Genomic DNA, 56,975 nt, shown 5'->3' with positions numbered 1-56,975 from the left:
GGTGGAAGCACAGTAATGTGTGGAGCTGACTGATACTAATAGGTCGAAGGCTTAACCAAGCCAAAAGCATTTGACGACTGGCAAGTCGGAGACGAAGACAGAGTCTAGTGCGTTGGTTGTTCTGCAAACGCAGTGAGCAGAACTTCCAAAAAAAGGCAGTCTGGGTAGAAAGATTCGGATGGAAGAAATAAATTTCTGTGTGTGGTTTTGAAGGTATATGAGATGAGAACCAGGAGCAAATGCTTCTGGTTTTTTTATAGTAGGAAATTTTATTGGAATTGCGATGTTGCTTAAAGAACCCGTCATTAGATAGCAAAATGGCTTTTCACTTAAGCCGATATATTCCTTTTCCCTTTTTTTCTATGATTTGTCTTTCGGTTAATGACTTTAACAGTCTTTGCAACTGCCGCCTGCTGCATCGAAGTTGAATGACGGTCGCCTCAACTCCCTGAAATTGATGGTCAGGACAATCATATTTTAAGAAGTGAAGCAATTTTTCTTCAAGGTTTGAGAAAGATGCCTCTGATTCGGTAAACAACGCCATTTTATGCCCTACGGAGCGCAAAAGAAAACGCAGGAAAGTATTATCATTCAATAGTATATTTTTAAAATCGTATAGCGGTAATTCTATGCACATTACTTTTTTTGTGGCTTCCACAAGAAAGGGCAAAGATGTTTCTCCGCAAAATTCCATATCTCCTAATAAAGTAAAATCATTGAGAAGGCAAAGAGGATAGCGACTTCCATCTCCGCGTATAGAATAAATCTGAACGGCTCCAGATACAAGAAATTGGAGGTGATTGGAAAAATCGCGGTTATAATTCAAAATCTCACCACGTTCATATTGGTAAAGTCGGAACGTAAGATTTTTGGTATCAAAAATTTCATTTATGTGGTAGAGATTTATGTAGCGCCCTAATATTTTTTCGTCATGAACTTGTTCCATAAGTGCCCCCGCAGAAAATATTTATTTTATTGTGCCATATGTCACAACAAAAATCAAGCCGATCTGCTAAGCTTGTTAAGTAAGAAAGAGAGGTTATGATGTTGGAAAATGAATTATTTGAACAGGCACCAGTTCACAAGGCATATTTTAAATTTGCACTTCCGGTTGTATTTAGTATGGTAGTTTCACTGGTCTATAACATGGTCGATACTTATTTTATTGCGCAGACTGGTAATACAAATCTGGTAGCAGGTGTTTCTCTGGGAGCACCGATTTTTACTTTGATGATCGCTCTCGGTGATATTTTTGGCCTAGGTGGAAGCTCTGTTATTTCCCGGTTATTTGGACAGAAACGGGATGAAGACGGAAAAAGGCTCAGTGTATTTTGTTTCTATGCTGCCCTTCTCTGCGGGATTATAATAGCCATATTGCTGCTGCTGCTTCGGACTCCGATTTTGTACTTGCTAGGGGCCGATACAGAAACATTCGCTTATGCTTCACAGTATTTTACTGTTATTGTGCTTGGTGCTCCATTTATCATTGTGTCCTATACGCCAGCGAATCTTCTTCGGACAGAAGGATTTGCAACAGCCTCTATGACAGGAACCATATTAGGAGCGATTGTTAATATGATCCTTGATCCGCTTTTCATTTCTGTGTTGAAATTAGGGGCAGCTGGTGCAGCAATTGCAACAGTAATTGGTAATATAGGTGCGGATTTGTTTTTTGTGTGGTTTTTGCTGGCAAGGAGCAAACGATTGTCGATTAAACCGGCAAAGTTTCATATTCAATCAGACGAGATACGACAGGTTTTTGCAATCGGAATTCCTGCATCCATTACAAATCTCATGCAGAGTTTTGGAATGGCACTGACAAATCGATTTTTGCTTTCATACGGAAATGATAAAGTGGCAGCTATGGGAATTGTAATGAAAATCAATCTGATTGCTGTTTTGATTATGGTAGGCTTTGCCTTTGGAGCACAGCCACTCATCGGGTATAATTACGGAGCAAAGAACCATTCCAGATTGAAAGAGATTCTGCGTTTTTGCTATGTTTTTGAATGTGGTATTGCCCTTGTACTGGCGGTCCTTCTTTCTACTCTGGCGCCCGGATTGGTGGGACTGTTCATGCAGGATGCTTCTATTGTCGCGATTGGAGTTCCTATGCTCCGTATGCAGTTGCTTGGAATGGTATTCATAGCGATTATACTGGTGACGACCTGTACATTTCAGTCAGAGGGAAAAGCCGGTGGTGCATTTCTTTTATCGGTCAGCAGACAGGGAGTAGTATTTGCCGTTGTGATTATGCTTGCTTCAAGCGTATTTGGTTATAGGGGGGTCTTGATGGCACAGGCTATTTCTGATTTTCTTACTGCAATATTGGCGGTCTGTCTGTTTTATAAGCTTGTCCATAAAGAAGATCTTTTGACTTCAACATCATATAATTAGAGGAAAGAGGAAGAACAGTTTGTTTTGATGGAAGTGATTTTCGTCAAGGCAGACTGTTTTTTGCTGCCTGTATTCATGCGTGCAAATTTTGTGATGAGAAAATAGGTCAAGAATAGAGAAGTCTTGCCAGATATTTTATTTTCGTGTATAATTACTTCCGGTAAGCTCGAAACTAATCCTAAAGGAGGAGTTTTATTATGAAGATTTTATTTTTTGGCACAAAAAGTTATGACCGTGAGTTCTTTGATAAAGGACTCAAAGAAGAAAAATATAAGGATATAGATATCCATTATATTGAGCCGAACCTGACACCCGAGACTGCTGAACTTGCTCATGGATATGACGCCGTGTGTGCTTTTGTAAATATGGATCTTGGTAAGGAAACGGTGGATATTCTCCATGAAATGGGAGTAAAGCTGATTCTCATGCGCTGTGCAGGTTATAACAATGTGGACGTAGACGAGGCGAAAAAATGGGGTATAACAGTAATGCGTGTGCCCAGCTATTCACCGGAAGCAGTTGCTGAGCATGCCATGGCCCTGGCTCTGACAGCCAATCGCCATACACACAAAGCATATATCCGGGGGCGTGAAAATGACTTCAGCCTGAGTGGTCTGCTGGGAGTCAACCTTTTCCATAAAACGGCCGGCATTGTGGGAACCGGACGGATCGGTGCTGCTATGGCCCGGATCTGCCATGGTTTTGGAATGAAAGTATTGGCTACGGATGTTTATCATAACCCGTCTCTGGATTTTGCAGAGTATGTAGATTTTGATACGCTTCTTCATGAAGCCGACCTGATCTCTCTTCACTGCCCTATGACGGAAGAGAATCATCATATGATCAATCTGGACAGCATTGCAAAAATGAAAGACGGTGTGATTCTGGTTAACACATCACGAGGCGGTCTGATCAAGACAGACGATCTGATACAGGGAATCCGTGATGGAAAATTCTTTGCGGTAGGTTTGGACGTCTATGAAGAAGAGACAGGTTTTGTCTATGAAGATATGTCCGATCAGATCCTCGACCGTTCTACCATGGCAAGACTGCTTTCCTTCCCGAATGTCATGGTAACTTCTCATCAGGGCTTTTTCACAAAAGAGGCACTGGAGGCTATCAGCCATACGACACTGGAAAATGTGATCACTTTCACAGAAGGAAAAGAGAGTCCGAATACCTTATAAGCAGACGGTGTTAAAAAGATAGAAAACACCCCGGCGTATCCAGGGAAAAAGCAGGATATGCAGGGGTGTTTTTGAACGCAGAATAAAGCATTCCACCGCTTCAAGTATGCGGAGCGGCTGCATTCATGAGCAAATGGCGAAAGCGGATTACGAATGTCGCTTTACTAAAAAATCAAGGAGGATGATTATGGAAACGATGAAAATGGGAATTCTTGGATCTGGAGGTATTGCCCATACGATGGCCAATACAGTAAAAGAAATGAAAGATGTAGAGCTTTATGCGGTGGGATCCAGAACTTTGGAAAATGCGGAGAAATTTGCAGCTGAGTTCGGAATTTCAAAAGCTTATGGTTCTTATGAGGAACTGGCAGCCGACCCGGAAGTTGATCTGGTCTATGTAGCAACGCCTCATTCACATCATTATCCCCACGTAAAGCTTCTTCTGGAGCATGGAAAGCATGTGCTTTGTGAGAAGGCATTTACTGTAAATGCAAATCAGGCAAGAGAACTGTTTCAGATGGCAGAAGAAAAAAATCTGCTCCTGACAGAGGCTATTTGGACCCGCTATATCCCTATTCAGAAGACTTTGAATGAAGTAGTAAACAGTGGTGTGATTGGAAAAGTACATTCTCTGACGGCAAATCTCTGCTATCTTATCAGCGGTGTCGAGCGCTTGAAAAAACCGGAACTGGCAGGTGGTGCTCTTCTTGATGTAGGTGTTTATCCGCTGAATTTCGCCTGTATGATCGATCAGACACCGGTGGTAAAAATCTCCTCTGATGCGACAATGAATGAATATGGTGTAGACAGCTCCAACAGTATCACACTCACATTTGAGGATGGGGCAACTGCGATCCTTCACAGCTCTATGCTGGTGCTTTCCGACCGGAGAGGAATGATCTATGGTGACCGGGGATACATAGAAGTGGAAAATATCAATAATTGTCAGGGCTTCAAAGTATATGATACCAATTATCAGTTGGTAAAAGAATACCCGGTTCCGCCTCAGATCAGTGGCTATGAGTATGAAGTGGAAGCATGTAAAAAGGCCATTGAAGAAGGCAGGAGTGAATGTCCTGAGATGCCGCATAAAGAGAGTATCCGTATGATGGAGATCATGGATACCATCCGAAAGGAGTGGGGATTGAAATATCCCATGGAATGATATGGAAAGTGAGAATTTTCGGCAGGGACTGAAACATGGACTGCCTATCTGTCTTGGTTATTTTCCGGTATCGTTTGCTTATGGAATGTCAGTGGTGCTGTCAGGGATGCCGGCCTGGGCAGCCGTTCTGATCTCACTTACCAATCTGACCAGTGCCGGTCAGTTTGCAGGTTCCAGTCTGATGCTGGCCGGAGGCGGCTATCTGGAGATCGCACTGACTACCGTTATCATTAATATCCGGTATTTTTTGATGTCTCTTGCACTGTCTCAGAAGGTGGATGAAAAAATGACCGGAGTTCAGCGTCTTCTGGTTTCCTTTGGAATCACGGACGAGATATTTGCTGTTTCCATGCAAAACGAAAGAAAACTGACAGCTTCCTATCTTGCAGGGCTGATTCTGACACCTATGATCGGCTGGACCGGAGGTACTCTGGCGGGTGGCATTCTTACATCTTTTCTTCCAACGATCGTTACCAATGCACTCAGTATTGCACTGTACGGGATGTTTATTGCTGTTATCATACCACCGTCCAGGAAAAAGAAGTCTGTGCTTTTTACCGTGCTTTTTGCAGTACTTTTAAGCTGCTGTTTTCATTATTTTCCGGTGTTTTCCGTCCTTTCCGGTGGCTGGGGAATCATTGTGATCACTCTTGTGGTAAGTGCAGTGGCAGCGGTGCTGTTCCCGATAGAAGTGGAGGAAGTTCATGAGTAATCGTTATATCCTTACCAGTATTCTTGTGATGGCTGTAGTGACCTACCTCATCCGGGTACTTCCTATGGCAATTTTCCGAAAAAAGATCCAAAACCGTTTCATTCAGTCTTTTTTAAGCTACGTGCCGTATTCTGTACTGGCAGCTATGACTTTTCCGGCAATCTTTTCTGCCACAGGAACCACGCTGAGTGCCTGTGCAGGAACGGTGGCGGCAGTGGGACTGGCATATTTTGACCAAGGGCTTTTAAAAGTGGCTGTAGGTGCTTCCGCAGTAGTTTTCCTGGTACAGCTTTTGGGATTGTGATATCCGATAGAAAAACTTCTGGAAAACCAGAAGTTTTTTTGTTGAAATTGAGAATTGCATAAAGGCTCTTTTTTTTATATAATCTGCGGTGAATTGCTAAAGTGGAGAACAAAGAAAGCTCCCACGGATGCTTTAGAAGGAAGATTAAAAACAGCTAGGTGAAAGGAATGAAAAAATGGCAGCAGAGAAAGACATGACTGTGGGAGATCCGCAGAAGATAATTTTGAATTTCACAATTCCGGTTTTTATTGGAAATGTCTTCCAACAGGTCTATTCCATGGCAGACACCGTTATTGTAGGAAAATTTGTGGGAACAAAGGCGCTGGCGGCGGTGGGAGCCACCGGAACGATCAACTTCCTGATTTTAGGCTTTCTTCTGGGATTGACAGCTGGTTTTACTGTGCTGACAGCGCAGAAATTCGGAGCCGGAGACATGGAGAGTATGCGGAAAACCGTGGGAAATGCGGCAATTCTGTCCTTTATCGTAGCAGTAGCCATGACGCTGGTCAGTATGCTTGGCATGCGTTGGCTTTTGACTTTTATGAACACGCCGGAGGATATTTTTGACGATGCCCATACTTATATTATGATCATTTGCGGCGGTATCTTCACACAGGTACTTTACAATCTTCTGTCCAGTATTTTAAGAGCGCTTGGAAACAGTAAGACCCCTCTTTACTTTCTGCTTCTGTCGGCAGGACTCAACATTGTACTGGATCTGGTGCTGATCATTTATTTCCATATGGGAGTAGCAGGAGCTGCTTATGCGACTGTGATTTCTCAGGGAGTTTCCGGTTTTCTCTGTCTGATTTTTATCATTAAAAAGGTTCCAGTTCTTCATATGGAAAAAGGAGAGTTTCGTCTGGAGAAGAATCTTTCCATTCAGCAGCTGAAGGTCGGTTTTCCGATGGCGCTTCAGTATTCCATCACAGCCATTGGTACGATGATGGTACAGTCTGCCCTGAATATGCTCGGTTCGATCGCGGTGGCGGCTTTTACGGCAGCAAACAAGATCGAAAATCTTCTGACCCAGGCCTATGTGGCACAGGGTGTGACGATGGCAACCTATTGTGCCCAGAATATGGGAGCCGGTCGGCCGGACCGCATCCGGAAAGGGTTTCGGGCAGCAGATATACAAGGCTTTCTGTACGGGATCGCAGCAGGCATTTTCTTCCTTTTTGCCGGGAAATATCTGACCTATCTTTTCCTTTCTGAAAATGTGGAAGAGGTCATTGGAAATGTAGAGATCTATCTCCGCTGTATTGGTATCTTTATGATTCCGCTGGCGATCGTCAATATTTACCGGAACGGTATTCAGGGGATGGGGTATGGCCTGCTTCCCATGATGGCAGGTGTGGCAGAACTGTTCGGGCGAGGACTTACAGCTCTGGTAGCGGCTCATTATCGCAGTTATTTTGGCACCTGTATGGCAAGTCCGATGGCGTGGATCCTGGCTTCTGCCCTGCTCCTTGTGATGTACCATTTTATTATGAAAGATCTGGACAGCCGCTTTAAAAGTAATGTAGAACGGGCGAAAAAGAGATTGTGAAGCAGAAGAAAGTACGTTATAATAAAGCCATGAGAAAGGATATCATGGCTTTTTTTCGTGGGCCGGATATCCGAGGGAACGGAAGGGGAACGGTTTATGAGAAAGTGGGTAACGGCGGCAGTTTGTTTTTTAATGATTTTTCTTCTGCCTGGCCGGGTGGAAGGAGCGGGAAAACGAAAGATCGCCATTGATCCGGGACATCAGGGAAGCTGGGTTGACATGAGTGCGCAGGAAGCAGCGGCGCCCGGTTCTTCGGAGACGAAGGCAAAGGCAACAACGGGAACGGAGGGACGCTATTCCGGAGTTCCGGAATATGACCTGAATCTCCGCATTGCTTTGGCACTGAAGAGCGAACTTAGCGTAAGAGGCTACGAGGTAGTCATGACAAGAGAGGATAATGATACGGCCATCAGCAATCAGGAACGTGCCAAAATGGCCAATGCATCCGGAGCGGAGGCCTGTGTACGAATCCATGCGAATGGCAGTGATGACAATTCGGTGTCCGGGGCACTGGCAATGGCTCCCTCAGAAGAAAACCCATATGTGGGGAAACTTTCTGCAGAGAGTGTCCGGCTTTCTCAGTGCGTGCTGGATTCCTATTGTGAGCAGACCGGTCTTACAAATGATGGTGTGATCTATGCGGATGATATGACAGGCATCAATTTCAGTGAGATTCCGGTAACCATTCTGGAAATGGGTTACATGAGCAATGAAGGCGACGACCTTTATATGACCTCTGAAGAAAATGAAACGGCTATGGTCCAGGGGATTGCGGATGGTATTGATCTTTATTTCAGTGAAACTCTGAGAAGCACATCGAAAACAACAGAGGACACGGCAGACAGAATGGATTTTTCCTCTCTGGAAGAGGAACTGGAGATGCTCTGGCTGAATGATCTGACAGCTTCCGGTGAACACTGGGCTGTGGAGGCTATGGATTTAAACACCGCTTCCTGTATGGAGATCAATTCCGGAGACTCCATGCAGTCAGCCAGTGTCATCAAGCTTTTTATCATGGGAGCCGTCTATGAACGGGCTGTTTACGCGGCAGAATGCGGCAAAGAGCTGATCCCCATGCAGGAGACTTATGATGGAGAATTAAAAGATCTTCTGACAGCCATGATCACGGTAAGTGATAATACGGCAGCCAATGAGCTGGTAAGCCGGCTGGGGCAGGGAGATTTTGATACCGGCGCAGCCGTAGTCAATGAATTCTGTAAGGATCATGGATATGCGGCAACTCATCTGGGACGGCGTTTTCTGGCTGAGAATCCTTCCGATGATAATTATACTTCTGTTGCAGACTGTACTTCTTTTCTTTCCGGCCTTTATAACGGAACACTTCTGAATGTGGAGGCTTCCGGAAAAATGCTGGAGCTGCTGGAAGGACAGACCGTAAAGGGAAAGATTCCCGCAGGTCTTCCAAACGGTGTGGAAACCGCCAATAAGACCGGAGAAATGCCGTCGGGTTACGGTCTTGGAAGTATTGAAAATGATGTAGCCATCGTTATGAATGGAAGATACCCTTATATTCTCTGCGTGCTTTCCAATGACATCGCAGATAACGGAAGCGCTCAGAGTGTGATCCGGGGAATTTCGGAGAGAACCTACCTGTTCTTTTCCGATGTGGTCCGGTCATAAAATCCATGGAAAGGAGGATTTTATATGAAAAAAGACAGGAAAAAGATGTGGCGACGTGTCCTCGAGTTTATCATAGCCGTACTTCTCGGCATGATTTTGCATGGTCTTGTCAGAAACCTGGTAGCGGAGGCCGATGCAAAGGCTTATGAGTTTATCGTCCCCGATGTGGATATCGAGTATCTGAGTTCAGCGGATATTCAGGATATGCCTCTGCAGGTGGTCTGCTATGCGAAAAACGAAATCTATGCCCGTCATGGACGGATGTTCCAGTCCCAGGAGCTGACCAATTACTTTGAAGAGCAGCTCTGGTATTACGGCTGCATCAGTCCCTCTGAATTTTCTTCTTCTGTTCTCAACGTCTACGAGACGGCCAATATCAAACTCCTTTCTGACCGGGAGAGCGCTCTTAGAAGCGGCGGTTATGTGCTGGATCAGCCGGGTTATGATTTTTCAGCGGTTTATCAGTATATTTACGGTAACATTTCCTATGAGGTGCAGAACGATTACTATGTATTTCCGGACAGTGATGCCAGGTATCTTTCCAATGCGGATATCCAGGGCATGAGTGCCCAGGAATTATGTTATGGGAAAAACGAGATTTATGCCCGTCATGGCCGGACTTTCCGTTCCTTGGAACTGACAGACTATTTTGCCACCAAATCCTGGTATTATGGAAGTGTAGCTCCGTCCGATTTCAATTCAGCTGTGTTTAATACCTATGAAAACAATAACATTAAGTTTCTGACGGATGCGGAAAATGCCCTGACCAATGGAAACGGCTATGTTCTGGATCAGCCTGGTTATAATATTTATGCGGTAGGGATTTCTGACTACTATTATGATGATGACCGGCTGGAGAATGATTTTATTTTCTATGACAGTGACACACGTTATCTGACAGACGCGGAAGTAAAAGGTCTGTCTCTGCAGGTGGTCTGCTATGCGAAAAATGAGATTTATGCCAGAAGAGGCCGGATCTTTGATTCCCAGGAGCTGAACGATTACTTCTACTCCAAACCCTGGTATTATGGAAGGATCCTCCCGGAGGACTTTTCCTCCGATGTGTTCAACAAATACGAGCTGGCTAATATCACTTTGCTGGATGGATACGAACGAGCACTGGCGCCAAATGGATATCAGCTATATTGATAAGATGAAGAAGCCTGTTGTCAGGAAAAACCTGGCAGCAGGTTTTTTCTATGTGATTCTCCATGAAAATCACATAAAGATGTGATAGACTGGAAGCCAATAGCGTAATAAAAGGAGAACTTATGGAAAAGATTCTGGTGGTAGAGGATGATGCGGATATTCAGGAGGTATTGAAAAACTATCTGATGGCGGAAGGCTATGAGGTGCGTCTGGCGGAGGACGGCGTGGAAGGTCTGGCGGCTTTTCAGAGTTGGGGGCCGGACCTCGTCCTTCTGGATGTGATGCTTCCGAAGGTGGACGGCTTTGCGGTGCTGGAGCTGATCCGGAAAGAATCTCTGGTTCCGGTGCTCATGGTGACAGCCAAGGACAGCGTGGAGGATCAGGTACGAGGCTTTCATCTCCAGGCGGACGACTACATTCCGAAGCCTTTTGACATGCCGGTGCTGCTCTGTAAGATTGCTGCGGTCCTTCGCCGTACGGGCAGGACCGAGCAGAAAAAAGACCTGGTTTACGGTGGGTTGAAGTTAGATGAGGAAGGTCATCATCTTTTTAACGAAGGGCAGGAAGTGGAACTCACCCAGAAAGAATTTGACCTTCTGAGGCTGTTTCTTAAGAACTCCGGCAGGGTTTTTACCCGGCAGAATCTTCTGGATCAGGTCTGGGGTGAGGACTATTTCGGGGATGAAAGGATCGTGGATACCCATATCAAGAATCTTCGGAAAAAACTGGGAAATCAGCTCATTGAGACTGTGAGAGGAGTGGGATACCGGCTTGAAAAAATTAAGAAGTAGCCTGACGCTGAAAATTTTTATTCTGACGTTGTTTCTTTTGCTGGCCATCAGCGGGATCACCTATGCTTCGGTGGCCGTTTTTCTGCCCAAAACCTATCGAAATTCTCTGGAAAAAGACCTGGCGTCGGTCTCGGAATCCCTGAAGACGGAGCTGGAATCCTATGCTTCCATTGAGGAAGCGGAAAATTTTCTGGAGCTTTTCGAGCGGAACAATCAGGCTTCCGTGACAGTGCTGGATAAGGAAGGAAATCAGGTTTTTCCCGAGGTCGAGACGGAAGTCGCAGACACGGCGAGTACAGGAAGTGAAGAAAGTATGGTTGTGGAAGAAGACGGGCTTGTAACCTTCAGCGGAATTGCCGTCAGCGACGAGGCTGCGGAGGAGCTGGGGGATGACACTTACGGAGTTACGGTTTCAGATGCGGGGTATTTTACTCTCAGCACCAGCTATCCTTCTGCTGTGAAAAGCTATAAGGTTACGGTGGGCGGAAAAGCTTACACGCTCCTGGTAGTGGGAGATATGGAGGCGGTAAGTCAGGCGGCAGCCATCGTCAAAAGGATTTTTCCGATGGTGTTGGGTATCACTCTTCTCATCGCCTTTTTCTGTGCCATTCTGGCTTCCTGGTATCTGGTACGGCCGATTCTCAGTCTGAGCCGGGTGTCAAGAAAGATGGCGGCTCTGGATTTTGGCGAACACTGTGAGGAAAAGAGAAAAGACGAGATCGGCGTTCTGGCAAAGAATCTAAACGAGCTTTCCGACAGTCTTTCCACCGCGCTCTCGGATCTTCGTTCCGCTAATGAAGAATTGAAGCTCTTTTTCGCGGCGGCCTCCCATGAGCTGAAAACGCCGGTGACGATCCTCAAAGGCCATCTCGGCGGCATGCTGGAGGGCGTGGGGGAGTACCGGGACCATGAGCGGTATCTTCAGCGGTCCTATGAGGTGACGGAAACCCTGGAGACCATGGTAAAAGAAATCCTGACGATTTCCCGCATGGGAACCGGCACCTGGAAAACAGAGAGAAAGAAAACGGATCTGGCGGAGCTTTTCCGGCAGGAGATGGCAGAGGTCTGGGAGCTTCTGGAGGAAAAAGAGATGGAGCTTACCGGGGAGATTCCGGAGCATGCCTATGCGCTGGCGGATTCCGAAGGGATGAAAAAAGTCTTCCGGAACTTTCTCACCAATGCGATCCGCTATTCTCCGAAAGGGGAGAAGCTGACGGTCTGCTTTCAGGAAAACGGCTTTTCGCTGGAAAATGAAGGGACGTCCATTCCGGAGGAAGCCCTGCCGAAGCTTTTTGAAGCTTTTTACCGGGTGGAAGATTCCCGAAACAGGAAATCCGGAGGAAGCGGCCTGGGGCTCTACATTGTCCGGATGATTCTGGATGCCCACGGGGCGTCCTACGGGGCGGAAAACACGGCCGGAGGCGTCCGTTTCTGGTTCCGATTGAAAGAAAATCACACAGAATCCACACAAAGGCTCCCTGAAACTCCCATAAAGACGCGCTAAAATAGGGACAACAGAAATGAGAAAAACATTTCTGGAAAAAATAAAAACAGGAGCGTGATTTTTTATGAAGAAAAGATTAGCAGTATTGGCGGCAATGGGAACCCTGGCAGCTTTCTCTCTGGGAGCGGAGGCAAAGACTTATGCGGTGGAGGATGAGGACGGAAATACAAAATATATCACCGTATACGACGGAAAGGTGGAGACGACCACAGAGGAGGATGAGGAGATTAAGACAGAAGACAGCGACCTCTATGACTGGGAAGCGGGGGAGGCTGTCGATGACGGGACATTGGATGCCTATGCCGTGAGCGAGTCCACCTATGTCACCGGAGACGAGGAAGGCGCCATGGATGAAGATGAGTTTTTTAAGGCGGAGCAGAAGCGCGTCGCTGAATACGAAAAACTGGGGATCCAGTGTAAATATGGCGTTTATACCTGGAAAGGAGACAATGTCAATGTCATTCTGGATGATGACGGTTCCATTTCCACCTGGTCTGACGGCGGTTCCAAAGCCGACCGCGTTTACCTTCATATCGTGAGAGATAAGGACGGAAAAGCCACAGAGGTGGAGGCAGTTACAGCCAGAGAAATTCTGGAGAAGATTGCTGAGCAGGATCTTAAGAAGACCGACAAAGAGTAAAAAATCTTCGCTTTCTGCTATCAGAGTGAAGGCGGGGATAGTTTCTATTACGGATTCCCGTTTTGATGAGCAGTTTGGATTTACGGAAAAGGACGTCAGGGAGCTTTTGAAAATCTATCATTTGGAAGACCATATGGAAGAAGTGAAAGAATGGTATGATGGTTATCGTTTTGGTGATGCGGATATCTATTGTCCCTGGGATGTCATTAACCATGTGGACAGACTTTGTGGTGAGCCGGGAGCGCAGCCGCAGTCTTACTGGCTGAATACCAGCGGCAATGAGCTTGTGAAACGCTTCATTGATAAAGCAAACAAAACGACGCGGGATGAAATCGAACGCCTGATTGCAGGTGAGGCTATCGAAAAATCTGTCCGGATGGAGCTTACTTATGATGAGATCGACAATCACATTGACAATTTATGGAGTGTTTTGTTTACAACGGGATATCTGACCCAGACCGGAAGAACAGAACTTGGAGCATATAAGCTGGTTATCCCAAATAAAGAAGTCAGAGAAGTGTATAAGCTTCAGATAAAGGAGTGGTTCAGCCATACGGTTCTGAGCAATACAGGGCAGCTGACAGCTTTCTGGACTGCGGTTGAAAAAGGAAATACGGAGTCGATAGAAAAATATCTGAATCGAACACTCAGTAATTCCATCAGTGTTTTTGATACAAAAGCGCCGGAGACAGAAAAAGAGAACTCTTATCATACCTTTTTGGTTGGCCCTTTGGCGGGAAATTCTGACTGGCTGGTGAAATCGAATGTAGAAGCAGGAGAAGGCTTTGCTGATATTGTTGTGGAAACAGAAAATCCGGATAGCGGAATTATTTTCGAACTCAAGTATTCGAGGGATGCAGCTGGTCTGGATAAAGCCTGTGAAAAAGCAATTGCACAGATGAAAGATCGAAGATATGAGGAATACCTGAAAAATGACGGTCGGCATGACCTGCTGTTTTATGGCGTGGCTTTTTATAAAAAGCGATGCAAAGTTATCGTGGAAGAACAAAAAGAAAAATAAAAATAACATTTTGGCTCATTGGCTATGGTACGCTGATGAGCTTTTTTCATGCAATTTCATAGAATGTATAGAATTTCCCCCACAAAAATGCTATGATAAATAAAAAGTCAATTTGCCAAACTGAAATGTAAAGGGGCTGTTATATGAACAATCTTAAAATCCCCGTAGGAATCTCTGATTTCACCAAAATCCGTGAAAACGGTTATTATTATATTGATAAAACGGAACTTATCTGCAGTCTTCTGGAGGCGGAACCGGCGGAGGTGACGCTGATCACCCGGCCGAGGCGGTTCGGAAAGACGCTAGGGATGAGTATGCTTGCCAGCTTTTTGGATATTCGGAAAGACAGCGGAAGTCTGTTTGAAGGTCTGGAAATTCTGGAGCATGAAGAACTTTGTGAGAAATGGATGAATCAGTATCCGGTGTTATTTTTATCTTTTAAAGATGTGGATGGAACTTCTTTTGAAAATGCGCTGGATTTTCTTGGGTTTACCATTGCTCAGTTTTGTATCGAGCAATCTTATCTTGCAGAAAGCGAGAAGGTAAATAGTGATTATAAGGCAGTTTTTGCACGTCTGAAAAGCAGATCGGCGTCTCTGACAGATATCAAGGGCTCCATTCTTACGATTATGAAAATGATGCAGGCCTATTATGAAAAGCCTGTGGTTTTGCTTCTGGATGAGTACGATGTTCCAGTGGCGAAGGCAAGCAGCAATGGCTATTATGCGGAAATGCTGGAAGTAATCCGGGCGATTCTGGGTACAGCATTGAAAGATAATACAGCGTTAAAGTTTGCGGTGGTGACTGGTTGTCTGAAAATCGCGAAAGAAAGCATTTTTACAGGAACGAACAATTTTGTCTCAGATACGATCGCATCTTCGCGCCTGAATGAATACTATGGATTCACGCAGGAAGATGTGGAGAAACTTCTTATGGCAGCAGCCATATCGGAACAGGCAGAGAATATCAAAAACTGGTATGATGGATATCATTTTGGAGAGTTTGATGTTTACTGTCCCTGGGATGTGATGAATTATCTTCGGGATCTTCAATATGATCCGGCGGCCAGGCCGAAGGGCTATTGGAAAAACACCAGTGATAATGCAGTGATCCGCTCTTTTATTGACTATGCAGGCAGTAATATCACCAGAAAACTGGAAATTCTGTTGTCTGGCGGCTATATTGTGCAGAAGATTGAAGATGACCTGACCTATGATTATTTACATTCCTCGGAAGAAAATCTCTGGAGTGTTTTATACCTGACCGGATATCTGACAATGGTCCGGGAGAAAGAACTGATAGAAAAGTTGTCAGATGGGATGTATGCTTTAACGATTCCAAATGCAGAAATACGGGAAATTTTCGAAACAACGGTAAAGGTCTGGTTTGATGACAGTGCAAAAGGCTGGGACAGAAAAGCACTGTTTGAGGCAGTCTGGACAGGAAACTGTGAGAAAGCCGGCAAAGAGATGAATCAGCTGCTTCGTATGACGATAAGTTATCACGATTACAGAGAGGATTTTTACCATGCTTTTCTGGCAGGAATTTTTGCAGGAGCCGGATATATGGTGGAATCCAATAAGGAACATGGGGAAGGACGAAGCGATGTGATCGTCTTCGATTCGCGAAATGGCAGGGTAGCTGTTTTTGAAGCAAAATACTCCAGAACCTTAAATCAGATGGAGCCGGACTGTGAGAAAGCGATCCGGCAGATTGATGCCAGAAAATATGCGGAAGAATTTGAGGATTATTATGATGAGGTGCTGTGTTACGGAATTTCCTTTTACAAGAAGCGTTGCCTGATAAAGAGAAAGGAACGGTGAAAACTCATGTCAAAACTCGCCATCTATTTCCCCGGTATCGGCTACCACTGTGACAAGCCGCTTCTCTATTACAGCCGAAGCCTTGCCCGGGAGCTGGGTTATCAGGAATGCAGAAATATCAGTTATACATACGAAGGCAAAAACATCCGCGGCGATCAGGCGAAGATGAGGGAAGCTTACGAGACCTTGTTTCAACAGGCCGAAAAGGAACTGGAAGAGATAGACTGGTCGGTTTACGATGACATTCTGTTTGTCTCAAAGAGCATCGGAACGATCATTGCAGCTTCTTATGTGAAGAAACACGGGCTGGTTGGTGTGAGACAGGTCCTGTATACGCCGCTGGCTGAGACGTTTTCCTTTGCACCGGAGAAGGGGATTGCCTTTATCGGAACAGCGGATCCCTGGAGCAGTACGGGAGAGATCATTCAGCTGGCCCGGAAAAATCGCTTGCCGCTGCATGTGTATGATGACTGCAACCATTCGCTGGAGTGCGGGGATACGGAAAGGAATCTTGAGATACTCAGAGATGTGATGAAGAAAACAAAGGAATTTCTGGTAGAAAAATAAAACTTCCATACCGGCGGCCCCAATCCCGCCGGTACGGATCCATTTTCCTAAGCGTGCTGCCTCCTGTGGTAAAGTTTCTCCGCCGCCGTAACCCCTCCATAGAGCAGCATCGCCATAAGGCAGAGGATCAGAATGGAAAGGATCACGAGATCCAGCTGGAAGACCTGGCTTCCGTAGATGATAAGATACCCGAGACCGTTTCTGGCACCGATGAATTCTCCGATGACGACGCCGACGAGGCAGAGTCCGATATTGACTTTCATGATGCTGATGATCATTGGAACGGTAGAAGGTAGGACGACTTTTATAAGGGCGTCTTTTTTTGTGCCGTGAAGGGTATAGATGAGCCGGATTTTTTCACGGCTGGTTTCTGTAAAGCCGGTGTAGAGATTCAGGATAGTTCCAAATATAGCTACGGAGATCCCGGCAACAATAATGGTGCGCTGATTTGCTCCGAGCCAGACGATGAGAAGAGGAGCCAGGGCGGATTTTGGCAGGCTGTTCAGGATCACAAGATAGGGCTCCAGCACCTGAAAAACGCTGTCAGAAAGCCAGAGCAGCAGGGAAACGGCAAGACCGATAAAGACGACCAGAGCGAAGCTTATCAGTGTTTCCGTCAGAGTGATCCCCACATGGAGAAAGAGGCTGCCGTCCCGCCACATGGAAAGAAAGAGACTGGCAAGCCGGGAGGGACTGCTGAAAAAGAAACTGTCGATCCAGTTTTTGTCTGCCGCAGTTTCCCACAAAAGAAAAAAGGCCAGCGCCAGAAGAATCCGGGCGGCCATGATTTTTCTGCGTTGCTTTTCCAGCCTGGAAAGATAGGCTTCCTGAAGAGAAGATCCTTTATTCATGACGGTTCAGCTCCTTCCATAAAAGATTGAAATAGTCTTTGAATTCCGGGGCGTTCCGGGTCCGCATGGGTGTCCGGTCCGGAATGGAAACTGAGATCGGAACGATCCGGCGTACGGTCGCAGGCCGGCTGGAGAGGACGATGACCCGGTCTGCCACACTGATGGCCTCCGAAAGATCATGGGTGACGAGAATGGCCGTTTTGTTTTCCTTTTTGATAATAGAAGCGATATCGTCACAGACCGAAAGCCGGGTCTGATAATCCAGGGCGGAGAAAGGCTCATCCAGTAAAAGAAGCTCCGGATCCACCGCCAGTGTGCGGATCAGTGCGGCCCTCTGGCGCATGCCGCCGGAAAGCTCCGAAGGTTTTGCATTGGCAAAGGGCTCCAGTCCGTATTCCTGCAGCATCTTTTTTACACGGAAAAGGCTTTCCGGGTCCTTTTTCTTCTGCAACTCCAGCCCCAGAGTCACATTCCGGTAAATGGAACGCCATTCAAAAAGCTGATCCTTCTGGAGCATATAGCCGAGCTCTTTGTTCTGCTTCGGCATAGGTTTTCCTTTGAAAAGAACCTCACCGGATTCCGCCGGGATCAAGCCTGCGATGATGGATAAAACAGTTGTTTTTCCACACCCGCTGGGACCGATGAGGGCGAGAAATTCTCCGGGAAAGACCTGAAAAGACAGGTTGGACAGGGCGGTTGTCTCGCCGCCTCTGGTGTGGTAGGCATGGGATATATTTTTTAATTCTAAAAGCGGCTCCATGGATACCTCCGTTTCAGAGATTTACGGGAAGAAGTCCCGTATAATTTATCCTATGCCGAAGGAAATGAAAGGTTAAAGAGATCTGTCTAGGAAAGTTTATGGAATTGGTGTATAATACGCGAAGGAGGGCTGCACCTGATCACAGACTTCCGGGAAAACGTCGGGGATATGGTGCAGCGCATGTGAGACAACTTGTGCTGGAGGAAAGGAACAATTAAGGAATGAATAACATAAAAAGAAATTACCAGAAGGAGCTGGAGGCAGTCTTGAAGAAACTGCCAAAGGAAGAGGAAAAGGTTCCGACTCTGCTTCTTCACAGCTGCTGTGCGCCCTGCAGCAGTTACTGTCTGGAATATCTTTCGGATTATTTTGAGATCACGATTTTTTATTTTAATCCGAATATTTATCCGGAGGAGGAATACCGGAAGCGGGTGGAGGAGCAGAAGCGTCTGGCGAAAGAGCTTCCAGCCCGTCATCCAATCCATGTAATAGAAGGAAACTATGAACCGAAGCAGTTTTATGAGGCAGTGAAGGGGCTGGAGAAGATCCCCGAGGGTGGTGAACGGTGTTTCGCCTGCTTTGCGCTGCGGCTGAAGGAAGCGGCCCGGCTGGCGTCAGAGAGAGGCTTTGACTTTTTCACGACGACCCTGACCATCAGTCCGCTGAAGAATGCGGCGAAGATCAATGAGATCGGGGAACAGTGCGCAAAGGAATGCAATGCAGTCTGGCTGCCTACAGATTTTAAGAAAAAAGAGGGCTATAAACGGTCCATCGAGCTTTCCACCGAGTATGGGCTTTACCGGCAGGATTACTGCGGCTGTATCTTTTCGCAGAGAGAACGGGAAGAGCAGAAGAAAACAGCAGCGGAAAAAACTGGCAGGAAGGTTGACTGAACACACGTTAATGTGTTAAACTATGCTTCAGATACGGATAGCAATTTTGCAAAAAAACAGGCTTTTTCCGGATTGAAAAAACATTGCCGAGAAGGAAAAACAGCCTTGGAAAGAAAAAAAGGTCTGAAAAAAATAAAAAGCTTGATTTTTTTCAAAAAATGGTATATTATCACACCCATAACACAAAAACAAGTGTACGCGATACAAAGACAAGCGACACGCGAATGAGGAGATTGGAAAAATGAGTCAGAAATTACGTGTTGGTATTCTTGGCGCTACCGGAATGGTAGGTCAGCGTTTTATTTCCCTTCTGGAGAATCATCCCTGGTTTGAGGTGGTTACTGTGGCAGCCAGCCCCAGAAGTGCCGGAAAAACTTATGAAGAAGCAGTCGGCGACCGCTGGAAAATGGATACGCCGATGCCGGAAGCAGTAAAGAAACTGGTAGTTATGAATGTAAACGAGGTAGAGAAGGTTGCTTCTACCGTAGATTTCGTATTTTCCGCTGTAGATATGTCCAAGGAGGAGATCAAAGCCATCGAGGAGGCTTATGCAAAGACAGAGACTCCTGTAGTTTCCAATAACAGTGCGCATCGTTGGACACCGGATGTTCCCATGGTAGTTCCGGAGATCAACCCGGAGCATTTTGAAGTCATCGAGCATCAGAAGAAACGTCTGGGAACGACCAGAGGCTTCATTGCAGTAAAACCGAACTGCTCCATCCAGAGTTATGCACCGGTTCTGACTGCATGGAAAGAGTTTGAACCCTATGAAGTGGTAGCTACGACCTATCAGGCAATTTCCGGAGCAGGAAAAACTTTCAAAGACTGGCCGGAGATGGAAGGAAACATCATTCCCTTTATCTCAGGAGAGGAAGAGAAGAGTGAGAAAGAGCCGCTCCGTCTCTGGGGAAAGATCGAGGATGGCGTTATCGTTCCGGCAGTCAGCCCGGTGATCACCTGCCAGTGTATCCGTGTTCCGGTACTGAATGGTCATACCGCTGCCGTATTTGTAAAATTCAAAAAGAAACCGACCAAAGAGGAACTCATTGACCGTCTGGTAAACTTTAAAGGTGTTCCCCAGGAACTGGATCTTCCCAGCGCTCCGAAGCAGTTCATCCGTTACATGGAAGAGGACAATCGTCCGCAGGTGTCTCTGGATGTCAACTATGAAAACGGAATGGGAGTTTCCGTAGGCCGTTTAAGAGAAGATACCGTTTATGACTGGAAATTTGTAGGACTGTCCCACAACACCGTCCGTGGTGCTGCAGGCGGAGCTGTACTTTGTGCAGAGACTTTGAAAGCAAAAGGTTATATCCAGGCAAAATAAGAAACACATGAGCGGGCCTCCGGCATTTTTTGCCGGAGGTTTTTTCCTGTAAAAGGGTTGTAATTTGTCAGAGAATCCAATACAATGATGATGCTAGGGTCAAAAGGTCAAAAAGCCGTTCATGCTTGCATGATAAGGCTTTTGAACTTGGGACCCGCCAAACATGAGAAAGTAGCGATTTACGCAGTAAATCAGCGGATTTCGAATGTTTATAGAATTGCGGGAGCTGCTTTGCAGCGGAGCAATTCGCAGGCATCCGTTGGGGGCAAAAGACCTTTTGACCCCAACATCATGATGATGCCAGGGGCAAAAGGTCAAAAGACTTTTTGGCCCCGATAAGTATGAGAAATGATACAAAAGAGGGGAACGACCATAGAAAATGATTCGTTTTAGAAACCTGACGAAAAGCTACGGGACAGGGGAAGGGGTTTTTGGACTGTCTTTCGAAATCACAGATGGGGAAGTTTTCGGGCTTCTGGGACCGGAAAATTCAGGAAAGACGACGGTTTTTTCGCTGCTGCTGGATTTTTGTACACCGGGGAACGGCTGGTGTTCCGTGAATGGAAAAAACTGTCATGATCATGCAAAAGACCTGTCTTATCAGATCGGTTATCTTCCGGAACACCCGGAATTTCCAAAAGAAATGACAGGACTTCAGTATTTAAGGTTTCAGGCGGCTGTCCGTGGCAAAAGAAGTGTGGAAACGGGTATCCGCACAGCACAGAGGTTTGGACTGAATCCGGAGAAAAAGATAGGAAAACTTTCACCGGGAGAAAAGAAAAAACTTGGGATCGCAGCAGCTTTTGTCCATGATCCGCAGGTACTGCTTCTGGATGAACCAGCAGAGGATCTCGATCAGGCTGCACGTCATTGTCTGGCAGAACTGGTGCGGGGAGAGAAGGAAAAAGGAAAGTCCGTGGTCTGGGCATCAAAGGATTTTGAAGAGATGGAGCGTTGCTGTGACCGGATTGCTTTACTGCGGAGAGGAAATCTTGTAAACATTGATGATGTGGAAGCTTTTCGTCGGCAGAAAAGACAGAGCTATATCCTGACCTTTTCCTCAGAGCAGGAGGCAGTTGGTTTTCTGAAGGAAGAGGTGGAAGTACAGGACGTCTGCGGCAGTCAGGTGACGGTGGCCGCGACAGGGGAGCTGACGCCTCTGATCCGTATCCTTGAAAAATATCATCTTATGGGCTGGGAAAAGGTCCGGCAGCCGCTGGAGACCATGTTTATTCATTTTTACGGAGGTGAGATCCGTGATTAGTTCTGCTGTATTTCTGGAAAATATAAAAGAAACCTGGAAAAGATGGTGCATGACGGTATTCGGACTCTGTCTGATCCAGCTGCTTTTGATCCTGTCCTGTGTGCCTACAGGGAAGAGTATTCTTCTGAATCTGGAAGAATATTTTCTGGATCCGGTTTTGCAGCTGGTTTCTTTAAAACTTTCTGATCCGTCTGTTTCCGGTACCCTTACAACCGTTTTCTTTGGCTTCTGGGTGCTGTTGCTTCCGACTATATATACTCTTTGCCGGGCAGAAGAACTGGTAGCTGAGGGAATGGAGAGTGGCAGGCTGATCTCCTATATCGTGACTCCTCTTGGGAGGGAAAACGTGATTCGCACGGAAGCGTTTTCACTGGTGCTGGATCAGTTTTCCATGCTTGCTGTCTCTGCCGGAGCCGGCTTGCTTTTTAGCGGTCTTTTCTGTTCGGATACACAGAATGTAACGGCTTTTCTTTTTCAGAGTTTGGAAGCTTTTGCTGTTCAGTTTGTGTTGGGAGGCTTTGCTTTTCTGGTCTCCTGCTCCGGATTTGGAAAAAGTACCCGCCGTCTGCTTCTCTGGGGACTGACGGGAGGCGGATTTTTCCTGTATCTTCTCGAAGGTCTGGGTGGCTGGCTTGAGATACCGGGAGGATTTACCGTGTTTTCTGTTCTGAGACAGGAGAGTCTTCTGGCTGATAATGGAGGTCTTGCAGCAGCTTTTTTCCTCCTGCTGGGAATTGTTTTTTACGGTCTTGCCGTTCTGATCTTTCAGAAAAAAGAGTTAAAGTTTGGAAAAAGGAATTAATTGAATGGGAAAATCATTATATATTGCAGAGAAACCAAGCGTGGCCCAGGAATTTGCCAAGGCGCTTCGTGTAAACGGTGTCCGGAAGGACGGTTATCTGGAGAGCGAAGATTCTGTGGTGACCTGGTGCGTTGGTCATCTGGTCACTATGAGTTATCCGGAGGTTTACGATGAAAAATACAAACGCTGGAGTCTCGCTACGCTGCCTTTTATTCCGGAAAAATTTCTCTATGAGGTGATTCCCTCGGTGAAGAAACAGTTCCAGATCGTCAGCGGCCTTCTGAAAAGGAAGGACATTGATGTGATCTATGTCTGTACCGATTCCGGACGGGAGGGAGAGTATATTTACCGTCTGGTGGAAGAGATGGCAAGGGTAAAGGGAAAGGTGAGGAAGAGAGTCTGGATCGATTCTCAGACAGAGGAAGAGATCCTTCACGGGATCCAGACTGCCAGGGATCTTTCAGAATATGACAATCTTGCAAATTCTGCTTATTTAAGGGCAAAAGAAGACTATCTGATGGGAATCAATTTTTCCAGACTTCTGTCGTTAAAGTACGGAAATGCAATCTCCAGTTATCTGGGAACCCGTTATACGGTGATCTCGGTAGGACGGGTCATGACCTGCGTCCTTGGCATGGTAGTGCGCCGGGAATGGGAGATCCGCAGCTTTGTGAAAACACCGTTTTACCGGGTCGTGGCTTCGCAGAGCATCGGTGAGGCAAAAGAATTTCCCGGAGAATTCCGGGCGGTAGAGGGATCCGACTGGTACCAGTCTCCGAAACTTTATAAGGAAAACGGCTTCAAAGAAGAAAAAGACGCCAGGGAGCTGATCCGTACATTGGAGAAAAATCAGCCCCTGCTGGCAGTTCTGGAGCGCATGGAGAAGAAAAAAGAAACAAAAAATCCTCCGCTTCTTTATAACCTGGCAGAGCTTCAGAATGAGTGCTCGCGCTATCTGAAGATTAGCCCGGATGAAACGCTGAAAATTGTCCAGGAGCTCTACGAAAAGAAACTGGTGACTTATCCGAGAACGGATGCCAGAGTCCTTTCCACAGCGGTGTCAAAAGAGATCTATAAAAACATCCGGGGACTGGCAGCCCTTGATTATGCCGGAGACTTTGTGCAGGAAGTTCTGGCAGGAGAGGCTTTTCAGAAGATTGCTTCTACCCGTTATGTTAATGACAAACAGATCACCGACCATTATGCGATCATTCCGACCGGGCAGGGGCTGAATGCACTCCGTTCTGTCAGTGGCCACGGGGCAAAGATTTATGAGATGATCGTCCGGCGGTTCCTGAGTATTTTTTATCCGCCGGCTGTCTATCAGAAGGTCAGTTTGGTGTCCATGATCGGAAAGGAACGGTTTTTTTCCAATTTCCGTATCCTGCAGGAGCCCGGGTACCTCAAGGTGGCCGGTATGCCGAAGGAGAAAAAGGCGACGGAAGGGGATGGAGAAAATCTGGATGCGGATCCAGCACTTTTAAATGCTCTTTCCACTTTGAAAAAGGGCAGTATTCTTCCGGTAAAATCCCTTACGATCAAGGAAGGTGAGACTTCGCCGCCCAAACGCTACAATTCCGGTTCGATGATCCTGGCTATGGAGAATGCCGGTTCGCTCATTGAAGATGAAGAACTCCGTTCGCAGATCAAAGGAAGCGGCATCGGCACCAGTGCTACCAGGGCGGAGATCCTGAAAAAACTTGTGGCAAACAAATATCTGGCACTGAATAAGAAAACTCAGGTATTGACACCGACCCAGCTCGGTGAGATGATCTTCTGTGTAGTCAACGTATCGATCCGGTCTCTTTTGAACCCGGAGCTTACAGCCAGCTGGGAAAAAGGCCTGACTTATGTGGCGGAGGGAACGATCTCGCAGGAAGAATATATGGTGAAGCTGACCAGTTTTATCCGCCGCCATACGGATCAGGTGATGGCAGGAAGCTATCAGACAGCGCTGAAAGGTATGTTTGACCGGCTCTCCCCTTATTATCAGAAAACAGCAAAGCCCGCTTCGAAACGGGCAGCAGCCAAAAAGGAGGCACAAAAAGCATGATGGAAACATGTAAAATCGAAAATCTGTATGACTTGAAAGAAACCATTGCAGCAGAGCTTTTTGAAGGAGCAGAGTACCCCTGGGAGATCCTGGGAAAGATTAAAGATTTTATTCCGCTTCTTGGAAGCCGTTTAAGCGAAGACGAGTACGAAAAAAGGGAAGGCAACGTCTGGATCGCCCGTTCTGCCAAAGTGGCACCGACCGCTTTTATCGGTGAAAATGTCATCATCGGGAAAGAAGCAGAGGTCCGTCACTGTGCATTTATCCGCGGCAATGCCATCGTAGGTGAGGGTGCTGTTGTAGGAAACTCCACGGAACTGAAGAATGTGGTGCTTTTCAATAAAGTACAGGTACCGCATTATAACTATGTGGGAGATTCCGTACTGGGATACAAAGCTCATATGGGAGCCGGATCCATTACCTCCAATGTAAAATCAGATAAAAAACTGGTGGTTGTCAAAGCAGGAGAGGAAAAGCTTGAGACCGGACTGAAAAAATTCGGAGCCATGCTGGGTGACCGGGTGGAGGTAGGCTGCGGTTCTGTCCTGAATCCGGGTACCGTCATCGGCCATGATTCCAATATTTATCCGCTTTCTTCTGTCCGCGGTGTGGTTCCGGCGGAAAGCATCTATAAGAAGCAGGGTGAAGTCGTGGAAAAGCAGGAGATCTGAAAAGTTCCATATTGACTTAAAATACAGTTACCGCGTATAATAAAAGCAGCCGAAGTTCCCGGCTGCTTTTTCTGTGAAAACCCCTTCCGGCAGATCTGCCAAAACATTCCACCAATGAAAAAGAAAACCATTGACAACCGTTAAAATTTATACTACTATAGAACACAGGTAAAGAAACGAACATAGGTTCTAAACAAGTGTTCTTGTGAGACGATATATAAAAGGAGAAGAAAATGGCACAACAGGATGAGAAAGCATTAAACAGAGAAGAAAAGTTAAAAGCACTGGAAGCCGCCATCGTAAAACTGGAGAAGGATTACGGTAAGGGTGCGGTAATGAAGCTGGGTGACGGAGCCAGCATGAATGTGGAGACCGTTCCCACTGGTTCCTTAAGCCTTGATATTGCGTTGGGACTGGGCGGTATTCCAAAGGGACGTGTGATCGAGATCTACGGACCGGAGTCCAGTGGTAAGACAACCGTAGCGCTTCATATGGTAGCCGAGGTTCAGAAGAGAGGCGGTATCGCCGGTTTCATCGATGCAGAGCATGCGTTGGATCCCGTCTATGCGAAAAATATCGGCGTGGATATTGATAACCTCTACATCTCTCAGCCGGACAACGGTGAGCAGGGACTGGAGATCGCAGAGACCATGGTACGTTCCGGAGCAGTGGACATTATCATTGTAGACTCTGTGGCAGCTCTGGTTCCGAAGGCGGAGATCGAAGGAGATATGGGAGACAGCCATGTAGGTCTGCAGGCCAGACTGATGTCCCAGGCGTTGAGAAAACTCACCGGTATCATCAGCAAATCCAACTGTACGGTGATCTTTATCAACCAGCTGCGTGAAAAGGTAGGCGTGATGTTCGGAAATCCGGAGACCACGACCGGAGGCCGGGCCCTGAAATTCTATTCCTCCATCCGTCTGGATGTACGTCGTATCGAGTCTCTGAAACAGGGTGGCGAGGTCGTAGGAAACCGTACCCGTATCCGTGTGGTGAAGAATAAGATCGCTCCGCCTTTCAAGGAGGCAGAATTTGATATCATGTTCGGAAAAGGAATTTCCCGTGAGGGTGATATCCTGGATCTGGCAGCAAATCTCGGGATCGTCAATAAGAGTGGTGCCTGGTATGCCTATCATGATGCCAAGATTGGTCAGGGACGTGAGAATGCAAAGCTCTATCTGCGTGAGAACCCGGAAGAGATGGCTGAGATCGAGACTGCCGTACGGGAACATTACGGCCTTCAGGGTGATGTGGTAGAGAGTGCCGGAACGGAAGAGAAGATCTCAGGGGAGGATCTGGAGAACTTCTTTGACGGAGAGACAGAAGAATGATCGTGACTGAAATCGAAGACTGCGGAAGCGGAAAGCGAAAGGTCTATCTGGACGGACAGCCCGCCTTTGTACTTTACAGAGGTGAGCTGTCCCTCTGTCATATAGAGAAAGATCAGGAACTTCCGGAAGCGGTATATCGGGAGATCATGGATGAGATCCTCTGGAAACGGATTCGTATGCGCTGTCTTTATCTTTTAAAAAGCATGGACAGGACAGAATATCAGCTCCGTACCAAATTAAAGCAGAATCTTTATCCGGAAGAGCTGATCGAGCGGGTGATCCGGTGGCTGAAAGATCTTCATTATCTGGATGATGCCAGATATGCGGAGAATTACATCCGGACGCACGGTGAGTCTTTGAGCGCCATGCAGCTGAAACAGAAACTGACGCAAAGAGGAGTACCGAGAGAGGTGCTGATGCAGGCGATGGAGGAACAGGAGGGACCGGATGAAGAAGTGCTGATCCGCAAGTGGGTGAAAAAGAAGAAGATCGATCCCGGAAACTGTACTCCGGCAGAGAAACAGAAGCTTTATGCCTTTCTTATGCGCAGGGGGTTTTCCTCCTCCGGAGTAAGAAGAGTCCTGCAAGGCGGCAGCGAAATGCAGAATGAATACTCTTGACAATTTGCACAAAACAGTATACAATTCAAGTGTTGTATTTGTACAATGAAAATTTAATAAGGAGGTGCTCCTGTGCCAGGTGCAGTAATAGCGGTTATAGCTGTTCTCATCACTCTTGTGGTAGCTGTTCCTATTACCTACTCTATTTCCATTTCCAATTATAAAAAGACGGTGGAAGCCAAGGTTGGAAGTGCGGAAGAGAGATCCAGGAAGATAATAGATGACGCTCTGAAAACTGCAGAGACAAAGAAGCGCGAAGCATTACTCGAAGTAAAGGAAGAGTCTTTAAAGACGAAGAACGATCTCGAGAAAGAAACCCGGGAGAGAAGATCCGAACTTCAGAGATATGAGAAGCGTGTTCTTTCTAAAGAAGAAGCAGTGGACAAGAAAGCAGATGCCATTGAGAAGCGGGAAGCAGGTTTAACAGCCAAAGAAGATGAGTTGCGTAAAAAGAGCAGCGAGATCGAACGGCTCAGTGAAGAACGTGTACAGGAACTGGAACGAATCTCCGGTCTGACCTCCGAACAAGCAAAAGAGTATCTTTTAAAAACTGTTGAAGACGAAGTGAAGCATGACACGGCGAAGCTCTATAAGGAGCTGGAAGCCAGAGCAAAGGAAGACGCAGGCAAGAAAGCGAAGGAGTATGTGGTCAATGCCATTCAGAAATGTGCGGCAGACCATGTATCTGAGACCACGATTTCTGTGGTACAGCTTCCGAATGATGAGATGAAAGGCCGTATCATTGGTCGTGAGGGAAGAAATATCCGTACCCTTGAGACTATGACAGGTGTAGATCTGATCATTGATGATACACCGGAAGCCGTTATCCTTTCCAGCTTTGATCCCATCCGCAGAGAGGTTGCAAGAATCGCTCTGGAGAAGCTGATCGTAGATGGACGTATCCATCCGGCCAGAATCGAAGAGATGGTGGAGAAAGCGCAGAGAGAAGTGGACAACATGATCCGTGAGGAAGGAGAAGCTGCTACTCTGGAAGTAGGAGTGCATGGTATCCATCCGGAGCTTGTCCGTCTGCTGGGACGTATGAAGTTCCGTACCAGTTACGGTCAGAATGCCCTGAAACATTCCATCGAGGTTGCTCAGCTGTCAGGTCTTCTGGCAGGAGAGATCGGTGTGGATGTCCGTCTTGCCAAACGTGCAGGTCTTCTGCATGATATTGGTAAATCTATCGATCATGAGATGGAAGGCTCCCATATTCAGATCGGTGCTGATCTTTGTAAGAAGTATAAAGAATCCAGAACAGTCATCAATGCGGTGGAATCTCATCACGGAGATGTAGAAGCAGAATCTTTGATCGCCTGCATTGTACAGGCTGCTGATACGATTTCTGCAGCCCGTCCGGGTGCCAGAAGAGAGACTCTGGAAACTTATACCAATCGATTAAAACAGTTAGAGGATATTACAAACTCCTTCAAGGGAGTGGACAAATCTTTTGCTATTCAGGCAGGTAGAGAGATTCGGATCATGGTTGTGCCCGAACAGGTCAGCGATGCCGATATGGTATTGCTTGCCCGCGATATTTCCAAGCAGATCGAAGCAGAGCTGGAATATCCGGGACAGATCAAGGTCAGCGTTATTCGAGAATCCCGCGTGGTGGATTACGCAAAATAAAAGAGATGTTAGTGAGGCAGTGGATGAAAAATCCGCTGCCTTTTTTCATGGAAAGAAAGCAGAATGCATAGAAATAGAGACAGAAGAGAAAAAAGGACGATGCTATGAAGAAGATCCGCTATCCGGATGAGACAATGATGCGGTATTTTACAGCTGCTTTCCTGACAGGGGTTCTGTTCTCTCTTCTGATCATCTGGTACGGGAAAACTTATTATCTTCAGAAGGCAGGACTGATCAGCAATTTTTATCTTCGGCGGCTGAAATACCGAAGCTGGGAAAAAAGAGAGCTTCTGGGTTGTTTCCTGGGAAAACGGATGAAATGGGTGGCTCTATTTCCGGTCTTCTTTTTTGGGGCCGGCGTCCATCTTCCGTTGTTTCTTGCAGGAGGCTGGTTTGGCTTTTCTTTTGGTACGGTCATGGGGATTTCTGTGTTAAAATTTGGTTTTCTGGGAGTTGGAACAGGATTGCTTCTTGTATTGCCGCAGGGAATCTTTTATGCTGCCGGAACTCTCGTTATGCTTCAAGGGCTGGCAGAGTGGAAATGGAGTTTTAACCGTTGGACGGCTTTCCCGGGAAAGAAGCTGATGGGCAGTACGGTTCTTTTCTTTTTGGGTATTTTGACGGAAAGCTATCTGAATCCATGGAATCTGCGCCTTCTTTTTTTGTTCCTGTGAAAGAAAAACGCAAGATTTAGTTCAGAAAATCTTAAGAAAAAACGATATCTGGTGGTTTGGAATGAAAATGTATTTTTTGTAGAAACTGCCATTGGAATTTTGACAGAAATCGACTATAATTAACACCTGATAAAGAAGCGGAGGCATACGATTTATGGAAAAACAGATTCCCAGATTCATGACTTATCTGATGCAGGTAAAAAATGCGTCGAAGAGTACGATGAGTTCTTATGAAAGAGATTTAAAAAGACTGGCTGCTTTTCTGGCTGCAAAGGGGATTCATGCGCCGGAGGACGTGACAGCTACTTCTTTGAATTCCTATATCCTTTTCCTGGAACGGGAAGGTTTTTCCACGGCTACCGTTTCCAGAAATGTAGCTTCCATGAAAGCCTTTTTTCACTATCTCTGTGACACGGACCGTAGATTTCAGGATCCGACCAGTCAGATCCGCGCCCCGCGTATCGACCGGAAGGCACCGGAGATCCTGACAGTGGAAGAGGTGGAAAGCCTTCTGGAACAGCCGGATCCGGAAATGCCAAAAGGGATCCGTGACAAAGCCATGCTGGAACTGCTTTATGCTACAGGCATGCGTGTGACGGAACTTATTACGCTGAAGACAGAAGATCTGAACCAGCGTCTTTCTTATGTGATCTGCCGGGACGGGGAACGGGAGCGTGTGATCCCATATGGCCCGAAAGCCCGGGAAGCATTGGAAATTTATCTGGGATCGGCCCGGAAAGAGCTTCTGAAGGAAGGAGACAGTGTCTACCTTTTTGTAAACTGCTCCGGTCACCTTATGAGCCGCCAGGGTTTCTGGAAGCTGATCAAGCAATACGCGGCAAAGGCTGGGATCGAAACAGATATCACCCCCCATACCATCCGCCATTCATTTGCTGCTCATCTGGTGCAGAACGGAGCAGATCTGAAGGCGGTCCAGGAGATGATGGGGCATGCAGATATCACGACCACGCAGACTTACCTGAACCTCAGTGTCGATCATGTGAAACGTGTATATGCGAAGGCTCATCCGAGAGGGTGAGTGGAGCTGCTTTGCAATTTGCATTGGAGCAGAATGTGAACGCGGATTGCGAATGTCCGCTTTACGAAACAGTGACTGTTTGAATAAAAAAGACGAATCCAACGGGAAAAGATCCTGAGGATTCGTCTTTTTCAGGTTTCCGGATGATTGAGAAGCTTCCGGATGCGGTCGGAGGTTTCACGGGCCGCCTTATGGTTGTTTCCGCTTGCGGTGATTCCGACTACGAGATTGTCTTTTTTTACGATACCGGGAAAATAAAAATCACATTTGTTTTTGTCACTGCAGACATTGACGGTGATCCCCATGCATTTGCATACACTGTAAATATCTTCATTGGTCTGGTGGTCATTGGTGGCGGCGATGACCAGGTCAGCATCATAGATGTCTTCTCTCTGGTACTGCTTTTTCAGGATCCGGATCTTTCCCTGGGCCTGCAGTTCCAGAAGCTCCGGATTGACCTCGGGTGCGATGACAGTCAGACATTCGGTGAAATCCACCAGTGTGCGGATCCGGCGTTTGGCAATGGTACCGGCACCGACAACGACAACTTTTTTATGAGAAATGTCCACAAACATGGGAAAATAGGGTCGGGCTTCATCTGTCATAAATATTCCTCCTTTGGACGTTTACGCCAACATCATTTTATTATCCTATCACATTATGATTGCAGTGTCAAAAGGTCTGTGACTTCAAAGAAAAAATGCGATAAGGCTTCAAAAAAGATATGAAAACTGGTATGATAAGGGCAGAAAAGATATGACAGATCAGGGAGAGAATATGACGAAGAAAAAAGCAATGGATAAGATTTTTTTTCGCTTTTATGATATTCCAAGGGAGAATTATCTGCTGGCACTTTATGGAGCGGAATGGAAACGGAAATATGGTTCGGAGGGAGAAAGTCTTCATTTTCACAATCATCTGGAGGTGGGCTACTGCTACGAGGGAGAGGGTGTGATCCGGTTGGAAAACGGAGAACTCCCTTATTTTCCACAGATACTTACGCTAATACCGAAAAACTGTCCTCATGCCATTCAAGGGGAAGAGGGAGGGTTGGACTATTGGGAGTTTCTCTTTGTTGATATGGAACGGTTTCTGCTGGATCTTTATCCGGGAAGGAACCGTCTGGTGGAAGAGATCTGCAGGAGGATCAACAGAGGAGCAAGACTTCTCACCTATGAAAAGAATCCGGTACTTGGAGATCTGGTGCAGGAGATCCTGCGGGAAATGAAAGGAAAAGGCGAGTTCTATCAGGAGAGCGTAAAAGGTTATCTTCTGGCTTTTCTTATGGAGATCGCCCGGCTGGATGGAGAAGCGGCTGATTCTCTGGTTTCAGATAAAAGACTTCCGGTCGTCGGGAAAAATCTCTGGAAAGAAGAGATCAGGCAGGTGGAGGCGGCTCTGCGATATGTGGAAGAGCACTACAGAGAGCCTCTTCATGCAGGAGATCTGGCTGCTGTCTGTGGCCTGAGTGAAACGCATTTTCGCCGCCTTTTTCAAAAGAACATGCAGATGACGCCGATGGAATATGTGAATAAGGTTCGGATCCGTGAAGCCTGCCGGCTGATGCTGGATACCAATGCTTCTCTGGAGGAAATCGCTGTGAAAACCGGATTTGTATCCATGTCCACATTCAACCGGAATTTTGGACGTTTTCTCAGCACTTCGCCACATGCCTGGAGGAAAAGCAGAGGAAAAGGACAGAAAATACTTTTTTAGAGAAGTTTTATCTGCAATATAGGATAAAAAAACCAAGTATTTGATGGTTTCTTTGTTCAAAAAGCTCTCCTTAGCAGGAAAAAGGGGAGCTTTTTATTGTCTATAATATATAAAACAGAAAGGATATAAATATAAAAAAGATAAAAAATGCATTATTTTTGGTTGAAAATGCTCACCGCAGGAAAAAGATATAGAGTACAATACTAACATATTCGCCAGAATAAAAGGCTCAAAACTATACAAGATGTTCAAATGTTTTGAGACGAAAAAAGTCGAAGGCTGGTGAAAATGTACAAAACATTAAAGGAGGATGTGCAGTATGAAACTGAAAAAGGCAATGGCATGTATGCTGGCAGGCGCAATGGTACTTTCTATGGGGGCTGTTCTTCCGGCGGCTGCAAGCGAGGATGACAACACACTGACCGTATGGACCTGGGATCCGAACTTTAACATCTATGCAATCAACAAAGCAGCAGAAATCTATGCAAAAGACCATGAGGGCTTTAAAGTAGAGGTTACAGAGATCAAATCCGATGCGATTGAGGCAAAGATCACCACAGCAGTGAATGCAGGTGACCTGAGTACTCTTCCGGACATCTTCCTGATGCAGGATAACTCCTTCCAGAAATATGCAACGTTCTACCCGGACGTTTTCACCGATCTGACCGATTCCGGAATCGATTTCTCTCAGTTCTCTGAGGCAAAGGTTGCTTATTCCACACTGGATGGCGTAAATTACGGTGTTCCGTTTGACAATGGTGCAGTTGTGAATGCAGTTCGTACAGATTTGATCGAGCAGGCTGGTTATACCGTAGATGATTTTACAGACATTACCTGGTCTGATTACATGGAAAAGGCAAAGGTGGTTCTTGAAAAGACCGGTCTTCCGATGCTGACCGCTCAGGCAGGTTCCCCGGATGTGATCATGATGATGCTTCAGTCCTGTGGAGCTTCCCTCTTCAACGAAGACGGAACAGGCAATATTGCTGACAATGAGGTCCTGAAAAAATGTGTTGAGATCTATGCACAGATGGTTGCAGATGGTACTTTGGTAGAGGTTACCGACTGGGATCAGTACATTTCTTCTCTGAACAGCTCCACCGTAGCAAGCACCTTCAACGGATGCTGGATTCTGGCTTCCATTCAGGCAGCAGAGGATCAGTCCGGTAAATGGGCAATCACAAATATGCCGAGACTGGATGATGTAGATAGCGCTACCAACTACTCCAACAACGGTGGTTCCTCCTGGGCAATCTCTTCCAACTGCGCAAAGACAGAACTGGCTGTTGATTTCCTGAAGGCTACCTTCGCAGGCAGCACAGAGCTTTATGATGATATCATTTCCAAAGGCGCTCTGGCAACCTGGGCTCCGGCTGGAGAATCTGACGCATACAACGTACCGGTTGACTTCTACGGCGGCGATACGATCTATGCTAAGATTGTTGATTTCGCAACCAAGACTCCGTCCAACACCACCGGCGCATTCTACTATGACGCCCGTGATGCGGTAGGTATCGCACTTTCCAACATTACCCAGACTGGTGCAGATGTGGATTCTGAACTCCAGACCGCACAGGAAACTCTGGAATTCACCATGGGTGCTTAATGTTTCCGCTGAAAAAGAAACAGTAAGGTAAGATAAATGGAAAAGGTCTGTGACTGTTGTTCGAGGCAGAACAGCAGGCAGACCTTTTTCCATATAAAGAAGGGAAGGTATGCTTCATGCAAAAAAAGAGAAAAATGACATTGGAAAGAAGGCATAACCTGACAGGCTGGGCGTTTCTCTCCATTGGTGTGATTCTGATCTGTTGGACAAGCTTTTATCCGATGATCCAGGCGTTTATTCTGTCACTGAAAAGCGGACTGGGCGTTAATCTGAAATTTAATGGTTTTTCAAACTATGCCCGAATCCTGAAAGACCCGACATTTAAAGGGACACTGTTCAATACATTCTTTTATCTGATCATTCAGGTGCCGATCATGCTGACACTGGCTTTGATCCTGGCATCGATCCTGAATAACAAAGACCTTCGTTTCAAGGGACTCTGGAGAACCTGTATTTTTCTTCCCTGTGCGACTTCTCTGGTATCCTACTCCATGATTTTCCGTTCCCTGTTTGCCAATGACGGTTTCGTAAATACAGTTCTTCGTGCTGTCGGAGCAAACCCGATCATGTGGTTTTCCAATGCGTGGACAGCAAGAGCGGTAATCATCATTGCCCTGATCTGGAGATGGACCGGATACAATATGGTATTCTATCTGTCAGGCCTCCAGAATATTGAATACTCTGTTTACGAGGCGGCAAGGATCGACGGTGCGACCCCGCGACAGATCCTCTTTAAGATCACCATTCCGCTGCTGAAGCCAACGATCCTTTTGACGACCATTACTTCTACCAATGGTACCCTGCAGCTGTTTGATGAGTCTTTGAACCTGACCAACGGCGGACCTGGTAAATCAACGATGACCATGTCCCATTATATTTATAATACATCCTTTGTACAGAGCCCGAACTTCGGTTATGCGGCAGCAATGTCCATCGTGATCCTTGTAATGGTGGCTGTCCTGGCCCTGATCCAGATGAAAGTAGGTGATGAACGATGAATAAAGGCAAAAAAGCGGCAATGTATATTTTTCTGACCATTTGTTCGTTGTTTTCCGTTTTCCCGCTGTACTACATGGCGTGTGCGGCTACAAACAAGAGCGTGGATGTATCCAGAGGAAAACTGATTCCGGGTACTTATCTTGTAGAGAATTTTAAGACACTGATCGCGAATCAGGATCTTTCCCGTGCACTCTGGAATTCCTTCCGGAATGCGACCGTGCTGACTCTGATCTGTCTGCTGGTCTGCTCCCTGGCCGGTTACGGTTTTGAAATCTATCATGACAAAGGAAAAGATATCGTATTTGCTATTCTGCTGACAGCGATGATGGTTCCTTTTGCAGCGATCATGATCCCGCTGTTCCGGATGTTTTCCAAGTTGAAGATGGTCAACACGATGGCGGCTTTTATGCTTCCGTCCATCTCGACCCCCTTCATGATCATGATGTTCCGTCAGGCATCCCGGTCTTTCCCGCATGATATCATAGAAGCGGCCCGTCTGGATGGTCTGAGTGAGATTGGAATCTTTTTCCGCATGTTCATTCCAACTATGAAATCTACATACGCAGCAGCTCTGATTATCACTTTCATGAACGCATGGAACAACTATATGTGGCCGAAAGTTATTCTGCAGACCAACAGCTCCATTACCATGCCGATGCTGGTTGCCAACCTGCTGAGCGGATACGTGGTTGACTATGGTATGCTGATGCTCGGTGTACTGATCTGTACGATCCCGACGGTTGTTATTTTCTTCTTCTTCCAGAAGAGCTTTGCAGAAGGTATTACCGGCGCAGTTAAATAAAGGTACCAAAAAAAGGCGGGTATTGAAAGGATATCCGCCTCTTTTTCCATGATAGATAAGGAGGTAAAAAGACATGAGTGAATTTCATTACGAGAAGATAAAGGATCCGACTTATTTCAGCGAAAACTGTGTTGCTGCCCATTCGGATCACCATTATTTTTGTTCTGTGGAGGCTATGGAGCAGGAGAAAGAGGAATTTCGCTATAGCCTGAACGGAATCTGGAAATTCCATTATGCAAAAAATTATCAGAGCACGATCCCGGGTTTTGAAAGCGAAGCGTATTGCTGTAAGTCATGGGATGATATCCGTGTTCCGGCTCATATTCAGCTGGAGGGCTATGATAAACCGCAATATGCCAATGTCCAGTATCCCTGGGAAGGTAGAGAAGAGGTAAAACCGGGTGAAATACCAGAAGAATTTAACCCTGTGGCAAGCTATGTGAAATATTTTGAAGTACCCGCATCCATGCAGGGAAAGAAAATTTTCATTTCTTTTCAGGGAGCAGAGAGCGGACTGGCACTCTGGCTTAACGGAAACTTTGTAGGCTACAGCGAAGACAGCTTTACCCCGTCAGAGTTTGAACTGACACCTTATCTGAAAGAAGGGGAAAACAAGCTGGCAGCCCAGGTCTTCAAATGGACCAGCGGAAGCTGGTGTGAGGATCAGGATTTCTTCCGGTTCTCCGGTATCTACCGTGACGTTTATCTCTATGCGATTCCGGAGGTCCATGTGGAGGATCTGACGATCCGTACGTTTCTGGACGATACCTTTACGAAGGCAGATCTCACCGTGGAGCTGAAAGCCACAGCTGCCGGAAAGGTTCGTTTCACTCTTTCCAGAGAAGGAAAAGAGGAGGCAACTCTTGAGGATGCGCTGGAGAGCGGAAAAGCTTATGTGATGAAGATGGAAAATCCGCTGCTCTGGAGCGCAGAGGAACCCAATCTTTACGACCTGCTTATCGAGGTTATGGATACAGAAGGAAAGATCACGGAAGTGATTCCTCAGAGAGTTGGCTTTCGCCGTTTCGAGATGAAGGATTCCATTATGACTCTGAATGGAAAACGAATTGTCTTCAAGGGCGTGAACCGTCATGAATTCAGTTCAGTTACAGGACGGAATGTTTCCAGGGAAGAACTGATCCGGGATCTGACCACTATGAAACGGAACAATATCAATGCGATCCGTACCTGCCATTATCCGGATGCGGTGGGAATCTATGAACTCTGTGATGAATTTGGTATTTATCTGATAGCCGAAAATAATATGGAGACGCATGGAACCTGGGATACGGTAGGACAGAGCAAAGACTACACCGGTGTGGTTCCGGACAACAAACCGGAATGGGAAGGCCTGCTTCTGGACCGCATCAATTCCACTTATCAGCGGGATAAGAACCATCCGGCTATCCTGATCTGGTCCTGCGGAAACGAATCCTTCGGCGGAGAGGTCATCTATAAGATGTCTGAACTCTTCCGGAAACTGGATCCGACCCGTCTGGTTCATTATGAGGGCGTCTTCAATGACCGCCGTTTCAACGATACCAGCGATATGGAAAGCCAGATGTACACCTCCGCGGAAGATATCAAGAAATTTCTGGAAAATGACAGAAGTAAACCGTTCATCTGCTGTGAGTACACACATGCGATGGGAAATTCCTGTGGAGGCATGCATAAATATACAGATTTGACAGATACAGAACCTTCCTATCAGGGTGGTTTCATCTGGGATTACATCGATCAGTCCATCTATAAGAAGGACCGGTATGGAAAAGAATTCCAGGCTTACGGCGGAGACTTTGGCGAACGGCCGACCGATTATAATTTCAGCGGAAACGGGATTGCCTATGGTGGCGAGCGGGGAGAATCTCCGAAGATGCAGGAAGTAAAGTTCAATTATCAGAACATTTCTGCGATCGTAGATAAAAAGAATGTCCGTGTCATCAATAAGAATCTCTTTGTGAATACAGAGGATTTTGACTGTGTGGTAACGGTGGAAAAAGAAGGAAAGCTTCTGGAAAAGAAAGTGCTGGCAACGCATGTGGCTCCCCTTTCTGAGGAAACGTATGAACTTCCGGTGAAAGAACAGACACTTCCCGGGGAGTATGTCATTACTGTTTCTTTCCGCCTCAAAGAGGATACGATCTGGGCTGAAAGAGGTCATGAAGTGGCTTTCGGACAGACGGTTTATAAAGCAGAAGCCGTGGAGGAAGCAAAGAAAACTCCGAAATTCCGTGTGGTCCGCTCTCTTCATGATTTTGGCGTAAAGGGAGAGAATTTTGACGTACTGTTCTCTTATCTGAACGGCGGTCTGGTTTCCTACCGGTACGGCGGCGTGGAGATGATCGAAATGATCCCGAAGCCCAACTTCTGGCGGGCGCCTACCGATAATGACTGCGGAAACCTGATGCCCATGCGGTATGCCCAGTGGAAGATCGCTTCTCTCTATCTCTCTCATAAGTATCCCACCGGTGGTCATTATCCGGGAGCCAGGATACCAAAGATCGAAGTGACCGATGACTGGGCGGAGATCACCTTTACCTATGTGATGCCGACAACACCGGCAGCAGAATGTGAACTGGCTTATCGGGTATTTGGTGATGGAAGCATTCAGACGACACTTTCGTATGATCCGGTGAAGGAGCTTGGCGATATGCCGGAATTTGGAGTGATCTTCAAGTTTGATGCGGATTATGATCATGTAACCTGGTATGGCTATGGACCGTCAGAAACCTATGTAGACCGTATGCATGGGGCGAAACTGGGTGTTTATAAGAACCTGGTGGCCGATAATATGGCGAAATATCTGGTTCCTCAGGAGTGTGGGAACAAGGTGGGTGTGCGCTGGGCTTCCGTGACAGACAGAAAAGGCAGAGGAATGCTCTTTACCGGAGACCAGATCGAGTTTTCTGCCCTTCCCTATACACCGCACGAGGTAGAGAATGCCATGCATCCCTTCGAACTGCCCGAGGTACATTACACCGTGGTACGGGTATCCAAAGAGCAGATGGGCGTTGGCGGAGATGACAGCTGGGGTGCAAAGACGCATCCGGAATACCTTCTGGATACAAAAGAAAAGATGACATTCACTTTTACCTTTAAGGGGATCTGAAAATGGCGGAGCCGGAAGAAGCAAAACTTCCGGCTCTGCTTTTATGCAGGGAAGTTTTTTCAAAAGTAAAAAAAACCTTGCAGGAATGCATAAAAAGACGTATAGTTAAAAATATCTGTAGCTGTTCAGAAATCACTGCATTGCAAGGTATTTTGGTCCGTGCCTGTGAAAGGATGAACGGTTACGAGTATCTTAAGATAAAGAGGAGAATGATTATGAGCTTTGAATTTGTGACAAAACTTCCTACTCCGGAGGAGATTCGCCTTCAGTATCCGATCACAGAAAAGATCGCTCGCGTAAAAGCAGAGAGAGATCAGGAGATCAAAGATATATTTACAGGAAAGTCCGATCGTTTTCTGGTGATCATCGGACCCTGCTCTGCAGATAATGAGGATTCTGTATGTGATTATGTGGGAAGACTGGCAAAAGTTCAGGACCAGGTAGGCGACCGTCTTCTTCTGATCCCGCGTATTTATACAAATAAACCGAGAACGACCGGTGAAGGATATAAGGGACTTCTCCATCAGCCGGATCCGGAGAAAAAACCGGATGTGCTGGCAGGTCTGGTAGCCATCCGTAAGCTGCACATGCGTGCCATTGAGGAAACAGGCCTTACGGCAGCAGATGAGATGCTTTATCCGGAAAACTGGCGCTACCTTTCCGATATCCTTTCTTATGTTGCGATCGGAGCCCGTTCTGTCGAAAACCAGCAGCATCGTCTGGTAGTCAGTGGCATGGATGTTCCTGCAGGAATGAAGAATCCCACCAGCGGCGATCTTTCTGTTATGCTGAATTCCGTAGTTGCGGCGCAGCATGGACATACCTTCATTTACCGTGACTGGGAAGTGAAGACTACCGGAAATCCGCTGACACATACCATTCTGCGTGGTGCGGTAAACAAGCATGGCAACTGCATCCCCAACTATCATTACGAGGATCTGAAGCTTCTTCTGGAGCTCTATAAAGAGCGTAAGCTGGAAAATCCGGCAGTGATCGTGGATGCCAACCATTCCAACTCCAACAAGCAGTACGCCGAGCAGGTCCGTATCGTCAAAGAGGTGCTTCACAGCCGGAATGTCAATGAGGAACTGAAAACTCTGGTCAAGGGTGTTATGATCGAAAGCTATATCGAGCCCGGAAACCAGAAGATCGGTCAGGGAGAGCATATTTATGGAAAATCCATTACCGATCCCTGTCTTGGCTGGGCAGAATCTGAACAGCTGATCCATACCATCTATAAGATGTGTGAGAAGTAAACAGAAAAATGACAGGAAGCTGTGTCTTCATAAAAAAGGCACGGCTTCTTTTTTCCTTGAGAAAGGGGGCTATTTATGAATGGAAACAATGACAACCGGGCCATTGCTTTTCTTCTGATCCTGGGGTTTCTTTCCTTTGCTGTTTTTGTGGTCTGGGAAGTTTATAAAAACAGAAAGAGACTCTTTCGGAAGATCCAGAGGACCTATGGGCAGTGGCCGGAACGGGAATATTCCATGGAAGAGTTTGATGCCATTTCCCATTATTATGTCCATCGGAAAAAAGAAGGATTGCCCGTTATTGATGATATCACCTGGAATGATTTGGATATGGACCGGATTTTTATGCTTCTGAATCACACCTGGTCCTGCATCGGAGAGAGCTATCTTTACTGCCTTCTTAGAATGCCTGCCATGGAGCCGGAAACCCTGCAGGAACGGAACCGGCTGATCGAGTATTTCAGGAGTCATAAAGAAGAAAGAGAAAAGATGGAATATCGCTTTGCCAGAATCGGAAAAACCGGGAGTCAGTCTCTGTTTGACTACATCTATAACCTGGCAGAGCTGACTCCGGAACCGGTCTGGCCGGAGCTTGTCTGGATCTTTGCAGTTGTTGCGTCTTTTGGCAGCATTTTTGTCAATGCAGCCTTTGGCATGCTTCTTTTTCTGGCGGTGATGTTTGGAAGCTGGTACTATTATTATAGAAAAAAGAAGCGGATCGAACCGTTTCTCCGTTCCTGCAGCTGCCTGATCCAGATCCTGAAGGAATCCGAGGCCTTTGGAAAAATGGAGACCCCGGAATTAAAAATCTATCAGGAAAAGATCGTCCGTGCCGGAAAGCTGCTTCGGAAGCTGAAAAGGAGCACACATTTCGTGGCAGGCGGAAATGCCGGATCAAACGGAGATCTGGAAAAAGTGCTTTTTGACTATGTGAATTATACCTTCCATCTGGATCTGATTGAGTTTAACACGGTGATCCGGGAACTGGCAGCCCATATGAAAGATCTGGAAGGACTTATCGATGCGGTGGGGACACTGGAATGTGCCACGGCTCTGGCTTCTTTCCGGACACTGTCGGAGGGAAGCTGGTGTGTTCCTGAACTGAAAACGGGAGGTCGGGCTTCTCTGTCCTGTGAGAATATTTTTCATCCGTTGATCTCTGAACCGGTAAAAAATTCCATCACAGCAGAACGGGGCGTCCTGCTTACGGGATCGAATGCTTCCGGCAAATCCACATTTTTGAAGACAGTGGCGGTCAATGCCATTCTGGCGCAGACCATCGATACCTGCATGGCAGATTCCTGGAGCGGAAACTTTTTCCGGATCTGTACTTCTATGGCACTGCGGGATGATCTGGCAGGAAACGAAAGTTACTTTATCGTGGAGATCAAGTCGTTGAAACGGATCCTGGATGCGGCAGATGGAAAAACGCCGATCCTCTGCTTTGTGGATGAGGTTTTAAGAGGAACCAATACGGTGGAACGGATCGCGGCGTCCTCGGAGATCCTGGAAAGCATGGAGCGGGAAGATATCCTCTGTTTTGCGGCTACACACGATATCGAACTGACACATATCCTGGAAAACGGATATGACAATTATCACTTTGAAGAAGAAGTCCGGGATAATGATGTGCTCTTTAATTACCGCCTTTTTAAAGGGAGGGCAGTGTCCAGGAATGCCATTAAGCTTCTTGGTGTCATGGGATACGATCCGAAGCTGATCGAAAAGGCGCAGGATATGGCAGATCATTTTCTTGCGACGGGAGAATGGAAACGGGAGGTTTCATCATGCTGGTAAAAATCTATACAGACGGCTCCGCCAGAGGAAATCCTGACGGACCGGGAGGTTATGGAGCTGTTTTAAAATATGTGGATCCCAAGGGGAATCTTCATGAAAGGGAATTCAGTCAGGGTTATATCCGGACGACCAATAACCGGATGGAGCTGATGGCGGCGATTGTGGGGCTGGAAGCCTTGAAAAAGCCCTGTGAAGTGGAACTTTATTCCGATTCCCAGTATCTGATCAAGGCATTCAATGAACACTGGATCGATGGCTGGATCAGGAAAGGCTGGAAGCGCGGCAAAAACGAGCCTGTGAAAAATGTAGATCTCTGGAAACGGCTTCTGGCGGCGAAGGAACCTCATCAGGTAACGTTTATCTGGGTGAAGGGTCATGCGGGCCATCCGGAAAATGAACGTTGTGATGCGCTGGCTACACAGGCTGCAGATGGAGAAAACCGGATCGTGGATCCGGGCGTATAAAAACTTGTGGCGGCCAGTCTTGAAAAAACAGATGCCATATGCTATATTAGTAGGTATTGTGGATAAAAATCCTTTTTCAAAATGAAAAAGGGCTAGGAGGAATAAGTTCATGTCAACAAATGTTTACGATATTCTGAAGGAGAGAGGCTTCCTGGAACAGGAGACCCACGCAGAGGTCCGTGACCTTCTGGGAAAGGAGAAAGTAACCTTCTACATTGGCTTTGATGCCACGGCAGACAGTCTGACAGCAGGTCATTTCCTGACCATCATGGCTATGAAGCACATGCAGAATGCCGGACACCGCCCCATCGCCCTTTTAGGCGGCGGTACCACCATGATCGGTGATCCCAGCGGAAAATCCGATATGCGTTCCATGATGACCCGTGAGACCATCGAGCACAACGCAAAGCGTTTCCATGAGCAGCTGTCTCAGTTCATCGATTTTTCTGATGGAAAAGCCATTGTTGCCAACAATGCAGACTGGCTTCTGGATATGAATTATGTACAGATGCTCCGTGAGGTGGGTGTACATTTTTCCGTTAACCGTATGCTTGCCGCAGACTGCTACAAGCAGAGAATGGAAAGAGGACTTACCTTCTTTGAGTTTAACTATATGATCATGCAGTCCTACGATTTCTGGAAACTGAACCAGCTGTATAACTGTCAGCTGGAGATGGGCGGAAACGATCAGTGGTCCAACATCATCGGCGGAGTGGAGCTGATCCGCAGAAAAGAGCAGAAGCCGGCCTTCGGACTGACCTTTAAGCTTCTGACCACCAGCGATGGGATTAAGATGGGTAAGACCATGAAGGGTGCCCTCTGGCTGGATCCGAACAAGACTTCTCCTTATGAGTTCTATCAGTACTGGAGAAATATCGAGGATGTCAAGGTGGAAGAGTGCTTAGGCCTTCTGACCTTCCTTCCGATGGAAGAAGTACGTAGACTGGGAGCCCTGGAAGGTGCTGACATCAATAAAGCAAAAGAAGTTCTGGCTTATGAGACGACCAAGATCGTTCACGGTCAGGAAGAGGCAGAAAAAGCACAGGTAGCTGCCAAGAGCATTTTCGTTCATGGCGCAAAGAGTGAGGATATGCCGACAACCACCTATCCGAAGGCAGAGCTGGAGGAAGGAAAAGATCTGATCACTCTTCTGGTTGATACCAAGCTGGCGAAAAACCGTTCTGAGGGACGTCGTCTGATCCAGCAGGGAGGCGTGACAGTCAATGATGAGAAGGTCACCGATGTTGCACAGGTATTTACCACCGCAGATTTTGACGAAGAAGGCGCACTCGTGATCAAAAAAGGTAAAAAAGGTTATCATCAGATAAAAGCTGCTGAGTGAATCAGCGTTTGAATGGAGGACTTATTGTGAAAAAATACGGCGTTAACGAACTTCGCCGGATGTTCCTGGAGTTTTTCGAAAGCAAAGGACATCTGGCAATGAAAAGCTTTTCTCTTGTACCTCATAACGACAAGAGCCTGCTTCTGATCAACTCGGGAATGGCTCCTTTAAAGCCCTATTTTACAGGTGCTGAGATCCCGCCGAGACGCAGAGTGACCACCTGCCAGAAATGTATCCGTACGGGCGATATCGAAAACGTAGGTAAGACGGCCCGTCATGGCACCTTTTTTGAGATGCTCGGAAACTTTTCCTTTGGTGATTATTTCAAACATGAAGCCATTGCATGGAGCTGGGAGTTTCTGACTCAGGTAGTCGGTCTGGATCCGGATCGTCTGTATCCGTCCATTTATCAGGATGACGACGAAGCTTTCGAGATCTGGAACAAAGAGATCGGTATTGCTCCGGAGCGTATTTTCCGTTTTGGAAAAGAGGATAACTTCTGGGAGCACGGCGCAGGTCCCTGCGGTCCCTGCTCTGAGATCTATTACGACCGCGGCGAAAAGTACGGCTGTGGAAAACCGGGCTGTACCGTAGGCTGTGACTGTGACCGTTACATGGAGGTATGGAACAACGTATTCAGCCAGTTCAACAACGATGGAGAGGGGCATTATACCGATCTGATCCAGAAGAACATTGATACCGGTATGGGCCTTGAGCGTCTGGCAGTCGTTGTTCAGGATGTGGATTCCATTTTTGATGTGGATACCATTCAGAGCCTGAGAAACAAAGTCTGTGAGCTTGCAGGTGTGACTTACCAGACCGATGAGAAGAATGATGTTTCTATCCGTCTGATCACCGATCATATCCGTTCTGCAACCTTCATGATCTCCGATGGTATCATGCCCACCAACGAGGGAAGAGGCTATGTGCTCCGCCGCCTGATCCGTCGTGCTGCCCGCCACGGAAGACTTCTTGGCATCGACAAACAGTTCTTGGCTGAGCTTTCTGCTACGGTCATCGAAGGCAGTAAGGATGGATATCCGGAGCTGGAAGAGAAGAAGAACTTTATTTTCAAGGTGCTGAGCCAGGAAGAAGAGAAATTCAACAAGACCATCGATCAGGGTCTGAATATCCTTTCCGGCATGGAAAACTCCATGAAGGAAGAAGGAAAAACAACTCTGGATGGAAAAGATGCGTTTACACTTTATGATACCTATGGTTTCCCGCTGGATCTGACCAAAGAGATCCTTGAGGAAAAAGGTTACGGTGTGGACGAAGACGGTTTCCGTGCAGCGATGGAAGAACAGCGTACCAAAGCAAGAAATGCCCGTCAGACGACAAACTATATGGGAGCCGATGCTACTGTATACGATGAGATCGATCCGAAGGTCACCAGTGCTTTTGTCGGTTATGGCGACCATCTGGAGCATACTTCCAGAATCTCCGTTCTGACTACGGATACGGAAGTGACGGAGGCGATCTCTGACGGAGAACACGGAACGATTTTTGTGGATGAGACTCCGTTCTACGCCACCATGGGCGGACAGAGCGGTGATATCGGTGTGATCCGTATCGGTGACAGTGCAGAATTTACTGTGGAAGATACCATCAAACTGCTTGGCGGCAAGGTCGGTCATGTCGGCCGTGTGACGAAGGGAATGTTTAAAACAGGAGATGAGGTTACTCTTTCCGTAGATACAGCAGCCCGTGCCAATACAAGTAAAAACCACAGTGCGACCCATCTGCTCCAGAAAGCCCTGAAAACGGTTCTCGGTTCTCATGTAGAGCAGAAGGGGTCTCTGGTAACTCCGGACAGACTGCGTTTTGACTTTGCCCATTTCCAGCCGATGACCAGAGAAGAGATCGAGAAGGTAGAAGCTCTGGTAAACAAAGAAATCCAGGCAAATCTTCCGGTTGTTACTGAGGTGATGGATGTAGAGTCCGCCAAGAAGACAGGAGCGATGGCTCTTTTCGGCGAGAAATACGGCGAGAATGTAAGAGTGGTATCCATGGGTGATTTCTCCAAGGAACTTTGTGGTGGTACGCATGTGGCAAATACCGGTATGATCAGCGTATTTAAGATCGTTTCCGAGGCCGGAATCGCTGCAGGTGTACGTCGTATCGAGGCTCTGACCGGTGACGGTGTCTTTGCTTATTATCAGGAGCTGGAGGACCGCCTGAACCGTGCCAGTGCTCTCTTGAAGACCACCCCGGCAGAACTGGAGAATAAGATCTCTCATCTTCAGAGTGAGATGAAAGCGCTCCACAGCGAGAACGAAGCACTGAAGAGCAAACTGGCAAAGGATGCTCTGGGCGATGTTATGGATCAGGTACAGGAGATCAAAGGTGTGAAGCTTCTGGCAGCAAAACTGGCAGATGTGGATATGAATGGCCTTCGTGATCTTGGCGACCAGCTGAAGGAGAAGCTGGGTGAGGGTGTGGTTGTCCTTGCCTCCGGAAAAGACGGAAAAGTAAGCCTTCTTGCCATGGCAACGGATGGTGCCATGAAGCAGGGTGCGCATGCAGGAAACCTCATCAAAGGCATGGCTGCCATTGTCGGCGGCGGCGGAGGTGGACGTCCGAATATGGCTCAGGCCGGCGGAAAGAAACCGGAAATGATCGATGAGGCCATCAAAGCAGCTGCTGAACTGCTGGGAGAACAGATCCACTGAAAATAAAAATCCAAAAAACGAAAAAAGTAGTTGACGGATCAAAAAAATGTGGTATAATTCTTATCAGTGCTATTAAAATACCCAGACAGTTGTATTATGATGCACAATTTACAACTGGAGGGAGGTTAGGTGTGAGACAATGTCAAATGTAATCGTAAAAGAAAACGAGACACTGGACAGCGCTTTACGTCGTTTTAAAAGAAACTGCGCGAAGGCTGGTATTCAGCAGGAGATTCGTAAGAGAGAGCATTACGAAAAACCGAGCGTAAGACGTAAAAAGAAATCTGAAGCTGCCCGGAAACGTAAGTATAACTAATCTGTGCAGGCAAAAGCCTCTGAGGGAATTCGCTCAGAGGCTTTTTTCATGTCTGAGAATAAAAAACAGGCATAAACCTTTTCTGAGATACCTATATTGTAACGATCAGCAGATGTTTGTCTGGTATTGGTTTGGGATGAACCGATGGATACAGGACGGGAAGGCGGGAAAGGTATGAAAAAAAGAAAACGGACAGAGGCAGTCTGTGCGCTGATCCTCTGGCTGGGAATCTCACTGGTTTTTGAAAGCTTCAGTTTACAGGTATATGGGGCCGAAGAAGCGGATGCGGGATTTTCGGTTGAATCGCCAGGGGCATTTCTGATGGAGGCCTCCACAGGGACGGTGATTTATGAAAAGGATGCAGATACCAGGAGAAGTCCTGCCAGTGTGACGAAGATCATGACGGCTCTTCTGATCTTTGAAAATCTGGAGAACGGAAAACTACATCTTTCCGATGAAGTGGTCACCAGTGCCCATGCAAAATCCATGGGCGGTTCGCAAGTATTTCTGGAGGAAGGCGAAAAACAGACTGTGGAGACTTTATTGAAGTGTATTCTGGTGGCTTCCGGAAATGATGCGGCAGTGGCTATGGCGGAACACATCGCCGGTACGGAAGAGGAATTTGTCAGCCGGATGAATCAGAAGGCCGAAGAACTGGGGATGGAAAATACGCATTTCACGGACTGTTGCGGTCTCACGGATTCAGAGGAGCATTATACAACGCCGAGAGACATTGCTCTGATGTCACGGGAGCTCATCACAAAATATCCGGAGGTTTTTGACTATACCAGGATCTGGATGGAAAATATCACTCATGTGACAGCCAGAGGAAGCAGCGAATTTGGTCTTACCAATACGAATAAGCTTCTCCGGAGCTATGACGGCTGCGATGGTCTGAAGACGGGCAGCACCAGCAAAGCACTTTTCTGTATTTCAGCCACAGCGGAGCGGAACGGGATCCGCCTGATCAGCGTTATCATGGCAGGACCGGATTCCAAAACAAGATTTCGCAATGCAGCAGAACTTTTCAACTATGGTTTTGGCAGCTGTCGTCTTTATACAGATGAGAACAGAGATCCGCTGCCGGATGCAGAAGTCAGAGGCGGTACGGAACCGTCTGTCTCTTGTAAATACCAGGAAGGTTTTCGATATCTGGATACGGAAGGCATGGATTTTTCCTTGGTGGAGAAAGAAATCCTTCTCCGGGAAGATCTTATGGCTCCTATTGAAAAAGGAGAGACGCTTGGAAAAGCCGTCTACCGCCTGAACGGAGAAGTTCTGGGGGAAGTACCCATCGTTGCGGGAGAAACGTTGAAAAAAGCAGAATTTTTGGATTATCTCAAAAAACTCTGGGAAAGATACCAGAGCATCTGAAGAATGAGCAAAGGAAAAGGGGGCACAAAGTACATGAAACGTTTTCGAACAGTCGAGCTGGAAGCGGGAAAAAATACGGGACGGCCGGCATTGAGGTTTGCCCATTTAAGTGATCTTCATGGCTGTTTTTATGGAGAAAACCAGGAGGGACTTCTGGAAGCAGTGCATCTGGAAGCGCCGGATCTGATCGTGGTTACCGGCGATATGATCGTTGGCAGTCCCACCGTCAACAGAAGGACCTTTGCTTTTTTTAAAGAACTGACAAAAGATTATCCGGTATTTTTCTGCAATGGGAACCATGAGACACGGTATCAGGCTTCCGAGGGATTTCAGCCGGTATATAAGCATTTTGCTTACGGACTCTGGAAAAACGGAGTGGAGATCCTGAACAATCGCTCCGTGGTTTTTGAAAAAAACGGACGGAAAGTACTTCTTTCCGGTTATGAGGCAGACCTTTCCTATTTCAGCCGTTTTAACCGGAAAGTTCCATCAGAAGAAGAACTGAAAGCAAAGCTGGGTGAGAAAAGAATAGGAATGGAAACGGTATTGCTGGCTCACAACCCGATGTTTTTTCCGGTTTACAAAAAGTGGGGAGCGGATCTGACGTTTTCCGGTCATCTGCACGGAGGCTATATTCGGATTCCGGGGATCGGCGGTGTGATCAGTCCTCAGTTTCAGCTTTTTCCCAAATATGACAGAGGGATTTTTGAAGAAGAAGGTCACTGGCTCTGTGTCAGCGCAGGTCTGGGAGACCACACGATCTCCCCGCGCTTTTTTAATCCGCCAGAGCTTCCGGTTGTGACCTGGTATGGCTGACTCTTTACAAAAAAAGCGATTACGCGTAAAATAGAAACGGGCTGCGGCTCCGAACAGTTACGTTAATGAGAGGATAAACGATGGGAATTCCCGTAAAACTGGAAGCGTTTGAGGGTCCGCTGGATCTTCTGCTGCATCTGATCGACAAGAATAAAGTAAATATTTATGATATTCCCATCGTGGAGATCACTGCCCAGTATATGGAATATATTCACGAGATGCAGCGGCAGGATCTGAATGTGATGAGTGAATTCCTTCTGATGGCGGCAACGCTTCTGGATATCAAATCCAGGATGCTGCTTCCGAAAGAGGTCAACGAAGAGGGCGAGGAGGAGGATCCCCGTCAGGAGCTTGTGGAACAGCTTCTGGAGTACAAGCTTTATAAATATATGTCTTATGAGCTTCGGGATATGCAGGCAGATGCGGCCTATGTAATGTACAAAGCACCTACGATCCCGGAGGAGGTACGGGCATACCGGCCAAAGATCGATCCCTCCGAGCTTCTGGAGGGTGTGACCCTTTCCAGGCTCCACAGTCTGTTCAAGACCATCATGAAGCGGCAGAATGACCGGATCGATCCCATCCGGAGTACGTTTGGAACACTGGAAAAAGAAGAAGTGGACATGGATGAGAAATGGATCTATGTGGAGAGTTCTATCAAGAGACTGCAGCATGTCAGTTTTCGGGAGCTTCTGGGCGCCCAGCATACGAAAATGCAGACCGTGATCACTTTTCTGGTGATTCTGGAACTCATGAAAATGGGGAAGATTTCCATTGTTCAGGAACATGCCTTTGACGATATCCGGATCGAATGGAGAGAAGATGCGGATGAAACGCCGGGGCGGACCTTTGAAGCCGATTTTGCATAATAAAGGAGAGACACGTTTGGACGAGAAGAAGCGAAAAGCGGCGATCGAAGCCATACTTTTTACCATGGGGGATGCCGTGGAGCTTTCAAGGATCGCTGAGGCTATCGGAGAAGATACAGAAACCACACGGGAAACGATCCGGAAAATGATGAAGGATTACCAGAAGAAGGAGAGAGGGATCCAGATCATTGAACTGGATCAGTCCTTTCAGCTGTGTACCAAAAAAGAATATTATGAGGACCTCATCCGGATCGCCAGACATCCGAAAAAACCGGCACTTTCGGATGTGGCTATGGAGACGCTTTCTATCGTGGCATACAAGCAGCCGGTGACAAAGATCGAGATCGAGAAGATCCGTGGAGTCAAATGTGATCATGCCATCAATAAACTGATCGAATACAATCTGATCCGGGAGATCGGACGGCTGGATGCTCCGGGCCGCCCCATTCTTTTTGGGACAACGGAAGAATTTCTGAGAAATTTCGGTGTACAGTCGCTGGAGGATCTGCCGGCGATCAACCCGGTCCAGGTAGAGGATTTCAAGGCAGAAGCGGAGGAAGAGGTGGAACTCCGGCTGAATGTCTGAGAAAAGCTGCGGTTTCATAGGTTACTGTAAGCATATCGGCTGCTCCTTGGGCATATAGTTTTCCAGAAAGATGCTTAAGGGAGCGGTATCCATGAAAAAAATAAAAAAATATCTGCGGTTCTGGCTTTTGTTTTTCCTTTGGCTGACCTGTCCTGCACAGGCAGAGGAAAACCAGGGGCCGGAAACACTGTACGCCCGTTCTGCCGTCCTGATGGATGCGGATTCCGGGCGTATTCTTTTTGAAAAAAACGGAGAAGAGCGGCTGGCAAATGCCAGTACCACCAAGATCCTCACCTGCATCCTGGCTCTTGAAAAAGGAGAACCGGAAGAAACGGTGACCTTTTCCGAGGAGGCCGTAAGACAGCCGGAGGTACATCTTGGGGCATCTAAGGGGGAGGTTTTTTATCTGGGGGATCTTCTGTATTCACTGATGCTGGAAAGCCATAACGATACGGCAGTAGCTGTAGCGGAGGCGGTTTCCGGGAGCACAGCAGCTTTTGCAGAGGAGATGAATCAGAAAGCAAAGGAGATCGGCTGTACGGAAACACATTTTGTTTCTCCGAACGGCCTGGACTGGGAAGATGAAGACGGTCCGCATGAGACGACTGCCGGGGATCTGGCGAGACTTCTCCGCTACTGTATCCACCAGTCTCCGAAAAAGGAAGAATTTCTGAAGATCACCAGAATAGGCGAAAAGAGCTTTTCCAATCTTTCCGGAACAAGAACGTATTCCTGTACGAACCACAATGCATTTCTCTCGATGATGGACGGGGCTCTGACCGGGAAAACAGGCTTTACAGGTAAGGCCGGGTATTGCTATACGGGAGCATTAAGTGATGGTGACCGGACGTTTATCATCGCACTTCTTGCCTGCGGCTGGCCAAATAACAAGACTTATAAATGGAGTGATGCCAGGGCTTTGTTTTCCTATGGACTTTCTGCCTACCGGTACGACAGGATCGAACTTCCTGGGGGATTTGGCACGGTTTCTGTGAAAGAAGGAGTTCTTCCCGGTCAGGCGATCGATGGAAAGGCAGAGGTGGCACTCCTTTTAGCAGGAGAAAAAGAGTTCCGGCTTTTGCTTTCCGGGCAGGATGAGGTCAAGTGGAAGGTGACACTTCCCAAAATTCTGGAAGCACCGGTGATGGAAGGAGAGCAGGAGGGTGAGGCAGTTCTTCTGCTGAACGGGGAAACGATTGCTTCTTGTCCGGTCATTGTCGGAAAAACCGTTGAAAAAAAGGATTTTACCTGGTGCTTTTTGAAAATTTTTGAACAATATCTGGAAATATAAACAGATGCTGCAGAAGACATAATAATAAGAAGAAATAAAAATATAACAAAACGCTTGCTATTTTGTCTGAAACAGGCTAAAATTATAATCGGCTGAAAATTTTATTTCAACAGTTTTCATAGTAAATCTTTTACAAATGGAGGGCTAAGAATGAGTAACACATCACAAAGCTTGGCAAGCACACGCATTAACGCTCTGCTTGATGAGAACAGTTTTGTTGAAATCGGTGGATACGTTACAGCCAGATCAACGGATTTCAACATGCATGAAAAAGAAACTCCGGGAGATGGCGTTGTTACCGGTTACGGTGTCATTGACGGCAATCTGGTTTATGTTTACTGCCAGGATGCAGCAGTTTTAGGCGGCACCATCGGCGAAATGCACGCAAAGAAGATCACTGCCCTGTATGATATGGCAATGAAGATGGGAGCTCCGGTCATCGGTCTGATCGACTGTGCCGGTATTCGTCTTCAAGAGGCTACCGATGCGCTGAATGCGTTTGGTGAGATCTATCTGAAACAGACACTGGCTTCTGGTGTTATCCCGCAGATCACAGCAGTGTTTGGTACCTGCGGCGGCGGACTGGCACTGGTTCCCGCACTGACTGATTTTACCTTTATGGAATCAGAGAAAGCAAAGCTTTTCGTAAATTCCCCCAATGCGCTGGAGGGCAATCATGAGTCCAAATGCGACACTGCTTCTGCAAAATTCCAGAGTGAGGATGCAGGTCTTGTGGACTTCACCGGAAGTGAAGATGAGATCTATGCCGGTATCCGTGAACTGATTTCCATGATCCCGTCCAATAACGAGGATGATATGTCTTATGAGGAGTGCACCGATGATCTGAACCGTGCCTCTGAAGCTCTTGAGAATGCGGTTGGTGATCCGGCTGTGATCTGTTCCGAGATCGGTGATGATCATGTATTCGTAGAGACCAAGGCTGCTTATGCAAAAGAGATGGTAACCGGCTTTGTCCGTCTGAACGGCATGACCGTCGGCGTAGTTGGAAACCGTACCGAGAGATATGATGAGGATGGCAATGTAGCTGAGAAATATGCAGATGTCCTGACTGCAAGAGGAGCCAGAAAAGCTGCAAAATTCGTGAAATTCTGTGACGCTTTCGAGATTCCGGTACTGACCCTTACCAATCTCACCGGTTTCAAGGCAGATACTCATTCTGAGAGATGCATTGCGGCAGCAGCAGCAGAGCTTACCTATGCGTTCGCAGATGCGACAGTTGCAAAAGTAAACGTGATCACCGGCAAAGCATTCGGAAGCGTTTACACCATCATGAACAGCAAAGCACTCGGAGCAGATATGACCTATGCCTGGGAGAATGCAGAGATCGGTATGATGGATGCAAAATCTGCAGCCAAGATCATGTATGACGGCGAGGATGCAGCTGTGATCAATGAGAAAGCTGCTGAATATGCAGCTCTTCAGTCCAGCGCTCTTTCCGCAGCCAAGAGAGGTTATGTTGATACCATCATCGATGCGAAGGATACCAGAAAGTATCTGATCGGAGCTTTTGAAATGTTATTCACAAAGAGAGAAGACCGTCCTGGCAAAAAACACGGCACGGTTTAAGAGAGGTGGATAATATGAAGGAAAAAATGAAAAAAAGCTTACTGAGCCTTGTACTTGTTGTGTGCATGGTATGCCTGTCCTGCGTGACTGTCTTTGCCGCAAAGGATAAAGTGCTGACCGAGGATCAGGTGGCTTCCTTTAAATCTGCTGCTTCTTCTATGATCGAGAAGATCGCAGGCTTTTCTGATGAAGATATTGAGAAGTTTCTGGATCAGGATGATGATTTTACCACAGCTGCCCTGACTTCCTGGAAAAATGCCAAGGATGAGTTGGGAGCTTTCGTGGAAGTCGGAGAGCAGACGGTTACCACTGACGGAAACAATGTGATCATCAACTCAGATGTTACCTATGAGAACAAGACAGCAAATGTAGAGCTTATCGCCAACACAAAAACAAGTGCTTATGAGAGCATGGCTTTCAACATTAACTACACCATGGGTGAGAAGATGGAGCAGGCCGGCTTAAACACTCTGATGGGTCTTGGTATTGTATTCCTGATGCTGATTTTCTTAAGCTTCCTGATCAGTCAGTTCAAGCACATCAGCAATCTGACAGAGAAAAAAGACAGCAAGTCTGCCGCACCGGCAGCACCCGCACCGGCACCTGCACCCGCTGAGGAAGAGCAGGAAGAAGAACTTGCTGATGACGGAGAACTGGTAGCAGTCATCGCAGCAGCCATCGCTGCATACGAAGGAAGCACCAGCACTGACGGTTTTGTTGTCCGCTCGATCAAGAGATCAAAAACCAACAAGTGGAAAAGAGCATAAGCAATAGGAGGAAGAATTCAATGAAAACTTATACAATCACTGTTAATGGAACCGCATATGACGTAACTGTTGAAGAGGGTAACGGAACCGCTGCTCCGGCAGCTGCACCGAAAGCAGCACCGAAGGCTGCTCCCAAGGCTGCACCGAAAGCAGCACCGAAGGCTTCTGCAGGAGCAGGTTCTGTAAAAGTAACCGCTTCTGTTCCGGGTAAAGTCGTAAAGATCGAAGCATCTGTCGGACAGGCTGTAAAAGCCGGTGACAGCATCGTGATCGTAGAGGCAATGAAAATGGAGATCCCGGTTGTCGCTCCGCAGGACGGCACCGTAGCAAGTATTGAAGTAGCAGCAGGCGACGCAGTAGAGAACGGCAGCACCCTGGCAACACTGAACTAAATAAATTGGAGGTAGAAACATGTCATATGTAGCTGATACATTGTCGAATCTGATCCATCAGACGGCATTCTTTAACCTGACATGGGGTAACTACCTGATGATACTGGTTGCGTGCGTTTTCCTGTATCTGGCAATCCGCAAGGGCTTTGAGCCCCTTTTGCTGGTACCCATCGCATTTGGTATGCTTCTGGTAAATATTTATCCTGATATCATGTACAGTGCGGAAGAATCCACCAACGGAGCGCCGGGCCTTTTCCATGTATTCTATATCCTGGATGAGTGGAGTATCCTGCCATCCCTGATCTTCATGGGCGTAGGAGCAATGACAGACTTTGGTCCCCTGATTGCAAACCCGAAGAGCTTCCTTCTGGGTGCCGCAGCACAGCTCGGTATTTACGTTGCATATTTCCTGGCAATTTTCCTGGGATTCAATGGAGCAGCAGCAGCAGCCATCTCCATCATCGGTGGTGCGGATGGCCCGACTTCCATTTTCCTTGCCGGTAAACTGGGACAGACCGCACTGATGGGCCCCATCGCCGTGGCAGCATATTCCTATATGTCTCTGGTACCCATCATCCAGCCGCCGATCATGAAAGCTCTGACCACCGAGAAAGAGCGGAAGATTAAGATGGAGCAGCTTCGTCCGGTATCCAAACTGGAGAAGATTCTTTTCCCGGTTGTGATCACCATCGTTGTCTGCCTGATCCTTCCGACCACCGCTCCCCTGGTTGGTATGCTGATGCTTGGTAACCTGTTCCGTGAGTCCGGCGTTGTAAAACAGCTGACCGAGACCGCATCCAATGCCCTGATGTATATCGTTGTTATCCTGCTGGGTACTTCCGTAGGAGCATCCACCAGCGCAGAGGCTTTCCTGAACCTGGATACCCTGAAGATCGTTGTCCTTGGTCTGGTCGCCTTCGCTTTCGGTACCGCAGGCGGTGTTCTGCTCGGAAAGGTTATGTGCAAGCTGACTCATGGAAAGATCAATCCGCTGATCGGTTCTGCCGGCGTATCTGCCGTTCCCATGGCAGCACGAGTATCTCAGAAAGTAGGTGCGGAGGCTGATCCGACCAACTTCCTTCTGATGCATGCAATGGGACCCAACGTAGCAGGTGTTATCGGTACTGCTGTAGCAGCAGGTACCTTCATGGCTATCTTTGGAGTATAATAATAAAACACTGATGCTGTCCGGGAGACATAAAAGTCCGGACAGCTGCAATAAATGGAGGTTTAGTAATGTCTGAAATCGAAAAAAAACCGATTAAAATTACTGAGACCATTCTGCGTGATGCCCATCAGTCCCTGATCGCCACCAGAATGACCACAGAGCAGATGCTTCCCATCGTGGAAACAATGGATAAAGTAGGCTACCATTCCGTAGAGTGCTGGGGCGGCGCTACTTTCGATGCATCTCTTCGTTTCCTTCACGAAGATCCATGGGAGAGACTTCGTAAATTCCGTGATGGCTTCAAACACACCAAACTGCAGATGCTGTTCCGTGGACAGAACATTCTGGGTTATCGCCCCTACGCAGATGATGTGGTAGAGTATTTTGTACAGAAATCCATCGCAAACGGTATCGATATCATCCGTATCTTTGACTGTCTGAATGATCTCCGCAACCTGGAGACTGCAGTAAAGGCTGCCAACAAAGAGAACGGACATGCACAGGTAGCTCTGTCCTACACTCTGGGTGATGCTTACACTCTGGACTACTGGACCAAGACCGCAAAAGAGATCGAGGAGATGGGTGCAAACTCCATCTGTATCAAGGATATGGCAGGCCTGCTCCTTCCGTATGCCGCAACTGATCTTGTGAAAGCACTGAAAGAGACCGTTAAGATCCCGATCCAGCTGCATTCTCATTATACTTCCGGTGTTGCTTCCATGACTTACATGAAAGCCGTAGAGGCTGGTGTTGATGTGATCGATACCGCTATGTCTCCGTTTGCACTGGGTACTTCCCAGCCGGCAACCGAGGTTATGGTTGAGACCTTCAAGGGTACTCCCTACGATTCCGGTCTGGATCAGAAACTTCTGGCTGAGATCGCTGACTACTTCCGTCCGATCCGTGACGAGGCTCTGGACAGCGGCCTTCTGAATCCGAAGAACCTGGGTGTAAACATCAAGACTCTCCTGTATCAGGTACCGGGCGGAATGCTTTCCAACTTGACCAGCCAGCTGAAAGAGCAGCATGCAGAGGACAAGTTCTACGATGTGCTTGAGGAAGTTCCGAGAGTAAGAAAAGACCTCGGTGAGCCGCCTCTGGTTACTCCGTCCTCTCAGATCGTTGGTACGCAGGCTGTATTCAATGTCATCATGGGCGAGCGTTATAAGATGGTTACCAAGGAGACAAAGGATGTTCTCTGTGGTAAATACGGAAAGACGGTAAAACCCTTCAACAAAGAAGTGCAGAAGAAATGCATCGGCGATGCAGAAGTGATCACCTGCCGTCCGGCAGATCTCTTAAAACCGGAGCTTGAGACTCTGGAAAAAGAGATGGCTCAGTACAAAGAACAGCCGGAGGACGTTCTGTCCTATGCTCTGTTCCCGCAGGTTGCTACTGATTTCTTCAAATACAGAGATGCGCAGCAGACCAAGGTAGATGCGACTAAGGCAGACACCAAGGATAAAGCATATCCCGTATGATTATTATAAATAAGTAGAGATTCATCAAAGACCAGGTGCAGGAGACTGTCCCTGGTCTTTTTATGGGACCAAACGGGGAATGTCCGCCTGACTGCCAATCTGGTGTTTACAAGAGGACGGGATTTTGTTATCATAGAAGTAGGATGATGCTAGGGTCAAAAGGTCAAAAAGCCGTTCATGCTTGCATGATAAGGCTTTTGA

At 47.1% G+C, this 56,975-nt stretch carries 49 protein-coding genes and 1 pseudogene; 46 read left to right on the top strand and 4 right to left on the bottom strand.

The features are described from left to right. Window positions 1-325: 325 nt before the first annotated feature. The gene (locus tag DXA57_RS07000) at window positions 326-946 is read right to left on the bottom strand and encodes a Crp/Fnr family transcriptional regulator (protein WP_117765963.1); all 621 of its coding nucleotides are present in this window, start codon (window positions 944-946) and stop codon (window positions 326-328) included. A 95-nt stretch (window positions 947-1,041) separates the two neighbouring features. Between DXA57_RS07000 and DXA57_RS06995 the strand changes: the two genes are divergently transcribed. The 14 genes from DXA57_RS06995 to DXA57_RS06930 all read left to right on the top strand — a co-directional run bounded on the left by DXA57_RS06995 (window position 1,042) and on the right by DXA57_RS06930 (window position 16,450). Continuing rightward, a complete protein-coding gene (locus DXA57_RS06995; protein ID WP_243005728.1) occupies window positions 1,042-2,397 on the top strand; it encodes an MATE family efflux transporter in 1,356 nt (451 codons plus the stop codon). Between the two features lie 197 nt (window positions 2,398-2,594). Next, window positions 2,595-3,584, top strand: coding sequence for a 2-hydroxyacid dehydrogenase (locus DXA57_RS06990; protein WP_117765961.1), 990 nt, complete (start codon window positions 2,595-2,597; stop codon window positions 3,582-3,584). A 196-nt stretch (window positions 3,585-3,780) separates the two neighbouring features. After that, entirely contained in the window at window positions 3,781-4,749 is a 969-nt protein-coding gene (locus tag DXA57_RS06985) for a Gfo/Idh/MocA family protein (RefSeq protein WP_117766007.1), read from the top strand. Between the two features lies 1 nt (window position 4,750). Further along, window positions 4,751-5,461 (top strand): AzlC family ABC transporter permease, encoded by a 711-nt coding sequence (locus tag DXA57_RS06980; RefSeq protein ID WP_117765959.1) that lies wholly within the window; start codon window positions 4,751-4,753, stop codon window positions 5,459-5,461. Then, window positions 5,454-5,765: an AzlD domain-containing protein gene (locus DXA57_RS06975; RefSeq protein WP_117765957.1), complete on the top strand. Its 312-nt coding sequence runs from the start codon at window positions 5,454-5,456 to the stop codon at window positions 5,763-5,765. Before DXA57_RS06980 ends, DXA57_RS06975 begins: the two co-directional genes overlap by 8 nt. Window positions 5,766-5,940: 175 nt before the next feature. Beyond that, window positions 5,941-7,314, top strand: a complete 1,374-nt coding sequence (locus DXA57_RS06970) for an MATE family efflux transporter (RefSeq protein ID WP_117765955.1) — start codon at window positions 5,941-5,943, stop codon at window positions 7,312-7,314. Window positions 7,315-7,410: 96 nt separating this feature from the next. Beyond that, window positions 7,411-8,955 (top strand): serine hydrolase, encoded by a 1,545-nt coding sequence (locus DXA57_RS06965; RefSeq protein ID WP_117765953.1) that lies wholly within the window; start codon window positions 7,411-7,413, stop codon window positions 8,953-8,955. 24 nt (window positions 8,956-8,979) lie between these two features. Beyond that, window positions 8,980-10,104 carry a YARHG domain-containing protein gene (locus tag DXA57_RS06960; protein WP_117765951.1) on the top strand — a complete coding sequence of 375 codons (1,125 nt, stop codon included), beginning with the start codon at window positions 8,980-8,982 and terminating at the stop codon, window positions 10,102-10,104. A 122-nt stretch (window positions 10,105-10,226) separates the two neighbouring features. Continuing rightward, window positions 10,227-10,895 carry a response regulator transcription factor gene (locus DXA57_RS06955; protein WP_117765949.1) on the top strand — a complete coding sequence of 223 codons (669 nt, stop codon included), beginning with the start codon at window positions 10,227-10,229 and terminating at the stop codon, window positions 10,893-10,895. After that, entirely contained in the window at window positions 10,876-12,399 is a 1,524-nt protein-coding gene (locus DXA57_RS06950) for a sensor histidine kinase (RefSeq protein ID WP_117765947.1), read from the top strand. The genes DXA57_RS06955 and DXA57_RS06950 overlap by 20 nt, the downstream gene beginning before the upstream one ends. 64 nt (window positions 12,400-12,463) lie before the next feature. Next, entirely contained in the window at window positions 12,464-13,039 is a 576-nt protein-coding gene (locus DXA57_RS06945; protein WP_117765945.1) for a hypothetical protein, read from the top strand. Beyond that, window positions 13,002-14,060 carry a PD-(D/E)XK nuclease domain-containing protein gene (locus DXA57_RS06940; RefSeq protein ID WP_243005727.1) on the top strand — a complete coding sequence of 353 codons (1,059 nt, stop codon included), beginning with the start codon at window positions 13,002-13,004 and terminating at the stop codon, window positions 14,058-14,060. Before DXA57_RS06945 ends, DXA57_RS06940 begins: the two co-directional genes overlap by 38 nt. A 143-nt stretch (window positions 14,061-14,203) precedes the next feature. Next, window positions 14,204-15,883 (top strand): AAA family ATPase, encoded by a 1,680-nt coding sequence (locus DXA57_RS06935; protein ID WP_117765941.1) that lies wholly within the window; start codon window positions 14,204-14,206, stop codon window positions 15,881-15,883. 6 nt (window positions 15,884-15,889) lie between these two features. Further along, the gene (locus DXA57_RS06930) at window positions 15,890-16,450 is read left to right on the top strand and encodes an alpha/beta hydrolase (protein ID WP_117765939.1); all 561 of its coding nucleotides are present in this window, start codon (window positions 15,890-15,892) and stop codon (window positions 16,448-16,450) included. 47 nt (window positions 16,451-16,497) lie between these two features. Here DXA57_RS06930 and DXA57_RS06925 read toward each other — a convergent pair whose 3' ends face one another. Next, window positions 16,498-17,301: an ABC transporter permease gene (locus DXA57_RS06925; RefSeq protein ID WP_117765937.1), complete on the bottom strand. Its 804-nt coding sequence runs from the start codon at window positions 17,299-17,301 to the stop codon at window positions 16,498-16,500. A gap of 258 nt (window positions 17,302-17,559) precedes the next feature. Next, window positions 17,560-18,061: pseudogene (locus DXA57_RS06920) on the bottom strand (ABC transporter ATP-binding protein); the annotation flags it as partial. Between the two features lie 221 nt (window positions 18,062-18,282). Here DXA57_RS06920 and DXA57_RS06915 point away from each other — a divergent pair. The 11 genes from DXA57_RS06915 to xerD all read left to right on the top strand — a co-directional run bounded on the left by DXA57_RS06915 (window position 18,283) and on the right by xerD (window position 30,367). Then, entirely contained in the window at window positions 18,283-18,954 is a 672-nt protein-coding gene (locus tag DXA57_RS06915; RefSeq protein WP_117765934.1) for an epoxyqueuosine reductase QueH, read from the top strand. A gap of 241 nt (window positions 18,955-19,195) precedes the next feature. Then, window positions 19,196-20,281 carry an aspartate-semialdehyde dehydrogenase gene (asd, locus tag DXA57_RS06905; protein ID WP_117765930.1) on the top strand — a complete coding sequence of 362 codons (1,086 nt, stop codon included), beginning with the start codon at window positions 19,196-19,198 and terminating at the stop codon, window positions 20,279-20,281. 379 nt (window positions 20,282-20,660) lie between these two features. Next, window positions 20,661-21,545: an ABC transporter ATP-binding protein gene (locus DXA57_RS06895; RefSeq protein ID WP_117765926.1), complete on the top strand. Its 885-nt coding sequence runs from the start codon at window positions 20,661-20,663 to the stop codon at window positions 21,543-21,545. Beyond that, window positions 21,538-22,347, top strand: coding sequence for a hypothetical protein (locus DXA57_RS06890; protein ID WP_117765924.1), 810 nt, complete (start codon window positions 21,538-21,540; stop codon window positions 22,345-22,347). The genes DXA57_RS06895 and DXA57_RS06890 overlap by 8 nt, the downstream gene beginning before the upstream one ends. A 4-nt stretch (window positions 22,348-22,351) precedes the next feature. Beyond that, window positions 22,352-24,400, top strand: coding sequence for a DNA topoisomerase (locus DXA57_RS06885; RefSeq protein WP_117765922.1), 2,049 nt, complete (start codon window positions 22,352-22,354; stop codon window positions 24,398-24,400). Next, complete coding sequence (locus DXA57_RS06880) at window positions 24,400-25,071, top strand: UDP-N-acetylglucosamine pyrophosphorylase (RefSeq protein ID WP_117766005.1); 672 nt, start codon at window positions 24,400-24,402, stop codon at window positions 25,069-25,071. The genes DXA57_RS06885 and DXA57_RS06880 overlap by 1 nt, the downstream gene beginning before the upstream one ends. A 233-nt stretch (window positions 25,072-25,304) precedes the next feature. Beyond that, window positions 25,305-26,405: a recombinase RecA gene (recA, locus tag DXA57_RS06875; RefSeq protein WP_117765920.1), complete on the top strand. Its 1,101-nt coding sequence runs from the start codon at window positions 25,305-25,307 to the stop codon at window positions 26,403-26,405. Next, a complete protein-coding gene (locus DXA57_RS06870) occupies window positions 26,402-27,025 on the top strand; it encodes a regulatory protein RecX (protein ID WP_117765918.1) in 624 nt (207 codons plus the stop codon). The genes recA and DXA57_RS06870 overlap by 4 nt, the downstream gene beginning before the upstream one ends. A gap of 96 nt (window positions 27,026-27,121) precedes the next feature. After that, window positions 27,122-28,654 (top strand): ribonuclease Y, encoded by a 1,533-nt coding sequence (gene rny, locus DXA57_RS06865; RefSeq protein ID WP_442857671.1) that lies wholly within the window; start codon window positions 27,122-27,124, stop codon window positions 28,652-28,654. A gap of 104 nt (window positions 28,655-28,758) precedes the next feature. Beyond that, window positions 28,759-29,328, top strand: coding sequence for a hypothetical protein (locus DXA57_RS06860; RefSeq protein ID WP_117765914.1), 570 nt, complete (start codon window positions 28,759-28,761; stop codon window positions 29,326-29,328). 154 nt (window positions 29,329-29,482) lie between these two features. Next, window positions 29,483-30,367 carry a site-specific tyrosine recombinase XerD gene (gene xerD, locus DXA57_RS06855; RefSeq protein ID WP_117765912.1) on the top strand — a complete coding sequence of 295 codons (885 nt, stop codon included), beginning with the start codon at window positions 29,483-29,485 and terminating at the stop codon, window positions 30,365-30,367. Between the two features lie 131 nt (window positions 30,368-30,498). Here the strand turns inward: xerD and DXA57_RS06850 are convergent, their stop codons facing one another. Continuing rightward, window positions 30,499-30,972, bottom strand: coding sequence for a precorrin-2 dehydrogenase/sirohydrochlorin ferrochelatase family protein (locus tag DXA57_RS06850; RefSeq protein WP_243005726.1), 474 nt, complete (start codon window positions 30,970-30,972; stop codon window positions 30,499-30,501). A 172-nt stretch (window positions 30,973-31,144) separates the two neighbouring features. Here DXA57_RS06850 and DXA57_RS06845 point away from each other — a divergent pair, with 172 nt between their 5' ends. The 21 genes from DXA57_RS06845 (at window position 31,145) to DXA57_RS06745 (ending at window position 56,774) form a co-directional block, all read left to right on the top strand. After that, window positions 31,145-32,083 (top strand): AraC family transcriptional regulator, encoded by a 939-nt coding sequence (locus DXA57_RS06845; RefSeq protein ID WP_158571254.1) that lies wholly within the window; start codon window positions 31,145-31,147, stop codon window positions 32,081-32,083. A 319-nt stretch (window positions 32,084-32,402) separates the two neighbouring features. Continuing rightward, on the top strand, window positions 32,403-33,689 hold the full coding sequence (locus DXA57_RS06840) for an ABC transporter substrate-binding protein (RefSeq protein WP_117765908.1): 1,287 nt from the start codon (window positions 32,403-32,405) through the stop codon (window positions 33,687-33,689). 116 nt (window positions 33,690-33,805) lie between these two features. Then, window positions 33,806-34,687: a carbohydrate ABC transporter permease gene (locus DXA57_RS06835; protein ID WP_117766001.1), complete on the top strand. Its 882-nt coding sequence runs from the start codon at window positions 33,806-33,808 to the stop codon at window positions 34,685-34,687. Beyond that, complete coding sequence (locus DXA57_RS06830) at window positions 34,684-35,490, top strand: carbohydrate ABC transporter permease (RefSeq protein WP_117765906.1); 807 nt, start codon at window positions 34,684-34,686, stop codon at window positions 35,488-35,490. The genes DXA57_RS06835 and DXA57_RS06830 overlap by 4 nt, the downstream gene beginning before the upstream one ends. A 73-nt stretch (window positions 35,491-35,563) precedes the next feature. Continuing rightward, window positions 35,564-38,599, top strand: coding sequence for a glycoside hydrolase family 2 TIM barrel-domain containing protein (locus DXA57_RS06825; RefSeq protein WP_117765904.1), 3,036 nt, complete (start codon window positions 35,564-35,566; stop codon window positions 38,597-38,599). A 215-nt stretch (window positions 38,600-38,814) separates the two neighbouring features. Then, the gene (locus DXA57_RS06820; RefSeq protein ID WP_117765999.1) at window positions 38,815-39,855 is read left to right on the top strand and encodes a 3-deoxy-7-phosphoheptulonate synthase; all 1,041 of its coding nucleotides are present in this window, start codon (window positions 38,815-38,817) and stop codon (window positions 39,853-39,855) included. Window positions 39,856-39,930: 75 nt separating this feature from the next. Then, window positions 39,931-41,649 carry a MutS-related protein gene (locus tag DXA57_RS06815; protein ID WP_117765902.1) on the top strand — a complete coding sequence of 573 codons (1,719 nt, stop codon included), beginning with the start codon at window positions 39,931-39,933 and terminating at the stop codon, window positions 41,647-41,649. Further along, complete coding sequence (rnhA, locus tag DXA57_RS06810) at window positions 41,640-42,113, top strand: ribonuclease HI (RefSeq protein WP_117765900.1); 474 nt, start codon at window positions 41,640-41,642, stop codon at window positions 42,111-42,113. The genes DXA57_RS06815 and rnhA overlap by 10 nt, the downstream gene beginning before the upstream one ends. A gap of 109 nt (window positions 42,114-42,222) precedes the next feature. Continuing rightward, entirely contained in the window at window positions 42,223-43,455 is a 1,233-nt protein-coding gene (gene tyrS / locus DXA57_RS06805) for a tyrosine--tRNA ligase (protein ID WP_117765898.1), read from the top strand. A 26-nt stretch (window positions 43,456-43,481) separates the two neighbouring features. After that, window positions 43,482-46,127 carry an alanine--tRNA ligase gene (alaS, locus tag DXA57_RS06800; RefSeq protein WP_117765896.1) on the top strand — a complete coding sequence of 882 codons (2,646 nt, stop codon included), beginning with the start codon at window positions 43,482-43,484 and terminating at the stop codon, window positions 46,125-46,127. A gap of 139 nt (window positions 46,128-46,266) precedes the next feature. Beyond that, the gene (rpsU, locus tag DXA57_RS06795) at window positions 46,267-46,443 is read left to right on the top strand and encodes a 30S ribosomal protein S21 (RefSeq protein WP_004054229.1); all 177 of its coding nucleotides are present in this window, start codon (window positions 46,267-46,269) and stop codon (window positions 46,441-46,443) included. 174 nt (window positions 46,444-46,617) lie between these two features. After that, window positions 46,618-47,817, top strand: coding sequence for a D-alanyl-D-alanine carboxypeptidase family protein (locus tag DXA57_RS06790; RefSeq protein ID WP_117765997.1), 1,200 nt, complete (start codon window positions 46,618-46,620; stop codon window positions 47,815-47,817). A gap of 33 nt (window positions 47,818-47,850) precedes the next feature. Then, window positions 47,851-48,633 carry a metallophosphoesterase gene (locus DXA57_RS06785; protein ID WP_158571253.1) on the top strand — a complete coding sequence of 261 codons (783 nt, stop codon included), beginning with the start codon at window positions 47,851-47,853 and terminating at the stop codon, window positions 48,631-48,633. A gap of 80 nt (window positions 48,634-48,713) precedes the next feature. Further along, complete coding sequence (locus DXA57_RS06780; protein WP_117765892.1) at window positions 48,714-49,502, top strand: segregation and condensation protein A; 789 nt, start codon at window positions 48,714-48,716, stop codon at window positions 49,500-49,502. Window positions 49,503-49,518: 16 nt separating this feature from the next. Then, complete coding sequence (scpB, locus tag DXA57_RS06775) at window positions 49,519-50,088, top strand: SMC-Scp complex subunit ScpB (RefSeq protein ID WP_117765890.1); 570 nt, start codon at window positions 49,519-49,521, stop codon at window positions 50,086-50,088. Between the two features lie 91 nt (window positions 50,089-50,179). Further along, entirely contained in the window at window positions 50,180-51,379 is a 1,200-nt protein-coding gene (locus DXA57_RS06770) for a D-alanyl-D-alanine carboxypeptidase family protein (RefSeq protein WP_117765888.1), read from the top strand. A 150-nt stretch (window positions 51,380-51,529) separates the two neighbouring features. Continuing rightward, entirely contained in the window at window positions 51,530-52,966 is a 1,437-nt protein-coding gene (locus DXA57_RS06765; RefSeq protein ID WP_117765886.1) for an acyl-CoA carboxylase subunit beta, read from the top strand. Window positions 52,967-52,992: 26 nt separating this feature from the next. Continuing rightward, window positions 52,993-53,733, top strand: a complete 741-nt coding sequence (locus DXA57_RS06760; protein WP_158571252.1) for an OadG family protein — start codon at window positions 52,993-52,995, stop codon at window positions 53,731-53,733. 20 nt (window positions 53,734-53,753) lie between these two features. Then, window positions 53,754-54,125: a biotin/lipoyl-containing protein gene (locus DXA57_RS06755; RefSeq protein ID WP_117765882.1), complete on the top strand. Its 372-nt coding sequence runs from the start codon at window positions 53,754-53,756 to the stop codon at window positions 54,123-54,125. Between the two features lie 19 nt (window positions 54,126-54,144). Further along, on the top strand, window positions 54,145-55,293 hold the full coding sequence (locus tag DXA57_RS06750) for a sodium ion-translocating decarboxylase subunit beta (protein WP_117765880.1): 1,149 nt from the start codon (window positions 54,145-54,147) through the stop codon (window positions 55,291-55,293). A 68-nt stretch (window positions 55,294-55,361) separates the two neighbouring features. After that, window positions 55,362-56,774, top strand: coding sequence for an oxaloacetate decarboxylase subunit alpha (locus tag DXA57_RS06745; protein ID WP_117765878.1), 1,413 nt, complete (start codon window positions 55,362-55,364; stop codon window positions 56,772-56,774). The last annotated feature ends 201 nt before the right edge of the window (window positions 56,775-56,975 follow it).

Source organism: Blautia sp. OF03-15BH, from assembly GCF_003463065.1.
Classification (GTDB): Bacteria; Bacillota; Clostridia; order Lachnospirales; family Lachnospiraceae; genus Limivivens.
The sequence above is the reverse complement of the archived record's forward strand: the minus strand, read 5'-3'. Positions and strand labels throughout refer to the sequence as shown.

Bases quoted from the DNA above. Each gene is read 5' to 3' on its own strand.
- DXA57_RS07000 (WP_117765963.1), bottom strand. From the start codon at position 946: ATGGAACAAGTTCATGACGAAAAAATATTAGGGCGCTACATAAATCTC.
- DXA57_RS06995 (WP_243005728.1), top strand. From the start codon at position 1,042: ATGATGTTGGAAAATGAATTATTTGAACAGGCACCAGTTCACAAGGCA.
- DXA57_RS06990 (WP_117765961.1), top strand. From the start codon at position 2,595: ATGAAGATTTTATTTTTTGGCACAAAAAGTTATGACCGTGAGTTCTTT.
- DXA57_RS06985 (WP_117766007.1), top strand. From the start codon at position 3,781: ATGAAAATGGGAATTCTTGGATCTGGAGGTATTGCCCATACGATGGCC.
- DXA57_RS06980 (WP_117765959.1), top strand. From the start codon at position 4,751: ATGGAAAGTGAGAATTTTCGGCAGGGACTGAAACATGGACTGCCTATC.
- DXA57_RS06975 (WP_117765957.1), top strand. From the start codon at position 5,454: ATGAGTAATCGTTATATCCTTACCAGTATTCTTGTGATGGCTGTAGTG.
- DXA57_RS06970 (WP_117765955.1), top strand. From the start codon at position 5,941: ATGGCAGCAGAGAAAGACATGACTGTGGGAGATCCGCAGAAGATAATT.
- DXA57_RS06965 (WP_117765953.1), top strand. From the start codon at position 7,411: ATGAGAAAGTGGGTAACGGCGGCAGTTTGTTTTTTAATGATTTTTCTT.
- DXA57_RS06960 (WP_117765951.1), top strand. From the start codon at position 8,980: ATGAAAAAAGACAGGAAAAAGATGTGGCGACGTGTCCTCGAGTTTATC.
- DXA57_RS06955 (WP_117765949.1), top strand. From the start codon at position 10,227: ATGGAAAAGATTCTGGTGGTAGAGGATGATGCGGATATTCAGGAGGTA.
- DXA57_RS06945 (WP_117765945.1), top strand. From the start codon at position 12,464: ATGAAGAAAAGATTAGCAGTATTGGCGGCAATGGGAACCCTGGCAGCT.
- DXA57_RS06935 (WP_117765941.1), top strand. From the start codon at position 14,204: ATGAACAATCTTAAAATCCCCGTAGGAATCTCTGATTTCACCAAAATC.
- DXA57_RS06930 (WP_117765939.1), top strand. From the start codon at position 15,890: ATGTCAAAACTCGCCATCTATTTCCCCGGTATCGGCTACCACTGTGAC.
- DXA57_RS06925 (WP_117765937.1), bottom strand. From the start codon at position 17,301: ATGAATAAAGGATCTTCTCTTCAGGAAGCCTATCTTTCCAGGCTGGAA.
- DXA57_RS06915 (WP_117765934.1), top strand. From the start codon at position 18,283: ATGAATAACATAAAAAGAAATTACCAGAAGGAGCTGGAGGCAGTCTTG.
- asd (WP_117765930.1), top strand. From the start codon at position 19,196: ATGAGTCAGAAATTACGTGTTGGTATTCTTGGCGCTACCGGAATGGTA.
- DXA57_RS06895 (WP_117765926.1), top strand. From the start codon at position 20,661: ATGATTCGTTTTAGAAACCTGACGAAAAGCTACGGGACAGGGGAAGGG.
- DXA57_RS06885 (WP_117765922.1), top strand. From the start codon at position 22,352: ATGGGAAAATCATTATATATTGCAGAGAAACCAAGCGTGGCCCAGGAA.
- DXA57_RS06880 (WP_117766005.1), top strand. From the start codon at position 24,400: ATGGAAACATGTAAAATCGAAAATCTGTATGACTTGAAAGAAACCATT.
- recA (WP_117765920.1), top strand. From the start codon at position 25,305: ATGGCACAACAGGATGAGAAAGCATTAAACAGAGAAGAAAAGTTAAAA.
- DXA57_RS06870 (WP_117765918.1), top strand. From the start codon at position 26,402: ATGATCGTGACTGAAATCGAAGACTGCGGAAGCGGAAAGCGAAAGGTC.
- DXA57_RS06860 (WP_117765914.1), top strand. From the start codon at position 28,759: ATGAAGAAGATCCGCTATCCGGATGAGACAATGATGCGGTATTTTACA.
- xerD (WP_117765912.1), top strand. From the start codon at position 29,483: ATGGAAAAACAGATTCCCAGATTCATGACTTATCTGATGCAGGTAAAA.
- DXA57_RS06850 (WP_243005726.1), bottom strand. From the start codon at position 30,972: ATGACAGATGAAGCCCGACCCTATTTTCCCATGTTTGTGGACATTTCT.
- DXA57_RS06845 (WP_158571254.1), top strand. From the start codon at position 31,145: ATGACGAAGAAAAAAGCAATGGATAAGATTTTTTTTCGCTTTTATGAT.
- DXA57_RS06840 (WP_117765908.1), top strand. From the start codon at position 32,403: ATGAAACTGAAAAAGGCAATGGCATGTATGCTGGCAGGCGCAATGGTA.
- DXA57_RS06835 (WP_117766001.1), top strand. From the start codon at position 33,806: ATGCAAAAAAAGAGAAAAATGACATTGGAAAGAAGGCATAACCTGACA.
- DXA57_RS06830 (WP_117765906.1), top strand. From the start codon at position 34,684: ATGAATAAAGGCAAAAAAGCGGCAATGTATATTTTTCTGACCATTTGT.
- DXA57_RS06825 (WP_117765904.1), top strand. From the start codon at position 35,564: ATGAGTGAATTTCATTACGAGAAGATAAAGGATCCGACTTATTTCAGC.
- DXA57_RS06820 (WP_117765999.1), top strand. From the start codon at position 38,815: ATGAGCTTTGAATTTGTGACAAAACTTCCTACTCCGGAGGAGATTCGC.
- DXA57_RS06815 (WP_117765902.1), top strand. From the start codon at position 39,931: ATGAATGGAAACAATGACAACCGGGCCATTGCTTTTCTTCTGATCCTG.
- rnhA (WP_117765900.1), top strand. From the start codon at position 41,640: ATGCTGGTAAAAATCTATACAGACGGCTCCGCCAGAGGAAATCCTGAC.
- tyrS (WP_117765898.1), top strand. From the start codon at position 42,223: ATGTCAACAAATGTTTACGATATTCTGAAGGAGAGAGGCTTCCTGGAA.
- rpsU (WP_004054229.1), top strand. From the start codon at position 46,267: ATGTCAAATGTAATCGTAAAAGAAAACGAGACACTGGACAGCGCTTTA.
- DXA57_RS06790 (WP_117765997.1), top strand. From the start codon at position 46,618: ATGAAAAAAAGAAAACGGACAGAGGCAGTCTGTGCGCTGATCCTCTGG.
- DXA57_RS06785 (WP_158571253.1), top strand. From the start codon at position 47,851: ATGAAACGTTTTCGAACAGTCGAGCTGGAAGCGGGAAAAAATACGGGA.
- DXA57_RS06780 (WP_117765892.1), top strand. From the start codon at position 48,714: ATGGGAATTCCCGTAAAACTGGAAGCGTTTGAGGGTCCGCTGGATCTT.
- DXA57_RS06770 (WP_117765888.1), top strand. From the start codon at position 50,180: ATGAAAAAAATAAAAAAATATCTGCGGTTCTGGCTTTTGTTTTTCCTT.
- DXA57_RS06765 (WP_117765886.1), top strand. From the start codon at position 51,530: ATGAGTAACACATCACAAAGCTTGGCAAGCACACGCATTAACGCTCTG.
- DXA57_RS06760 (WP_158571252.1), top strand. From the start codon at position 52,993: ATGAAAAAAAGCTTACTGAGCCTTGTACTTGTTGTGTGCATGGTATGC.
- DXA57_RS06755 (WP_117765882.1), top strand. From the start codon at position 53,754: ATGAAAACTTATACAATCACTGTTAATGGAACCGCATATGACGTAACT.
- DXA57_RS06750 (WP_117765880.1), top strand. From the start codon at position 54,145: ATGTCATATGTAGCTGATACATTGTCGAATCTGATCCATCAGACGGCA.
- DXA57_RS06745 (WP_117765878.1), top strand. From the start codon at position 55,362: ATGTCTGAAATCGAAAAAAAACCGATTAAAATTACTGAGACCATTCTG.